This is a genomic window from Vibrio sp. Isolate24, assembly GCF_022398215.1.
Lineage (GTDB): Bacteria > Pseudomonadota > Gammaproteobacteria > Enterobacterales > Vibrionaceae > Vibrio > Vibrio coralliilyticus_A.
Window position 1 is genome coordinate 57672 of sequence record NZ_JAKEUU010000006.1, and the last position, 57671, is coordinate 115342.

Annotated in this window: 50 protein-coding genes and 5 tRNA genes (2 of these 55 cut by a window edge); 16 read left to right on the forward strand and 39 right to left on the reverse strand. The window is 45.9% G+C overall.

What is annotated here, in order from left to right; translation table 11 throughout:
- From L1D23_RS18300 to L1D23_RS18315, 4 genes are all read right to left on the reverse strand, one after another.
- Positions 1-1342, reverse strand: the beginning of a protein-coding gene (locus tag L1D23_RS18300; RefSeq protein WP_239869817.1) for a T6SS effector BTH_I2691 family protein. 2120 nt of this gene lie to the left of the window's left edge; the window shows 1342 of its 3462 coding nt (coding positions 1-1342); the start codon lies at positions 1340-1342; the stop codon falls past the left edge of the window.
- Between the two features lie 276 nt (positions 1343-1618).
- Positions 1619-2818, reverse strand: a complete 1200-nt coding sequence (locus L1D23_RS18305) for an MFS transporter (RefSeq protein WP_239869820.1) — start codon at positions 2816-2818, stop codon at positions 1619-1621.
- A gap of 6 nt (positions 2819-2824) precedes the next feature.
- Complete coding sequence (locus L1D23_RS18310) at positions 2825-3208, reverse strand: VOC family protein (protein WP_239869822.1); 384 nt, start codon at positions 3206-3208, stop codon at positions 2825-2827.
- A complete protein-coding gene (locus L1D23_RS18315) occupies positions 3178-3915 on the reverse strand; it encodes a hypothetical protein (protein ID WP_239869830.1) in 738 nt (245 codons plus the stop codon). Before L1D23_RS18315 ends, L1D23_RS18310 begins: the two co-directional genes overlap by 31 nt.
- A 409-nt stretch (positions 3916-4324) precedes the next feature.
- Here L1D23_RS18315 and L1D23_RS18320 point away from each other — a divergent pair, with 409 nt between their 5' ends.
- Positions 4325-5932, forward strand: coding sequence for a hypothetical protein (locus tag L1D23_RS18320; RefSeq protein WP_239869832.1), 1608 nt, complete (start codon positions 4325-4327; stop codon positions 5930-5932).
- A gap of 8 nt (positions 5933-5940) precedes the next feature.
- On the opposite strand, the gene L1D23_RS18325 is transcribed toward L1D23_RS18320, so the two are convergent.
- Positions 5941-6837 (reverse strand): response regulator, encoded by an 897-nt coding sequence (locus L1D23_RS18325; RefSeq protein WP_239838774.1) that lies wholly within the window; start codon positions 6835-6837, stop codon positions 5941-5943.
- A 105-nt stretch (positions 6838-6942) separates the two neighbouring features.
- Between L1D23_RS18325 and L1D23_RS18330 the strand changes: the two genes are divergently transcribed.
- Entirely contained in the window at positions 6943-7713 is a 771-nt protein-coding gene (locus L1D23_RS18330) for a chromosome partitioning protein ParA (RefSeq protein ID WP_239838720.1), read from the forward strand.
- Positions 7714-7727: 14 nt separating this feature from the next.
- On the opposite strand, the gene L1D23_RS18335 is transcribed toward L1D23_RS18330, so the two are convergent.
- The 10 genes from L1D23_RS18335 to L1D23_RS18380 all read right to left on the reverse strand — a co-directional run bounded on the left by L1D23_RS18335 (position 7728) and on the right by L1D23_RS18380 (position 15739).
- On the reverse strand, positions 7728-8636 hold the full coding sequence (locus L1D23_RS18335; protein WP_239869835.1) for an SPOR domain-containing protein: 909 nt from the start codon (positions 8634-8636) through the stop codon (positions 7728-7730).
- 170 nt (positions 8637-8806) lie between these two features.
- Entirely contained in the window at positions 8807-9745 is a 939-nt protein-coding gene (locus L1D23_RS18340; RefSeq protein WP_239838722.1) for an ABC transporter permease, read from the reverse strand.
- A gap of 2 nt (positions 9746-9747) precedes the next feature.
- Positions 9748-10725, reverse strand: coding sequence for an ABC transporter permease (locus tag L1D23_RS18345; protein ID WP_239838723.1), 978 nt, complete (start codon positions 10723-10725; stop codon positions 9748-9750).
- Positions 10726-10901: 176 nt separating this feature from the next.
- Complete coding sequence (locus tag L1D23_RS18350) at positions 10902-12452, reverse strand: ABC transporter substrate-binding protein (RefSeq protein WP_239869838.1); 1551 nt, start codon at positions 12450-12452, stop codon at positions 10902-10904.
- An 87-nt stretch (positions 12453-12539) separates the two neighbouring features.
- Entirely contained in the window at positions 12540-14255 is a 1716-nt protein-coding gene (locus L1D23_RS18355; protein ID WP_239869841.1) for an ABC transporter ATP-binding protein, read from the reverse strand.
- 814 nt (positions 14256-15069) lie between these two features.
- Positions 15070-15146, reverse strand: a tRNA-Pro gene (locus tag L1D23_RS18360).
- Between the two features lie 145 nt (positions 15147-15291).
- Positions 15292-15367 (reverse strand) — tRNA-His (locus L1D23_RS18365).
- Between the two features lie 48 nt (positions 15368-15415).
- Positions 15416-15492: transfer RNA gene (locus L1D23_RS18370), tRNA-Pro, on the reverse strand.
- 53 nt (positions 15493-15545) lie between these two features.
- A tRNA-His gene (locus L1D23_RS18375) sits at positions 15546-15621 on the reverse strand.
- A gap of 41 nt (positions 15622-15662) precedes the next feature.
- A tRNA-Arg gene (locus L1D23_RS18380) sits at positions 15663-15739 on the reverse strand.
- A gap of 287 nt (positions 15740-16026) precedes the next feature.
- Between L1D23_RS18380 and L1D23_RS18385 the strand changes: the two genes are divergently transcribed.
- Positions 16027-16440: a cytochrome c5 family protein gene (locus tag L1D23_RS18385; RefSeq protein WP_239838775.1), complete on the forward strand. Its 414-nt coding sequence runs from the start codon at positions 16027-16029 to the stop codon at positions 16438-16440.
- A gap of 83 nt (positions 16441-16523) precedes the next feature.
- Here L1D23_RS18385 and rep read toward each other — a convergent pair whose 3' ends face one another.
- Complete coding sequence (gene rep / locus L1D23_RS18390) at positions 16524-18542, reverse strand: DNA helicase Rep (protein ID WP_239869873.1); 2019 nt, start codon at positions 18540-18542, stop codon at positions 16524-16526.
- Between the two features lie 201 nt (positions 18543-18743).
- Between rep and L1D23_RS18395 the strand changes: the two genes are divergently transcribed.
- The 4 genes from L1D23_RS18395 to L1D23_RS18410 all read left to right on the forward strand — a co-directional run bounded on the left by L1D23_RS18395 (position 18744) and on the right by L1D23_RS18410 (position 23982).
- Positions 18744-19325 (forward strand): TetR/AcrR family transcriptional regulator, encoded by a 582-nt coding sequence (locus tag L1D23_RS18395; RefSeq protein WP_239838727.1) that lies wholly within the window; start codon positions 18744-18746, stop codon positions 19323-19325.
- An 18-nt stretch (positions 19326-19343) separates the two neighbouring features.
- On the forward strand, positions 19344-20450 hold the full coding sequence (locus tag L1D23_RS18400) for an efflux RND transporter periplasmic adaptor subunit (protein WP_239838728.1): 1107 nt from the start codon (positions 19344-19346) through the stop codon (positions 20448-20450).
- Positions 20451-20461: 11 nt separating this feature from the next.
- Positions 20462-23584 (forward strand): multidrug efflux RND transporter permease subunit, encoded by a 3123-nt coding sequence (locus tag L1D23_RS18405; RefSeq protein ID WP_239869876.1) that lies wholly within the window; start codon positions 20462-20464, stop codon positions 23582-23584.
- A gap of 146 nt (positions 23585-23730) precedes the next feature.
- Entirely contained in the window at positions 23731-23982 is a 252-nt protein-coding gene (locus tag L1D23_RS18410) for an accessory factor UbiK family protein (protein WP_004745538.1), read from the forward strand.
- Between the two features lie 215 nt (positions 23983-24197).
- Here the strand turns inward: L1D23_RS18410 and ilvC are convergent, their stop codons facing one another.
- The gene (gene ilvC / locus L1D23_RS18415; protein WP_239869891.1) at positions 24198-25682 is read right to left on the reverse strand and encodes a ketol-acid reductoisomerase; all 1485 of its coding nucleotides are present in this window, start codon (positions 25680-25682) and stop codon (positions 24198-24200) included.
- A 145-nt stretch (positions 25683-25827) separates the two neighbouring features.
- Here ilvC and ilvY point away from each other — a divergent pair, with 145 nt between their 5' ends.
- A complete protein-coding gene (gene ilvY, locus L1D23_RS18420) occupies positions 25828-26718 on the forward strand; it encodes an HTH-type transcriptional activator IlvY (protein WP_239838731.1) in 891 nt (296 codons plus the stop codon).
- A gap of 73 nt (positions 26719-26791) precedes the next feature.
- On the opposite strand, the gene hemN is transcribed toward ilvY, so the two are convergent.
- The 5 genes from hemN to L1D23_RS18445 form a co-directional block, all read right to left on the reverse strand.
- A complete protein-coding gene (gene hemN / locus L1D23_RS18425; RefSeq protein ID WP_239869911.1) occupies positions 26792-28180 on the reverse strand; it encodes an oxygen-independent coproporphyrinogen III oxidase in 1389 nt (462 codons plus the stop codon).
- A 185-nt stretch (positions 28181-28365) separates the two neighbouring features.
- On the reverse strand, positions 28366-28854 hold the full coding sequence (locus L1D23_RS18430) for a DUF2489 domain-containing protein (RefSeq protein WP_239838733.1): 489 nt from the start codon (positions 28852-28854) through the stop codon (positions 28366-28368).
- Positions 28855-28861: 7 nt separating this feature from the next.
- Positions 28862-29419 carry a Der GTPase-activating protein YihI gene (gene yihI / locus L1D23_RS18435; RefSeq protein WP_239869914.1) on the reverse strand — a complete coding sequence of 186 codons (558 nt, stop codon included), beginning with the start codon at positions 29417-29419 and terminating at the stop codon, positions 28862-28864.
- On the reverse strand, positions 29419-30057 hold the full coding sequence (locus tag L1D23_RS18440; protein WP_239869933.1) for a class I SAM-dependent methyltransferase: 639 nt from the start codon (positions 30055-30057) through the stop codon (positions 29419-29421). Before L1D23_RS18440 ends, yihI begins: the two co-directional genes overlap by 1 nt.
- Before the next feature lie 788 nt (positions 30058-30845).
- Positions 30846-31463: a c-type cytochrome gene (locus L1D23_RS18445; protein ID WP_239869951.1), complete on the reverse strand. Its 618-nt coding sequence runs from the start codon at positions 31461-31463 to the stop codon at positions 30846-30848.
- Positions 31464-31611: 148 nt separating this feature from the next.
- Between L1D23_RS18445 and yihA the strand changes: the two genes are divergently transcribed.
- On the forward strand, positions 31612-32274 hold the full coding sequence (gene yihA, locus L1D23_RS18450) for a ribosome biogenesis GTP-binding protein YihA/YsxC (RefSeq protein ID WP_239869956.1): 663 nt from the start codon (positions 31612-31614) through the stop codon (positions 32272-32274).
- A gap of 775 nt (positions 32275-33049) precedes the next feature.
- Here yihA and polA read toward each other — a convergent pair.
- The 3 genes from polA to hemB all read right to left on the reverse strand — a co-directional run bounded on the left by polA (position 33050) and on the right by hemB (position 37995).
- On the reverse strand, positions 33050-35833 hold the full coding sequence (gene polA, locus L1D23_RS18455) for a DNA polymerase I (protein ID WP_239869983.1): 2784 nt from the start codon (positions 35831-35833) through the stop codon (positions 33050-33052).
- A 619-nt stretch (positions 35834-36452) separates the two neighbouring features.
- A complete protein-coding gene (locus L1D23_RS18460; RefSeq protein WP_239869986.1) occupies positions 36453-36887 on the reverse strand; it encodes a GNAT family N-acetyltransferase in 435 nt (144 codons plus the stop codon).
- A 61-nt stretch (positions 36888-36948) separates the two neighbouring features.
- Positions 36949-37995, reverse strand: coding sequence for a porphobilinogen synthase (gene hemB / locus L1D23_RS18465; RefSeq protein WP_239838740.1), 1047 nt, complete (start codon positions 37993-37995; stop codon positions 36949-36951).
- Positions 37996-38143: 148 nt separating this feature from the next.
- Here hemB and L1D23_RS18470 point away from each other — a divergent pair, with 148 nt between their 5' ends.
- Positions 38144-38905: a TatD family hydrolase gene (locus L1D23_RS18470; RefSeq protein WP_239870213.1), complete on the forward strand. Its 762-nt coding sequence runs from the start codon at positions 38144-38146 to the stop codon at positions 38903-38905.
- 47 nt (positions 38906-38952) lie between these two features.
- Here L1D23_RS18470 and tatC read toward each other — a convergent pair whose 3' ends face one another.
- The 7 genes from tatC to rmuC all read right to left on the reverse strand — a co-directional run bounded on the left by tatC (position 38953) and on the right by rmuC (position 45133).
- Positions 38953-39708 (reverse strand): twin-arginine translocase subunit TatC, encoded by a 756-nt coding sequence (gene tatC / locus L1D23_RS18475; RefSeq protein ID WP_239870007.1) that lies wholly within the window; start codon positions 39706-39708, stop codon positions 38953-38955.
- 62 nt (positions 39709-39770) lie between these two features.
- Positions 39771-40202 carry a Sec-independent protein translocase protein TatB gene (gene tatB / locus L1D23_RS18480; RefSeq protein ID WP_239870029.1) on the reverse strand — a complete coding sequence of 144 codons (432 nt, stop codon included), beginning with the start codon at positions 40200-40202 and terminating at the stop codon, positions 39771-39773.
- A 3-nt stretch (positions 40203-40205) separates the two neighbouring features.
- On the reverse strand, positions 40206-40442 hold the full coding sequence (gene tatA / locus L1D23_RS18485) for a Sec-independent protein translocase subunit TatA (RefSeq protein WP_239870047.1): 237 nt from the start codon (positions 40440-40442) through the stop codon (positions 40206-40208).
- 49 nt (positions 40443-40491) lie between these two features.
- Positions 40492-42126 carry a ubiquinone biosynthesis regulatory protein kinase UbiB gene (ubiB, locus tag L1D23_RS18490; RefSeq protein WP_239870067.1) on the reverse strand — a complete coding sequence of 545 codons (1635 nt, stop codon included), beginning with the start codon at positions 42124-42126 and terminating at the stop codon, positions 40492-40494.
- Positions 42123-42728, reverse strand: coding sequence for an SCP2 domain-containing protein (locus tag L1D23_RS18495; protein ID WP_239870085.1), 606 nt, complete (start codon positions 42726-42728; stop codon positions 42123-42125). The genes ubiB and L1D23_RS18495 overlap by 4 nt, the downstream gene beginning before the upstream one ends.
- Positions 42729-42743: 15 nt before the next feature.
- Complete coding sequence (ubiE, locus tag L1D23_RS18500; protein WP_239870088.1) at positions 42744-43526, reverse strand: bifunctional demethylmenaquinone methyltransferase/2-methoxy-6-polyprenyl-1,4-benzoquinol methylase UbiE; 783 nt, start codon at positions 43524-43526, stop codon at positions 42744-42746.
- 56 nt (positions 43527-43582) lie between these two features.
- The gene (gene rmuC / locus L1D23_RS18505; RefSeq protein ID WP_239870091.1) at positions 43583-45133 is read right to left on the reverse strand and encodes a DNA recombination protein RmuC; all 1551 of its coding nucleotides are present in this window, start codon (positions 45131-45133) and stop codon (positions 43583-43585) included.
- Positions 45134-45297: 164 nt separating this feature from the next.
- Here rmuC and L1D23_RS18510 point away from each other — a divergent pair, with 164 nt between their 5' ends.
- On the forward strand, positions 45298-46203 hold the full coding sequence (locus L1D23_RS18510) for a DMT family transporter (RefSeq protein ID WP_239870094.1): 906 nt from the start codon (positions 45298-45300) through the stop codon (positions 46201-46203).
- A 5-nt stretch (positions 46204-46208) separates the two neighbouring features.
- Here the strand turns inward: L1D23_RS18510 and L1D23_RS18515 are convergent, their stop codons facing one another.
- On the reverse strand, positions 46209-47033 hold the full coding sequence (locus tag L1D23_RS18515) for an HDOD domain-containing protein (RefSeq protein WP_239838750.1): 825 nt from the start codon (positions 47031-47033) through the stop codon (positions 46209-46211).
- Between the two features lie 242 nt (positions 47034-47275).
- Between L1D23_RS18515 and L1D23_RS18520 the strand changes: the two genes are divergently transcribed.
- The 3 genes from L1D23_RS18520 (at position 47276) to L1D23_RS18530 (ending at position 50305) form a co-directional block, all read left to right on the forward strand.
- The gene (locus L1D23_RS18520; RefSeq protein WP_239870097.1) at positions 47276-48037 is read left to right on the forward strand and encodes a winged helix-turn-helix domain-containing protein; all 762 of its coding nucleotides are present in this window, start codon (positions 47276-47278) and stop codon (positions 48035-48037) included.
- Positions 48034-48495 carry a hypothetical protein gene (locus L1D23_RS18525; RefSeq protein WP_239838752.1) on the forward strand — a complete coding sequence of 154 codons (462 nt, stop codon included), beginning with the start codon at positions 48034-48036 and terminating at the stop codon, positions 48493-48495. The genes L1D23_RS18520 and L1D23_RS18525 overlap by 4 nt, the downstream gene beginning before the upstream one ends.
- Before the next feature lie 328 nt (positions 48496-48823).
- Complete coding sequence (locus tag L1D23_RS18530; protein WP_239870100.1) at positions 48824-50305, forward strand: aerolysin family beta-barrel pore-forming toxin; 1482 nt, start codon at positions 48824-48826, stop codon at positions 50303-50305.
- A gap of 67 nt (positions 50306-50372) precedes the next feature.
- Here L1D23_RS18530 and L1D23_RS18535 read toward each other — a convergent pair whose 3' ends face one another.
- From L1D23_RS18535 to ftnA, 3 genes are all read right to left on the reverse strand, one after another.
- Positions 50373-51566: an NAD(P)/FAD-dependent oxidoreductase gene (locus tag L1D23_RS18535; RefSeq protein WP_239870119.1), complete on the reverse strand. Its 1194-nt coding sequence runs from the start codon at positions 51564-51566 to the stop codon at positions 50373-50375.
- A 107-nt stretch (positions 51567-51673) separates the two neighbouring features.
- Entirely contained in the window at positions 51674-51997 is a 324-nt protein-coding gene (gene uspB, locus L1D23_RS18540; protein WP_239838755.1) for a universal stress protein UspB, read from the reverse strand.
- A 74-nt stretch (positions 51998-52071) separates the two neighbouring features.
- Positions 52072-52599, reverse strand: a complete 528-nt coding sequence (gene ftnA, locus L1D23_RS18545) for a non-heme ferritin (RefSeq protein WP_239838756.1) — start codon at positions 52597-52599, stop codon at positions 52072-52074.
- Positions 52600-52754: 155 nt separating this feature from the next.
- Here ftnA and uspA point away from each other — a divergent pair, with 155 nt between their 5' ends.
- The gene (uspA, locus tag L1D23_RS18550; protein ID WP_239838757.1) at positions 52755-53180 is read left to right on the forward strand and encodes a universal stress protein UspA; all 426 of its coding nucleotides are present in this window, start codon (positions 52755-52757) and stop codon (positions 53178-53180) included.
- Between the two features lie 56 nt (positions 53181-53236).
- Positions 53237-54118, forward strand: coding sequence for a carboxylate/amino acid/amine transporter (locus L1D23_RS18555; RefSeq protein WP_239870122.1), 882 nt, complete (start codon positions 53237-53239; stop codon positions 54116-54118).
- 36 nt (positions 54119-54154) lie between these two features.
- Here L1D23_RS18555 and L1D23_RS18560 read toward each other — a convergent pair whose 3' ends face one another.
- The 3 genes from L1D23_RS18560 to L1D23_RS18570 all read right to left on the reverse strand — a co-directional run.
- Positions 54155-54718, reverse strand: a complete 564-nt coding sequence (locus tag L1D23_RS18560) for a hypothetical protein (protein WP_239870125.1) — start codon at positions 54716-54718, stop codon at positions 54155-54157.
- Between the two features lie 101 nt (positions 54719-54819).
- Positions 54820-55599 (reverse strand): class I SAM-dependent methyltransferase, encoded by a 780-nt coding sequence (locus tag L1D23_RS18565; RefSeq protein WP_239870128.1) that lies wholly within the window; start codon positions 55597-55599, stop codon positions 54820-54822.
- Between the two features lie 53 nt (positions 55600-55652).
- Positions 55653-57671 carry the 3' portion of an EAL domain-containing protein gene (locus L1D23_RS18570; RefSeq protein WP_239870146.1) on the reverse strand. The gene runs 1128 nt beyond the window's last position, so 2019 of the gene's 3147 nt are visible here — the last part of the coding sequence; its start codon lies beyond the right edge, outside the window; it ends in the stop codon at positions 55653-55655.

The window sequence follows — 57671 nt, forward strand, 5'->3', positions numbered from 1 at the left end:
GCATTTGTTGCCAATTCAGCTGCCTACGCCAGCGATCCGTAGCTATCCACTGCTCGTAGCGACCAAATTGTGAGGCTGAAATACCAAATTCTTTTTGAATCGACTCCGCCACTAACGTGGTCTGGTGTTGGTAATAGTCAATATCCCCTTGTGAAAACGTCGAAGGCATTCCTTTTACGATAGGACCTTGCGATTGCTGGGTGAGCTCCAACATACCAAGATTGTCATAATACTCCCCCATCTTTTGATAAAACTCGAGTTGCTGACTCTTGCTTCTAACGCGGTAGGGAAAATCGATCTTGTCGCTGGCCCCAAACAAGCACAATTGCATCGCCGTCTGCATCAATTGCCATTGGCTGGCGTATTGCTCGGTAAACAGCCGATAAGGGCTAGCAATACTGGCAAAATGGAGCGCCATATCTCGGACATCTGCGGCATGATCTGTGACCGCGACAAAATAAGCCGCCTCATCTTCAGGTAACGCACCGGTGATGTCGCTTTCAACCGCAACTGGCTTGATAGTGCTAGAGGCATCATCGGCCATCGTTACCACGCAGGACTGTGCAAAGCGCCCATCTTCTATGGCAGACGCTTCAATGTCAGCCACCTCGGTGAGGTTCTCAATCGGGCTGATATGACGCTGGTGGTCATTAGGCATAAGCACTACAGTTTGCATCCGACCAATGTGGGAGCTTGCATTGTCCAGAACCTTTAAGTACATGGTCCATGTCCAACGGTGCTCTGAAAAGCACAGTGACAGCACACTGCCCTCAGAATAACTGAGGAAGGGAGAAGTTTTTTGAGGGCTACCCCGCTGCGATGATTGTGGGTCTTCACTTTCACTTAGTTTGTAATAGGTGAATTGAGCACCTTTCACCTCATACTCATCCAGCGTTTTTTGTTTGGCATCGTAGACATACAGCCAGCCATCTCTTAGCTGTCTTAGGGTGTAACTGAGTGTGTTCAACCGTGCTGGCCCTTGACCGCGCCAATGTTCCGGCAGGCCAAATGATTGTGTGTCTTCAGACTCTAACTGATCCAGGGCGTAGCGCACGGGAACAAAGTGAGCGGGCGCCGCTTCGCTTGATGTTTTTGGCTTGGTAAACTTGCGCGGCTCCGGCTCTTTTTGGACAGGCGGCTCAATTTTTTCCGTCCCCCCTTCCCAGAACATACTGTGCTTAGGCGGAGAGCCTGCAACATCATCAGACGGATTCTCGGATACCTTAGCGAACGACAACAAATTGCCATCCGCTTCATAAGCAGCCGTCGCCTCTTCACAAGAATAGGCATGGTCAACCCAAAACATTGACGTTTTAGGGGGGAGTGGCAGGCTTTTACTCATCTTTTTACTCTGTCATTGGAACAAGGCTAACCTCAAGGCTGGAGCGCAAACCAAGCAAAAAGTACGCCCACTTTAATATTCTAATATATTCAAAAGGTTAGAGTTTTTTACGTCTCATCAATTACGAAAAATTGGAAAATCTTCCAATTTCTTGTGTTCAGCCTTCAATTTTTGGTTGTCGTCTTATTCACTTTAAACGGTTCAATTCAAAGCTATCGCTTAAAACAAAGGCTCTAAGTACATCGCCTTAAAGCCTTTATTAAAACCGTTGAATTGCTATGCCGACTGAATGGGCTCTTGGTGCACCGCAGCACTGAAGCGATACAACACCGTAAGCCCCGGCAATGTCGCTATCGCCACATAAACCCCGACATAGGCAGAACTGAACGACATCGCTTCTGTCACAATCAGCGGCGTCAAACCACCAAAAATAGACAAGGCAATGTTGTAACCAATACCTAAGCTGGTGGTTTGGTTAGCGGATTGCTGCCATAGGAGTGCGGCGAGGTTACCCAAAATAATCGCGGCTAAAGCACTGATCCCCAACACTGCTAACGCTTGCCAGATGAATTCGCTGGAACCAAGCAGTGCAAACAAGGGGACCGCAGCAAACAGCATAAACAGCGCTCCGACTTTAAATGCTTGTTGTGGTGAGGAACTTTTGTCTACGATGAAAGAAAATACGAACAACAATACAACCAACACTGACGAGTTGATCAGCGCCAGGTTCTCAATGCCCATTGCTTTGCCCAAAATGCCACTTGCTAGGTTCTGCACATAAAACACCACCGCACCAAGAATGGAAATACAAAACACTTTGGCAATAATCTGACGGCTCGACTTACTCGCCACCGCTTCAGCTTTCGGCAATTCTGGTAGAGACAAGCGCAAATACAGGCTCACCATGATATTCGCAACACCCACTAGCAGCGGTACTCGCCAGCCCCAAGCGCTCATCTCTTCCGCCGTTAAATAGTGTTCTAAGCCTGCTACGATAAGGAGAGAAATGATGACACCGACAATGGAACTCGCAACAATCAAGCTGCTCACACGTGAGCGTTCGGAGTTCTTCGCATCGTAGAGAAGGTAGTTAATTAACGTTGGGTATTCGCCACCAAAGCTAAAGGCTTGAATCATTTGGAAGAACAAGAACACAACCACCACGTACTGTCCAACCATGTCGACTGGTACAAACGCCATCGAGACAGTTGCTAGACCAGTCAGCAAATTACAAAAAACCAGCGCACGCTTACGGCCATATTTGTCGGCGTAACGACCTATCACGACGCCACCAAAAGGTCGGATCAAAAAACGTAGGGCAAAGACGCCCCATACCACCAGCTCTGAGTGCTCAATGCCTTGGGTGGCAAATAACTGGGAAATGTACATAGATATCGATGCGAATACAGCGATATCATAAAACTCCATGGCATTACCAAGGACAGCACTGGTGCGCTGTTTCCAGGTGAGTGACATTCTGTTTTACTCCTCTATAAGTTCTAATTGATTTCCATCGGGGTCTGAACAGAAAAAGTAACGGAAACGACCTAGCCTAGCGTTGTAAATAGTAGTGATGTTGGTGACTTCCGATAATTTTCTATGAAAGGCTTCAAGATCATTGACACGTAAAGCGAAGTGAGTAATGCCCACTCTTTTTAACGTGATCAATGATTCAGAAACTGGGGCTGAAACATCCCCACAAAAATGAAAAAGCTCGATTCTCGAGCCTTGGTTTTCCAACATATGAATGGTGACCTGCTCATCCCGATAACTTCGTTCAAGCTGGTAACCAAACAATGCATAGAAATCTTGGCTGGCAACCAAGTCGCTGACCGTTAGCGATACGTGATGAAACTGTCCAGACATGCGACGGTCACTCCGTGTTCCACCAGTTTTCTAAAAAATACCGAATCGGGCTGATTCTCACAGCCAAGTTTGCACTTGATGGTATAGATTCGGTGCGCTTCTTCCGCTTCTTGACAGCCGCGAAGTACAGCCACTTCTTGAAAGGTTTTCATCTCGAGAAAGTAACGTACGCTGGTCAGTTCATCCCGTATCAGCGTCAGGTTACCAAACACATACGGCTTCTCTTCGTCATAATTCGACTGAGCGGTATTAGTGACTGACAAACTATCAATCGGGATCTGGATAGGTTTGTCACTCCAACACTCAAGAGCAAGATGATTGACCTTAGGACGGAACGCAATCGCTTGACTGACCACGTCACAGGGTAAAGGCGTGATAGGCAAAGAAATCGAAAGGATGTCGTACTGCGAACCTTGGTTGGTGACTATATCGACGCGATTATGGCTCGCTTGCGCTGATTCACGGAAGTTTTGGGCGCCTTGGCTATTCCACAAGTTAATACCCGGTTTTAAGCGTGAATGCAGGTTCTTATATAACTCGTCACCCCAATAGGCTAGATGCCATGAGTAGTTGGTCGAGACCGTCTTAACTTGCTCAAGTTGTGTATCCACCCGAGAAAAAGACACCGTCTGATCAACCCCCATATATTCGACATAGCGTTTGAATACATGGCACATCGCTTCCATATCAGCGTTACGTACATCCATGGTTTGTTAACGTTATCAGTAAAAAACAATATGCGCATAATACCTTATGCATTGGGTTTTACTACCAAAAAAACACTGACTTCGACTCACTAACACTAATTAAGATAAAAACAGATAAATCACATAACAACCCAATGGCGGCACTACCCAAAATTGATATTAATATCAATTAAAACAATACGGTAGACGTATGGAGGGATAATGCACATCAGCACTTTTTATTAATGACAACTATCTGTGTAATCGCGCCATAACCCCAAAAAATGGTTAATCACTATCCCCTAACGAAGAAAATCGGATGTTAAGGATGATTCAGCATGAGTCTGAGTGTTGAAATATATTCGTAACCTCACCTTAATATTCCAAAAATAGACTCGCGGCTTTTGATAACCAATACTGACGAGTCACGATGATAATCCGCAAGCATACTGCCCCTCTACTTTTACCACTCGCCCTACTATCAGGCTGTGAAGACGAAGAAGCGAAAATAGACCCAACACCCTCAGGTCGATGGGTAACCGGTGATATGCACATCCACTCCACTGCGTCTGACGGTCATAACTTAATTACATCTGTACTAGATATTGGCTACAACAAGTACGGAATGGACTATTTAATTTCGACCGATCACGGTGGCTTTAAGAGTTTTGAAATCTCATCAGACAATATGTGGCGTATGGCTCGCCGAGGCTCATTTATCGTAGACTGGAAAGATCAGCAAGAGCCTCACAACCACGACTACGCCAAAGACAACTTTGAACACGCCAAGCACGAACGTGAGTATGCGTTTAACTCCAATATCATGCTGGAGCATCTGAACAATTATCGTCAACAGGAACTCGCTAGCGATAAGCTGCTATTAAAAGGCATGGAATGGACCGCCCCATACGTGGATGAGCATACCACGCTGTTTATCGATGAGGGCTACCATACTTCTGCAGAACTCAACAGCTTTCATAACCACTACTTTAAGGGCAACCCCAATGACCAATCCGAGGGTGGAGCCGACAAGCAAAACATGCTGGACGGCGTAGCATACTTACAACAAAACCACCCAACAAACAGTTTCTTCACGTTAAACCACCCATCTCGAAAACATGAGTATCGTATTGAGATTATCCGTGAAATGTTAGCCACAGGCCCCGATGTCTTTGCTGGTATGGAAGGAGCACCGGGACACCAACGTAATCCTGAGGCGCGAGGCTCATATGAAATGGTCACGCCGATCATGATGACTAATACCCAAGGTGAACACTACAAAGCCTACCATGGTACAACCTATGGCGGTTTTGATTATATGACAGCGAAAGTGGGCGGAGCATGGGATGCTTTATTATCAGAAGGTCATCAGTTCTCGATTTTCGTCGGCAGTGACTTTCATAGCATGCTCAAAGATTTTTGGCCCGGCGAGTACAGCAAAACCCACTTGTACCTCACTGAAGAGTCTCCACAAGGTATTATTAACGCAATTAAAAGCGGTAAATCTTTTGCTACACATGGTGACCTGATCACCGACCTAGATTTCCATATGACTCAAAATGGCAAAAAAGTTGAGATGGGCCGAAGCCAAGCCATTGATCATAGTCTGCCAGCAACGGTAAATATTCAATTCACCATGCCAGACAAGAACCATAACGGCGATGATGTAAACGTAGAGTTCGTCGATGTCATTATGGGTACGATTACCAATCAGGTATTACTACCCGGTGATGAAATGTATGACCAGCCATACACAGATCTGGCCAAAGTCATCCAGAGCTTCGAAAGCGGAACCGAAAGCTGGTCAAGAGAAGGCAACACAGTATCACTGAGCTTTACAATCCCCGCACAAGATAATCCTTATTATTTGCGCCTGCGAGGTTCAAACACGCCAAAAGGTACGGAAAATTACGTAGATGAGCAAGGTAATCCAATCTCTGATCTCCATAAGGATCAATCAGATATTGCCGCGATGGCTTGGAAAGACTTGTGGTTCTACTCTAACCCGATTTACGTTAACCAACCTGCGAGAGACTGACCTAGGCGTTAAAAACCGATCAAGGTCACTTTGCCTTGTGCCATATCTTCAAGCTGACAAGAAAAGTCGACCCTCTTGTCAGCTTCTTTACTGTACAAGGCCTCAAGCTTTTCAAATGCGGAAGGTATAAAACTGACATTTTTCAATCTCAGGCTTTTACGTGAATTACTATCCAGAAACGCCAGTGCAGATTTCTCCAATACCTGTTGGCAAGTATCGAGAATATCTTTACTCACCAATTTACTATGAATGGCGCGTTGGAGATCTTGCTTGCTGATGGCTGAATTACTGCGAGAGAAAACACAAATCGCATAGATATCCAGAATCGCGACCGCTCTGGGCCTTTGAGTTTCACCATCTTCATAAACCGCCAGCAGGCAAGGGATTTTGCTTTCATCGAACGACTGCTGACGAATATTATTCAACACTAAGCGGTCACTCACCTCTCGCTTCATCAGCTTTTCCAACTGAGACAATTTAGGCAGCGCGAGCTCTTTTTGCACATCGTTAATGTTTTCCAATGCCCGCTCGCTTTCTTCTGCCCCCTGAACCAACGGCAAAAGTTTGCGATGCAGCTCTTTATCATCGAAAGGTTTAGACAGTACAAAACTGGCGCCAGCCGCCTTGGCTTGATTGATTTGCAACTGATCATCAACAGTGGTGATCATGCCCATCTTGATGTCCAACCCCAGCTTTTTGATTTCTTGAATTAAGGTCAACCCTGTCATGTCCGGCATATACCAATCGGTGAGCACAATCTCTGGTTGCCATTGCTTAGCTTGCTCTAAGGCATCCAGAGCACTGTCTGTTTTCTGGATCGACAAACGGCGATAACCAAAATTTTCCAGCGCTCGCCGAACAATTTCTAATGTGGCTTTACTGTCATCGACAATCAGGATCTTCACAAATCGCATTCTACTCTAGCTGGGGACTGTCTAAATTATAGGCACAATTTGTGATGACAACTAAACTTAGACTCTAACAGGATTCAAAAAACATGGAATGAGTTCATGGATTTAGCACCTCTTCTCACAGCAGAGAACCTCGTCGCCCTAGCGATCGATATGGGTCTTTTTATTCTGCTAGTCTGGTTTGTGATATTACTTTTGATACTGCGTGAGTTTCGCCATTTTGCGCGAGAGGTCGTTCATGGCCAAAATATGGACCGCAATACCTATGAACTGTGCCAACAGTCGGTTGACAGTGCCTTGAACTACACCGCAGAAAATAGTGACACACTGAATGACCTGATCATTATTCAGCAAGCATTAGAGGCACAAGTATCGCAAATCAAATCGGCTAATGAAGGAGGGCTAAGTGCTCAAGATCAGGAATCCATCGAAGACCTCAACCAAAAACTGAGTAAATCACATCAATTGATAAAAAAACTCAAAGGTGACCTCAACCGCAGCATTAAAGGGCTAAGAAAAGCCAAGAACAAACTCCTGAAGCAATCGGATACCGTAGAGAGCCTGCAACAAGAAAAAGAGCAACTAGAGAAACAGTTCGAGCAGCTTGAGCAAGAGTATGTCCAGATCAGTGAAGCTGGCGGCTTCAATAAGCTCGAACAAGACTATCAGCAAGAAAGACAACAATTGCTCGGCATCATAGAGACCTATAAGAAGAAAGCGGCTGAGAAAGGCGACATCGGTGAAGTGCGAACCCAACTTGAAGCTGTGCAGCAGCAACTGCACCACATCACCAAAGAGAAAGACTTTGTCGAGAAGAAATACCTCGACTTAATTAAAGAGAGTGAAGAAAAAAACCAGTCACCCACTTAGCTACTGGTTGATTGCTATTTCACGCACATCACATTCAGCAAAGATGTGCCCTTCAGGTGATTAACTTTACCACTGTAGAATAAACCAATTCGATCCGCGCCCCAGTAGGGCAAATGCATTGGCCATTTATCTCGTGACATAACGTCAGCATTGAGCAAGGCTTGCCACTCTTTTTCCGTCGCCAAACGCATTCCCATTCGATAGCAAGTCTTATAAGCCATTTCATAATCCATGCGATTCCAAGGCAGTTCATGTTCCATATAGAACTGATCGTTACCAAACATGCTATACGGCACCTTATACTCGACACCGTTTATGTTGGCGTGCTGACGAATCGCCACCCCTTGGTTTCGCGGTTGTTCCGGCTTCGCTTGGGCTAAAGTTTTAGGCTCAGGTTTACTTGGTGCAGGAAGAACCGTTGTTTTTTGCTGTGCCACTTTAGTAGGTGGCTTGGCCGCCGACTTAGTAACTGGGACAGCTTTGGCCGTTGGTGCACCTTTCACGATTTCACGAATAAAAGCTTCTTTGTAATCCGGTAATTTTTTGACTTTAGCCAGATCGGACTTTGCTTCAGAAAAAGCTTTATACGGGCCAATCAAACAACGATACGCCTTCCCCTCTGGCTTAGCCCATACATCTGCACTGATGTGTTGATATATTTTCTTCGCTTCAGGCAAAGCCAGAGGCTTGCCATACACACCACACTGAATCCAGAAATAAGACGCCTGACCTTTTGGTTTTTGTTTTCCCCACATCCCCTTACCAATCGGGCAAGCAGCATCTAGCAAAGGCAAGGTGTCGCTAGAGGCCTGAGTTGCATCACACAAAAATTCTTCCGCATAGGCCGGAGCAGACTGCATTGGTAAAGCGAATACCGCAATGCTCATAAGTGCGATTAAAGGTCGCCTAAATGTAACGGCCATTCTCGTTCCCATATTCTTCATTCAAACCTTAAATTCGATGTCCATACTCTAAACGATAGAGTGCATTATTGACGACTCACTACTGAAAAAATTCAGATGCAAAAAAAGAGCCGTAACATGTTACGGCTCTTAGTGTAGTGAGGTTTTTATAACCAAATCTTAGGCTTGGATCACCCTTTGTAGATTTTCGGGTTAAATACATCACGTAGCCAGTCACCCAATAGATTGATAACCAACACTAGTGTCACCAGAACGACACCTGGGAAAGCCGTAATCCACCAAGCTCCTGAGAAGATGTAGTTAAAGCCGATACTGATCAGAGCGCCAAGTGATGGTTGATCTACCGGAAGGCCTAAGCCAAGGAAAGAAAGTGCCGCTTCTGACATGATGGCGTTTGCCACCTGAACCGTCGAGATAACCAAGATAGGCGACAAACAGTTCGGCAGAATATGGCGGAACATGATACGAGGAGCTTTAAAGCCCATGACTCGTGCAGCTTCCACGTATTCTTTCTTCTTCTCCGCCAAAACCGAAGCACGAATAGTTCGCGCATACTGCGGCCATTCAGCTACACCTATGATCACCACCAGCATAATTACCGCATACTGGGCGTAAAAGTCACTACCGAAGCTGGCTTTGAAAATAGCTGACACTATGATCGCCACCATCATCGTAGAGAATGACAACTGGACATCAGCAAAGCGCATCAGGAAGCTATCGATACGGCCACCGAAGTAACCCGCCGACAGGCCAATCACGATACCTAGTATCAATTGTAAGCCGACCGCCAAAAAGCCAATCGTCAATGACAAGCGAGAACCGTAAAGTATGGTTGAAAGGATGTCACGACCTTGCTCATCGGTACCAAGCACAAATCGCTCGTCACCGTCTTCCATCCAAGAAGGTGGCAATTCTGAGTCCATGATATCGATAGACGCGAGATCATACGGGTCAGTTGGCGACAACACTGGCGCAGCAAGTGCCATTACGAGGAATAACATAAACACGGTAAAGCTGGCCATCGCCACCTTGTCGCGTTTGAAATAATAAAGAAAATCCGATTGTTTGAAACGCTCCCAACGAGAAGGAGCAGCTACTGTTTGACTCATGATTATGCTCCTTTGCTTGTCAGGTTAACAGTCGGGTTGATGATACCGTATAGCAAATCCACAATGGTGTTAGTGACAACGAAAATCAGACCAACGAAAATTACGTAGGCGGTGATCAGCGGCGTATCCACACGGTTGATGGCTTCTAGGAAAAGGAAACCAGTACCCGGCCACTGGAACACAGTTTCGGTCAGAATGGTGTAGGCCACCATAGTACCGATTTGTACACCACCAACCGTCAACACAGGCAACATGGTATTTTTCAGGGCATGCTGGTAATAGATTTTATTAAGAGCAAGGCCTTTAGCCTTACCAAATTTAATGTACTCAGAGCTCAGCACTTCCAGCATTTCAGAACGAACCAGACGGATGAAAAGTGGCAGCATAATAGACGCCAGCGCAATACATGGCAGGATTAAGTGTGCAAGGCCATCAAGAGTAAAGTAGCCAGATTCCCAGCCGAGCACATTGGCAGTTTCTCCCCGACCATAGGAAGGTAGCCAGCCAAGTTCAATTGAGAAGACATACATCAACATTATCGCGGTCAAAAAGACCGGAATAGAGATCCCGATACTACTGAACGCCATCACCACTTTGGTAAAGATACTTTTCGGGTGAATTGCCGAGTAAACGCCGAGAGGAATTGAACAAACAATGATGATCACTGTGGCACCAAACACCAATTCTAGTGTCGCCACCAATTTATCGAGAATTACTTCAACCGCTGGACGCTTGAAGAAATAAGAAGTCCCTAAGTCACCTTGTAGCGCAGCGCCAACAAAGCGAGTGTATTTCGTAATGAAGGGATCGTTAAGGCCGAGCTCATCACGGAGAGCTTGACGCTCCGCTTCAGAAACCGATTGACCAACAAGCTCACGCAACGGGTCACCCAGATTATCCTGAATGGCAAACGCCACCAAACTGATCACAAACATCACTATCAGTGCCTGAAACAGGCGCTTGACCAGAAACGAAAACATTCCTTGCCCCTTTAACTTTCCGTAGATTTCAGTCTGCTAAACCAGAAAAACTCATCTGATCGCACTTTCAGTCTGAAAAATGGCACCTAACCCGACTGAAACAAAGCTAAGCACCAAAAAATTAAGTATTGGCACCCGAAAAGGGTGCCAATATTCCAACTTAATTCTGTGAGGGGTTATTTCACCACCAAGTCACCGAAGTAAGGGAAGTTCATCGCGTTCACGATTGGCGCGATATCAACGTTAGATTTTGCCCCCCAAGCAAGGTTCTGCCAGTGTAGAGGAACAAACGCCGCTTCGTTGTACAGCGTTGCTTCTACTTTCTGAAGCATCTCTGCACGCTTAGCTGGATCCGTTTCTACGTTTGACGCGTTAACCAACTTATCCACTTCTGGGTTTGAGTAGTGACCACAGTTGTATTGGCCTTTACCTGTTGCTTCATCACGCGTCATGGTTAGGAACTCAGAGAAGTTCGCTGAATCTTCTGTATCTGAGTGCCAACCGATCATCAGCATGTCAGCCGCACACTTATCGAACTCTGGCCAGTATTGCGCTTTAGGCATAGTCTTCAGATCCACTTTGATACCGATCTTAGACAGCATGGCCGCAGCAGCCTGAGCAATTTTCGCATCGTTTACGTAGCGGTTATTTGGCGCCATCATTGTTAGCGTGAAGCCTTTCTCGTAACCCGCTTCCTTCATCAGCTCTTTGGCTTTCTTCAGGTCATAGCGTGGCACTAGGTCTGCTTGGTAACCAGCGTAACCTTCTGGGCCTTGCTGACCAGCAACCGTAGCAAAGCCTTTCATGATTTTCTTCACAATGCCTTCGTTGTTGATCGCGTGAACAATCGCCTGGCGAACGCGAACGTCTTTCAGTGCTTCATTACTGTTTTGGTTCATTTGGAACGTGATGATACGTGTACCTGGTAATGTCACTAGGTCTACGTTCTTCGCCCCTTTGACACGCTTGTGATCGTTTGGCGCAACCGGTGCAATCATGTCTACATCACCAGAAAGTAGTGCGGCAACACGTGTCGCGTCTTCTTTGATTGGTACAAGCGTTAGCTTATCTACGTTACCTGTGTCTTTGTCCCAGTAATCACCAAAACGCTCAAATGTGACTTTTACACCTTGCTCACGCTGAGTAACGATAAACGGACCAGTACCAGAAACGTTCGTTGAAGCGAACGAGTTACCGTGCTTCACCACTTCCGCTTTGTCTTTGCCATCTTCTGTCTTACCAGAGTAGAACTTGCTGTCCATCGGGAAGATGTAAGTTGCCGTTTGTAGAACTAGTGGGTAAGCCCCTTTCGAGATTAGCTCAACCGTATAGTCGTCTACTTTTACCATCTTCTCGTATGGTTCGAAGATAGCTTTGAAGTCAGGAGAGTCTTTCAGACGGTCAAACGTCCAAACTACGTCGTCAGCCGTCAGTTCGTTACCAGAGTGGAACTTCACGCCTTTACGCAATTGGAAGCGGAAAGTTGTGTCATCAACACGTTCCCATTTCTCAGCTAGGCGAGGTTCAAAATCAAACTTTTGTGTGTAACGAACTAGTGGATCAAACACCATGTGAGACATTTGCAGAGTACCGCCTGATAGCTGCTCATGCGGGTCCAGAGATACTGGGTCAGCATCGTAAGCCACTGTGATATCTGCTGCTGCTGCGCTAAAGCTCAAGCCAGCTGCCATTAAAGCCACTGCTAGTTTGCTTTTCATGGTTTTCATTGCATAACTCCTTATGCGGGATTCATCCCTAGTTGTTGTGTTTGCTTCTGTTTGGTCACCCAAGTACATCTGGGTAATGTCTACGACTTACGCCGTTTTTACTTCTTCTCTTAAGCCTGTAAATTCAGGCATTAAAGAAATCAGTTGTTGACTGTATTCATGTTGTGGTGAATTGAACAGCTGCTCAGTTGGCGCAACTTCCAATAGTGTTCCCATTTGCATCACACCCACTCGATCGCACATTTGGCGAATCACTGGGAGATCGTGACTGATAAACAACATGGTGAGATTTAACTCATCTTGTAAGTCTTTTAATAGGTTAAGAATTTGTGCCTGAACCGATACATCCAGTGCGGACGTTGGTTCATCACAAATCAGAAGACGTGGACGAGTCGCTAGAGCACGCGCAATCGAAATGCGCTGACGCTGACCACCTGAGAATTCATGTGGATACTTCACACCAGCCATCTTTCCCAAGCCAACGTGATCAAGCAGATCGTTGACGATCTGTCTGGTTTCCGTTTCATCGCGGGTTAGCTTATGGAAACGGATTGGCTCAGCAATGATGTCAAAGATCTTCATCCGTGGGTTCATAGATGTGTATGGGTTCTGAAACACCATCTGCATCTGACGACGAAGTGGACGACGCTCTTTTTCAGATTTTAGCGAAGTCAGATCAATACCTTCAAAAGTAACCTTGCCCGAGTTTGGCTGATACAGACCCGCAATCACACGTGCAATGGTTGACTTACCCGAGCCCGATTCACCCACCAAACCGAAGGTTTCCCCTTCGAAAACTTCAAAGCTGACATTGTTCGATGCCTGCACGTACTCACGACGGCTTTCAAACAATGAATCCTTGGTGGTAAAGCGAAGATTGACATTCTCTACGGTCAACAATGAACCTGTGTATTCACGATGATCCTGACTTTGGCCTAGCCAATGATTTTTCACATCCAAAGGCGCCATCTCATGAGCTTCTTCGATGTAACTCACCAGAGGGAAACGCTCAAGCTTCATATCTGAGCGAGGAACAGCAGAAATCAAGCTGCGAGTATATGAATGGTCAGGATCGCCTAATACTTTTGCTGTCGGGCCAAACTCAACTAAGTCGCCTCGATACATGACCGCAACACGATCCGTGACATTAGAAACCACGCCCATATCGTGGGTGACCAACATACAACCAACATTATTCTTGATACACAATTCGCGGATCAGGCTCAGAATTTGGTCTTGAATAGAAACGTCCAACGCCGTAGTCGGTTCGTCAGCGATGATCAAATCAGGCTCACCGGCAAGCGCAATAGCAATAACAACACGTTGGCGCATACCACCTGAGAATTGGTGAGGATACTGCTTAAGGCGATTTTCTGGCTGTGGAATACCGACTTGCTGCATTAAAGATAAGGCACGCTGATAAGCTTCTTCATCTGACACTTTCATGTTGGCGTGAATAGTCTCTTTCAGCTGGTGCTCAACCGTAAATAGCGGGTTAAGGGAAGTCATTGGATCTTGAAAAATAAACCCAATTTTTGAGCCTCGAACTTGTCGCATCTCTTCAGCCGATAAACCGGAGATCAACTCACCGTCCAAATAGACATCACCACTGGCGATACGGCCAGGAGGGCTAAGCAAATCGATCACAGCATTACCAACTGTTGACTTACCCGCACCAGATTCCCCAACCACACCCACGATTTCGCCTCGCTCAATATTGAGCGATAACGATTTAACCGCTGCATGCACACCATGACGCGACGGGTATTCAATACGAAGATTTTTAACTTCTAAGAGTGACATTAACCAGACCTCTACTGCTTTGGCAGCTTTCTGCCCTGTCTGAAAAGTGAATCCATTCAAGCCAGCTCGTCACCCAATCCAAAAAGCAAATTGGGTATATCGTTCTGGCAATTTACAAGGTCATCAATTTGGCAAAAAATTCACAGAAAAGCAACAAACATAGGATAAAAAGTCGAGTTAGAACAAAAACCAAGCAGCTTATGAAAATAAATATGCAATCAAGCTAGATCATCGGTTGGTCATACCTGTACGCAAACCTCAGCCTCAGAGCAAGGTTAATAAGCAGTTTAGTTATAACTTAAAACCTTTAGCCATAAAAAAGAATGAATATTAATTCACAAAAAAGACCAGCCAACCCTTTAACAAAATAAAAACATTAGGTCAGATAAAATTTACTTGTTAGACCTAAACTCCACAAAAATGAAAATCAACCAAATATATAACCAGATTAAAACCAAAAAGACAGACTAAATGACTATGGTTACTTTCACACCAAACAGCAAGTATCACCACACGATTATGCGTAACCATTAAATGCATAATCAGCACATATAACTGAGCACTCTTTATTCAAGCGTTACCAAGAAAGCTTTTGTATAACCATGTTTAACAATCTATGCGCCATTCATGTTCGGGCTCATTCAAACCTGTTGGGACCATGAAAGCGTGGCATTGTATGTACCTCTGGATTTAAACCATTGGAGAGCAAAAAAGAGGGATACTAAAGCAGAAAGAGGCTTGAGCCCGTTAGTAGACTTAATGATGAGTATTAAATGCAAAAAAGCCCCGACATTACTGTCGAGGCTTTCAATAGTGGTCGGTGAAGAGGGATTCGAACCCCCGACCCTCTGGTCCCAAACCAGATGCGCTACCAAGCTGCGCTATTCACCGACGATGAATTTTTTTACTTGGTTAACGTTGTAGACCCTTTGGTCCCGCTTATTCCAAGAGCCGAGATGCAATACAAATAATGCTATTCGCCGACTTATATTTATCTTGAAGAGAGTCAAGAAAGGAAGCAATGCCACCTGAGTAATGGGGTGGCTAACGGGACTTGAACCCGCGACAACTGGAATCACAATCCAGGGCTCTACCAACTGAGCTATAGCCACCATCAAAATTTTGATGTTTACCGCTCTTAAAAGCCATAAACGAAAGAGTGGTCGGTGAAGAGGGATTCGAACCCCCGACCCTCTGGTCCCAAACCAGATGCGCTACCAAGCTGCGCTATTCACCGACTTATGTTTTATCTCGAATGATTCAAGAATGGAGACAATGCCACCAAAATAATGGGGTGGCTAACGGGACTTGAACCCGCGACAACTGGAATCACAATCCAGGGCTCTACCAACTGAGCTATAGCCACCATTATACTGCCAATTTAACTTACCTTAGTAAGCGTCCGGATGGCGCGCCCGAAAGGATTCGAACCTTCGACCTTTGGCTCCGGAGGCCAACGCTCTATCCAGCTGAGCTACGGGCGCATGCCCTATCGGCGGAGTGGAATAATACGTATATCACACTAGGCCGTCTAGTACTTTTTAAACTTTTTTTATCGTTTGGCGCCTTTTTGGGCAATTAAAGTGTGATAAACCCCTATTTCCCATTAGATAACCCCATGGAAGCGGGTAACTTGTTGTTTATTGCAACAAGTTATCAGGATATAATCACCCAATATTTACATTGATTTAACAGCAAAACGCTGTGGATCAAACCACACTCTAATAATAGGTAAGCACGAACTTACCTTCAGGAATGTAAAGTGAGTTTAATGGATATGTCTCGAAAAATCTTAACCGCTTTGGTCGCTGCGATCACTTTTTCTAGCGCCTCTTTTGCAGCTAATGTTAGCCAAGAAGACTATGATGCGATTGCAGAGCGCATTAAACCTGTCGGTGATGTGTACCTTGCAGGTTCAGAACCAGTCAAAGCAGAGCCAACCGGTCCACGTGATGGCGCGACCGTGTATGGCACCTTCTGTATTGCTTGCCACGCATCAGGTGTTAGTGGCGCACCAAAAACCGGTGATGCTGGTGACTGGGGTCCGCGAATTGCACAGGGCAAAGACGTGCTGAAAGACCACGCTATCAACGGCTTTAATGCTATGCCAGCGAAAGGGTCCTGTATGGATTGTTCAGACGATGAAATCGTTGCGGCAATTGAGCACATGATTGCCGGCCTGTAATTCGTCTTTATATAAGAAGCGATTCGAAAAAGGGCTTGGTTTTCACCAAGCCCTTTTCATTACTGCCTTCTATAAACAGTACATCAATCTTTATTAAACATCGCTCGAATATTAGCGATATGTGCCTGCCCTTTTGCCATTCGTTCTTCTTGGGTCTGGGGCTTTTTATTCACTTCCCACTCTACATCATCAAACGGTAATTCATCTAGGAATCGACTTTGGGTCGGTTTAATTAATTCGCCAAATTGGCGACGCTCTTTACACATGGTAAAGGTCAACTCGCGCTGTGCACGGGTGATCCCTACGTACATCAGACGGCGCTCTTCTTCAACATTGTCTTCATCTATACTGGTTTGGTGAGGCAAAATACCTTCTTCCGCACCAATCAAATACACATAAGGGAATTCAAGACCTTTCGAAGCATGTAGCGTCATTAGTTGAACAGCATCACTGTCCTCATCTTCTTCCCCTCGCTCCATCATGTCACGCAGTGTCAGGCGCTGAACGACTTCTTTAAGACTCTTTTCTTCCTGATCGTAATTATCTCCCTCCAGATCTGCGACAATCCAGGAGTACAGATCAGAAACGTTTTTCATCCGCATCTCTGCCGCTTTGGGACTGGCAGAGGTTTCATACAGCCAATCTTCATAATTGATATCACGAACCAATGAACGTACCGCTTCCACCGTATCACCACGCTCGCCTTGGTCTGCTATTTTCACTAACCACTGAGTAAAACGGCGTAGGTTCTCTAGCCCTCGTCCAGTGAGATGCTGTTCCAGTCCTATCTCAAAACTGCACTCAAACAGGCTTTTACCGCGCATATTGGCGTAACTACCCAGCTTTTCCAAGGTTACCGGGCCAATTTCACGCCGTGGCGTATTCACAATACGTAAAAACGCATTGTCATCATCAGGATTCACCAACACACGTAGGTACGCCATGATGTCTTTGATTTCCGCGCGGGCAAAAAACGAGGTTCCGCCTGAGAGTTTATAGGGCACTCGGTTCTGCATCAGAGATTTTTCAATCAGACGAGATTGGTGGTTACCACGATATAAAATGGCATAGTCGCGATAATCGGTACGATTAAGAAACTTATGGGCGATCAGCTCACCGGTCACCCGCTCCGCTTCATGTTCTTCATCTTTCGCCAGTAACACCTTGAGCTTTTCACCATCGGGTATTTCAGAAAACAGTGACTTTTCATACACGTGTGGGTTGTTGGCGATGAGAATATTGGCAGCACGCAGAATGCGGCTGGTTGAGCGATAGTTTTGCTCCAGTTTGATCAGACGAAGATTCGGATAGTCTTCACCAAGTAAGACCAAGTTCTGAGGTTTGGCACCACGCCAAGAATAAATCGACTGGTCATCATCTCCCACAACCGTTAGGCGGCCACGCTCACCGACAATCAATTTCACCAGCTCATATTGGCTGGTGTTAGTATCTTGGTACTCGTCAACGAGCAAATAACGAATGCGGTTTTGCCAACGCTGACGGACTTCTTCATTGGTACGCAGCAGCAGAACTGGTAAAGCGATCAGATCATCAAAATCGAGGGCGTTATAGGCTTTCATCTGCTTTTGATACATTTCAAAGCAGAACGCAAACAGTTGCTGTTGCTCACCCTGCGCGCGCGCTTTGGCTTCATCAGGGGTCAGCATGTCATTTTTCCAGTTAGAAATCGTACTGAGCAATTGACGCAATAAATCTTTATCGCCATCCAACTGCTTCTCTGTCAGCTCTTTCAGTAGCGCTAACTGGTCTTGATCATCAAACAAAGAAAAGCCCGCCTTTAACCCTAGCGACTTATATTCTCGTTTGATAATGTTGAGACCCAAAGTATGGAAAGTCGAAACCATCAAGCCTTTCGATTCGTTTTTACCTAACGTCTGGCCGACACGCTCTTTCATTTCACGTGCTGCTTTATTAGTAAACGTCACCGCAGCAATATTGCGCGCCTTATAACCACACTGCTGAACCAAATACGCAATCTTATTAGTAATAACGCGAGTTTTGCCAGATCCCGCTCCCGCCAAAACCAGACAAGGTCCTGATACATATTTTACGGCTTGGTCTTGATTGGGGTTCAGCTTCATAAAGATCTCTGAGGTCAAATTCTTTGGCGCCTATAATAATGCTGCAACAGATCGATTGCTATGCTTAATCGACACCAACTAGTGCCAGCTAAAATGATCTCATTACCTATAAATTTACATAATTAACCAAATATTTTATTGCACTAGTGTACAGCTATTAGGCTATAATGAATGAACGTTCATTCATTGGGTAGTGAAACTATGTCTAGTAACACTGCAATAGATAAGCAAGAACAGATCCTCACTGCAGCCGAAAAGCTGATTGCAGAGTCCGGTTTTCAAGGCCTGTCGATGCATAAGCTGGCCAAAGAAGCGGGTGTGGCTGCAGGCACTATCTATCGTTATTTCTCAGATAAAGAGCATCTCCTAGATGAAGTACGTTTGAACGTCGCCGAGCGGATTGCATCTGCCGTCCAATCTGGTGTCAATGACGATATGCCCTTGAAAGTACGCTATCGCACTATGTGGTTAAACATATGGAATTTAGCCAGTTCAGATATGGAAACCCTGAGTAGTCGCGTTCAATATGAATCTCTTCCCTGTGCAAATAAGAGAAAGACTCGGGAACTTGAGCGACAAATGTTTGCCCAAGTGGATCGGTTGTTTAAGCAAGGAAAAGAGCAAGGGATCTTTAAACCTCTCGACAATGAGATTCTTTCAGGGCTGAGTTTTGAAGCCAGTGTCGCACTGGCGAGAAAACATGCTTTGGGATACTACCACCTGGATGAAGCAGCCTTAGAAGCCGCAATCGAAGCCAGTTGGGATGCAATAATTCAACACTAACTTGGAGTTCTGATCAGAATGAAAAAGTGGACTTTCTTTATGTTGCTTATCGCAATACTGCTGTTTGGCAGCGTGATAGGCTTCAATCTATTCAAACAACAAAAGATAGCCGAATATTTGGCTAATCGCCCAGAGCCTGAGTTTCCGGTTACTGTAACGGAAGTGAAGCCGGTTGATTGGGTACCTGTGATCGAAGCGATCGGTTTCATTGAGCCGAATCAAGGTGTCACTATCGCCAATGAAACAGCAGGTGTGATTGATAAAATCACGTTCGACTCAGGTACTACAGTTGAAGAAGGTCAGCCTCTTGTTCTGCTGGATTCTAAGGTGGAAAAAGCTGACTTGAAGAGCTCACAGGCAAAGCTGCCTGCAGCCCAAGCGAAATACAAACGTTACCAAGGCCTATACAAAAAAGGCTCTGTATCGAAAGAAGCATATGATGACGCCGAAGCAAACTATTTCTCGCTAAAAGCCGATATCGAAAGCCTTAAAGCAACGATTGACCGCCGTGACATCAAGGCGCCTTTTTCGGGCGTGGTAGGTATTCGTAACGTTTACCTAGGCCAATACCTACAAGCTGGTACTGATATTGTTCGTCTTGAAGATACCAGCGTCATGCGCCTACGCTTCACTGTGCCACAGACAGACATCTCACGTATCCAGCTTGGTCAACAAGTTGATATCTTCGTCGATGCTTACCCTGAAACACCATTCGAAGGCTCAATCACAGCAATAGAACCTGCGGTGAATATTCAAAGTGGTTTGATTCAGGTTCAAGCGGATATTCCAAACAGCGATGGCAAGTTACGTAGTGGTATGTTCGCTCGTGCCAATATCATTCTGCCAACCTTGGAAAATCAAGTGACTCTGCCACAAACGGCTATCACCTTTACTCTTTACGGTGACAATGTGTACATCATTTCCGAGAAAGATGGTGAAAAACGCGTTAAACAGCAAGTGGTTAAAGTGGGTGAACGCGTGAAAGACATTGCTCATATCCTAGATGGCGTGAAGCCTGGTGATGTGGTTGTGACATCTGGTCAGGTTCGTTTGAGCAATGACGCGAAAGTTCGTGTAGTAGAAAGCGATGCAACTACTCCACCAGCTGAAACACCAATGCTGTAATTGGAGGCCTCATGCGCTTTACTGATGTTTTTATTAAACGTCCAGTTTTAGCGGTATCGATCAGCTTTTTGATAGCCCTGCTTGGTTTACAAGCAGTATTCAAAATGCAGGTCCGTGAATACCCTGAAATGACAAACACTGTAGTTACGGTGACAACCAGTTACTACGGTGCCAGTGCCGATCTGATCCAAGGCTTTATTACTCAGCCTCTGGAACAGGCCGTAGCTCAAGCCGATAATATCGACTATATGACATCATCGTCGGTACTCGGTACATCGACCATTACCGTTAACATGAAGTTGAACACTGACCCGAATGCAGCCCTATCTGACATTCTGGCTAAGACCAACTCGGTTCGATCTCAGCTTCCCAAAGAAGCCGAAGATCCAACTGTGACCATGTCGACGGGCTCGACTACCGCAGTACTCTATATCGGCTTTACCAGTGATGAACTTTCATCTAGCCAGATCACTGACTATCTAGAGCGTGTAATCAACCCACAGCTGTTCACTGTAAATGGTGTCTCTAAGGTTGACCTCTACGGTGGCATGAAATACGCCCTGCGTATTTGGCTAGATCCGGCCAAAATGGCCGCGCTGGGCAAAACGGCTACCGATGTCATGAACGTACTAAGTGCCAACAACTATCAGTCAGCAGCTGGTCAGGCTGTAGGCGAGTTCGTTCTGTATAACGGTAGTGCAGATACTCAGGTATCAAACGTAGAAGAGCTGAAGAACCTTGTCGTAAGCTCTGATGAAGGTGATGTTACTCGTCTGAGTGATATCGCTAAGGTAACGCTTGAGAAGAGCCATGATGTTTACCGTGCAAGTGCCAACGGCAAAGAGGCGGTAGTAGTTGCGATCAATGCAGCACCAAGTGCCAACCCAATCAACATTGCGGCTGATGTGCTTGACCTGTTACCTCAACTAGAGCGTAACCTGCCGAGCAACATCAATATGAACGTGATGTATGACTCGACCATTGCTATCAATGAATCGATCAACGAGGTTATTAAGACCATCGCGGAAGCAGCACTGATTGTATTGATCGTCATTACCCTATTCCTCGGTTCTTTCCGTGCGGTAATGATCCCTATCGTCACCATCCCTCTCTCACTGATTGGTGTGGCGATGGTAATGCAAGCGATGGGCTTCTCATGGAACCTGATGACACTACTCGCCATGGTATTGGCCATCGGTCTGGTGGTGGATGATGCGATCGTTGTTCTAGAGAACGTCGACCGACACATCAAGCTCGGTGAGTCGCCTTTCCGTGCTGCGATTATTGGTACACGTGAAATTGCTGTTCCGGTTATCGCGATGACCCTAACACTGGGTGCGGTGTATGCGCCAATAGCCTTAATGGGGGGCATCACAGGCTCACTGTTTAAAGAGTTCGCTTTGACCCTCGCAGGCTCGGTATTCGTTTCCGGTATCGTCGCTCTGACTCTGTCACCCATGATGTGTTCGAAAATGCTCAAGGCCAATGAAACCCCAAGCAAATTCGAACAAAAAGTCCATAATGTGCTGGATGGCATGACCAACCGTTATGAACGCATGCTGGGTGCGGTCATGAAACATCGCCCTGTAGTACTTGGTTTCGCTGTGATTGTTTTTGCCAGCCTACCGATGCTGTTCAAATTCATTCCAAGCGAACTGGCGCCATCGGAAGATAAAGGGGTGGTGATGCTGATGGGTACGGCTCCATCAAACGCTAACCTCGACTTCATGCAAAACACCATGAACGACGTAAACCGAATTCTGTCTGATCAACCAGAAGTGGCTTACGCACAGGTGTTTACTGGTGTGCCTAACTCAAACCAAGCGTTTGGTATCGCCTCTATGGTGCCTTGGAGTGAGCGTGAAGCAAGCCAATCTGAAGTAGCTGATCGCGTGACAGGCCTTGTGAAAAACGTTCCAGGCATGGCGGTAACTGCATTCCAGATGCCAGAACTACCAGGTGCCGGTTCCGGTCTGCCAGTACAGTTCGTTATCACCACACCTAATGCGTTTGAGAGCTTATTCGCTATTGCCTCAGATGTGCTTGGCGAGGTGTCGTCTAACCCAATGTTTGTCTACTCTGAGCTGGACCTTAACTACGACTCAGCAACGATGAAGATCAACATTGATAAAGACAAAGCGGGCGCATACGGCGTAACAATGCAAGACATTGGTACTACGTTGAGTACCATGATGTCCGATGGCTATGTAAACCGTATCGACCTTAACGGCCGCTCCTACGAGGTCATTCCACAGGTAGAGCGTAAATGGCGTCTAAACCCTGAGTCGATGAATAACTACTACGTGCGTGCCGCAGATAACCGCGCGGTTCCACTTGGTAGCCTGATTACTATCGATGTTGTCGCTGAGCCACGTTCGCTACCACACTTCAACCAGCTAAACTCAGCGACCATCGGTGCCGTACCTGCACCAGGGACAGCAATGGGTGACGCGGTAAACTGGTTGGAAGAGTTAGCAAGCAACAAACTGCCAAATGGTTACAACCACGACTACATGGGTGAAGCTCGTCAATATGTTACGGAAGGTAGTGCACTGTACGCAACGTTTGGCTTAGCACTGGCTATCATCTTCTTGGTTCTGGCGATTCAGTTTGAATCTCTTAAAGACCCAATTGTTATCATGGTTTCCGTTCCATTGGCGGTATGTGGTGCCTTGATTGCTCTGGCTTGGGGAGCTGCTTCGATGAACATCTACTCTCAGGTTGGCCTGATCACCTTGGTAGGCCTGATCACTAAGCACGGCATCTTGATCTGTGAGGTGGCCAAAGAAGAGCAGCTACACAATAAATTGAGCAAGACAGAAGCGGTCATGGAAGCGGCGAAGGTTCGTCTACGCCCTATCCTAATGACAACTGCAGCGATGATTGCAGGTCTGATCCCACTGATGTACGCAACAGGTGCTGGTGCCGCTCAGCGCTTCAGTATCGGTATTGTTATCGTGGCTGGTCTAGCGATCGGTACTCTGTTTACCCTGTTCGTACTGCCAGTTATCTATAGCTACTTAGCTGAGAAGCACAAGCCACTTCCAGTCTTTGTTGAAGATAAAGACTTAGAGAAATTGGCTCGTGTTGATGAAGCAAAAGCCGCACAACGTGAGTTAGCCGACAACAGCTAAGCTCTGCGTTAACTAAAGGCCACTTCGGTGGCCTTTTTTATTGGTTTAGATTGACCGCTGACCACATCGAATTTTTGTTATCCAAATAGCGACTTTCCCGTACCAATTACATAGAATATACACAAAGATACAGGAGTTCTCGTCACATGTTTGACCCAAAGAAACTAGAGCAAATTGCTAAACAGATTCATGATTCCATGCCCGCGCCAGTAAAAGAACTTGGTGCAGATGTTGATCAGAAAGTTCGTCAAGTTATCCAAGGTCAGCTGAATAAGCTGGATGTCGTTAGTCGCGAAGAGTTTGATGTTCAGACTCAGGTACTCCTTCGCACTCGCCAGAAGCTGACTGAAATGGAAAAGAAGCTAGCCGATCTAGAAGAGAAACTAGCAGATAAGTAAAAGCTAATAGTGATGAAATATGGAGGGTTGGCGTACTGCGTCAGCCCTTTTTGTTTTCTCAAACTTTATTCTATCCCTCAGTGCATACCTAGCTTATGGAAAATAAAAAAGGCTTGGTCAACGGCGACCAAGCCTTTTCATTAAGTGTTGTGTTTATATTTTGTATTTATTACTCCAGTCTGTCTGGAGTTCTTTACTCATCTTAGCGAAGAAGATTAACCGCCTACCGCGATATTCTTCATATCCGTCATGTATCCACGTAACTCTTCACCGATGTACTCAACAGGATGGTTACGGATTGCATCGTTGACTGCGATTAGCGTTGCATTGTCTACTTGGTTAGAAGTCTCACCTAAACCTTTACCAATCACGTCAGTGCCAATAGAAGGCATGAACTTCTCGCGCAGTAGTGGTGTAGCGACATTAGCAAATAGGTAGTTACCGTATTCAGCCGTATCAGAGATAACAACGTTCATTTCGTACAGACGCTTACGCGCGACTGTATTTGCGATGAGTGGTAGCTCGTGTAGTGACTCATAGTACGCTGACTCATCAATGATACCTGATGCTGTCATTGCTTCGAATGCTAGCTCAACACCCGCACGCACCATTGCAACTAGAAGGATACCGTTGTCGAAGTACTCTTGCTCTGAGATCTCCACATCACCTGCTGGGTAGTTCTCAAACGCTGTTTCGCCTGTCTCTGCGCGCCAGCCTAGTAGGTTCGCATCATCATTTGCCCAGTCAGCCATCATAGTGCTAGAGAAGTGGCCTGTGATTACGTCATCCATGTGCTTGTTGTACAGTGGACGCATCAGCTCTTTCAGCTCTTCAGAAAGCTCAAATGCTTTGATTTTCGCCGGGTTTGATAGGCGATCCATCATGTGTGTGATGCCACCAAACTTCAGCGCTTCTGTAATGGTTTCCCAACCATACTGGATTAGCTTACCTGCGTAGCTTGGATCAATACCTTCCGCAACCATCTTCTCGTAAGAAACGATTGAACCTGCTTGTAGCATGCCACACAGAATAGTTTGCTCGCCCACTAGGTCAGATTTCACTTCAGCAACGAATGAAGACTCTAGACAACCTGCTCGGTGACCACCAGTACCTGCTGCCCAAGCTTTGGCGATATCCCAACCTTCACCTTTTGGATCGTTCTCTGGGTGAACTGCGATTAGCGTAGGAACGCCGAAGCCACGCTTGTACTCTTCACGTACTTCAGTACCCGGGCACTTAGGCGCAACCATCACGACGGTTATGTCTTTACGGATCTGCATGCCTTCTTCAACAATGTTAAAACCGTGTGAGTAACCTAGTGCTGCGCCTTCTTTCATCAGCGGCATTACCGTCTCAACCACATTCGTGTGCTGCTTGTCTGGCGTTAGGTTGATCACGAGATCAGCTTGAGGAATAAGCGTCTCGTAGCTACCTACTTCAAAACCATTTTCTTTCGCGTTTTTGAAAGACTGGCGTTGCTCATCAATCGCTGCCTGACGCAGTGCATAAGCAACATCAAGGCCTGAGTCACGCATGTTCAAACCTTGGTTCAAACCTTGTGCACCACAACCAACGATAACCACTTTCTTACCTTTCAGGTAATCCGCTTCTGTAGCGAATTCACTGCGGTCCATAAAGCGACAACGGCCAAGCTGATCTAGCTGCTCACGTAGGTTTAATGTATTGAAATAGTTAGCCATGTTAGGGCTCTCCTTTGAGAATTTATCCGTTTGGGTCGGCGTTTCATTACCGAATGCCTCGATACTAAATCAGACATCGGGTTGCTTAAAGTGATATATTCACAATTAGTTATTGCAAAAAATGCAACAAGGAAACACTTATTTCATGAACATTAAAAGTCTGCAACTGTTCATTCATCTGTGTGATAGTAAAAGCTTCGCCAAAACGGCTTCTGCTATGCACATCAGCCCTTCTGCGCTCAGTCGTCAGGTACAAAAGTTGGAAGCAGAAACTGGGCAAGAATTGTTCGTACGGGATAACCGCAGTGTTGAATTGACCCCAGCGGCAAAAAAACTTTTGCCTGTGGCTTTAAAGATTCTCGGAGAATGGCAAAACTTCAATGCGCAGATTCAAGGGCACGAAGAAGAATTAAAAGGTGAGATTCGCCTATTTTGCTCGGTGACCGCCAGCTACAGCCACCTGCCTGAGCTGTTGTCAGAGTTTCGCCTTCAGCATCCGTTTATTGAGTTTAAACTGTCTACAGGCGATCCGGCTCAAGCGATAAACAAAGTCCTTAATGATGAAGTGGACGTGGCAATCTCCGCCCAACCGGAAGTGCTGCCTGCCAAACTCAAATTTGAAACCATTAGTGAAATTCCTCTTTCGGTAATCGCCCCTGTCGGCGTGAGCAACTTTGCTGAAGCGCTGCAAAAGGACAAACCTGACTGGTCGTCCATCCCTTTCATCGTGCCGGAATCAGGTACCGCACGAGACCGCGCCAACACTTGGTTTAAAGCGATGAGAATCAAACCCAACATCTATGCGCAAGTCTCCGGTCATGAGGCGATAGTCAGTATGGTCGCACTAGGTTGTGGCGTGGGTATTGCGCCGGACGTGGTGATCAACAACAGCCCAGTTAAAGAGAAGATTCAAAGGCTCAAGGTCGCATCAATCAAGCCTTTCAAGTTAGGGGTCTGCTGCAAACGCTCGCAGCTAGATAATCCGCTGGTCAAAGCACTATGGGAGGTTGCTCAAGACGCCTATATCGCGCCCTAACAGCTCGAAGAAACAATAAAGCCACCGTTATCGGTGGCTGTATTGTTCGTGGTTATCGAGGCAACTGCGACGATTAAATCACTCGAGAGAATTGCTGCTGACGCGCCTTCGCTCGGAGGTATTTATCAAAACACATACAGATATTACGAATCAGTAGACGACCACGCAATGTCACGCGAATTTCCTTATCGTCTACTTCAACAAGTCCATCATCTATAAAGGTTTGCAGCAATTCCAAGTCTTCCTTGAAGTATTGACTAAACTGAATATCAAACTCTACTTCTACTGCCGCTTTATCGAGTTTGAAATTGCAGATAAGTTGTTTAATCACTTCACGTCGAAGTAAGTCATCACTATCAAGAGCAACACCTTTCCATAGAGCATGGCGGTGTTCATTAACCTGAGAATAATACTTTTTCAACTCTTTCTGGTTTTGCGCATAGGCATCGCCGATCATTGAAATAGCGGAAACCCCAAAACCAACCAAGTCACATTCACCTTGAGTGGTATAACCTTGGAAATTGCGATGCAAAACTCCTTCGCGCTGAGCGACCGCCAGTTCATCATCAGGCTTTGCGAAGTGGTCCATACCGATAAACTGGTAACCAGCATTGGTCAACGTCGCTATAGTATCCTGAAGAATGGCCATTTTTTCTTCCGCTTGTGGCAGGTCTTCATCTTTAATCTTACGCTGAGCAGCGAACAGCTGCGGCATATGAGCATAGTTAAAAATAGACAAACGCCCTGGCTGCATCTCCAAAACTCGATTCAATGTTTCAGCGAAGCGCGCTTTAGTCTGTTTTGGTAAGCCATAAATCAGATCAAGGTTGGTCGAACGGAAACCAAGCAGTTTCGCTCGCTCAACCATAGCAAAAATGAACTCTTCATCTTGCTCGCGGTTGACCAGCTTTTGCACTTCTTTATTAAAGTCTTGAACACCAATACTTAAACGGTTAAAACCTTCTTCACGCAGATGATCAAGCATATCCAGTTCGATCTCACGAGGGTCGACTTCAATACTGATTTCTGCGCTGGCTTCAAAGCTAAATTCCGCTCGTAGAATGTTCATCAAACGGCTGATTTGGGTCTTGGTCAGAAATGTGGGTGTACCACCACCAAAATGCAACTGAGTCACTTTACGTCCATGCAGTAAGGAGGCTCGTGTCAGGATTTCCTGCTCCAGTACATCGAGATACTCATCAGCTTTATGTGCATGACGCGTAATGACCTTATTACAACCGCAGTAGTAGCAAAGCTTGTGACAAAACGGAATATGGATGTAGAGCGACAGCGGACGCTCCGGGTATTCAGTACACGCCATGTCGTAGTCGGCAATAGTGAACGCTTCGTGAAACTCCAACGCGGTTGGGTAAGACGTATAACGCGGACCAGAATAGTTGTATTTATTAAGGATGGCTTGATCCCATACTATTTGTTGGCTTGCGACGACTTGCTGAGACATGGTGTACTTCCGTTAGTGCTGTAATGCGTATCCGGTGTGATTAACCGTTATATTTTGGGGGCTATTTTGCCACACGCAGAGGCGGGTCGCCGGGTGGCATAGCGCTTTTTGAGTAACAATAGTCAGAATTGATAACTCGATCACTCACCCATAAGTGTAAGTGATCGAGTGACTAAAGTATCAATCTAGATCATCTGAATGTTGATCTGGTTGTTTAAAGGCTGAACTTTTTTCTGCAGCAGCTTGAGCTCGTCGATTATCGCATCTTGCAAACGAGATTCCGCTTTATGACGCTCTAAGTTTTGCTTCATGCGATCTTTCTTCGCCATTTGTTGGCGATCTTCACCACGTGGCATGTCTTTGACAAGATGATAAAGCTCCGATGTCGCTGGGAACTCTGTATCAAAATCCACCCGATCTTCACCCTGAACATAGTCCATGATGTTGTATAAGCGAATACTGATTTCCGACAAATCACACTGGCCTTGAATACCGGCTAAACAAAGCACATGAACACTTTCAAAAATGTTGGCGTTGCGCTTATCAATAGCCAGCTTCGTATGCTGTTCCTGCAATTCCTTTTGCTTCTTTAGCTGGAGCAGAAGGTAACCCGCATAGGACGCTAAGCCGAGAATAATGACTCCACCAGCAATGGCTAACAAGGTTACATTCACAATTTTCCTACCCTTTAAACTGGTTCAAATCCAGATCTTCGAACTGCGACAGCAGTTCATCTTCTGATGAAGCTTTCTTACTCACCTTTTTCGACACAGGTGCGCTCGGCTCCTCAACGATTTCTGGCTCTTCTTCCTCTTCATAGAGGCCGAGTTGCTTCATCAGCACTTCAATACGCGCCAATTTCTCATCGACGTATTTCTGTAGGCCTGCGCCTAAGCTTTCACCATTATCAAGGCGATCAAGCAAGACATTCAGCTGGGCATCATTTTCCAGCATCTCTAGCTCTTGTTCTGCATTGACTCGACGTTCTGCTTTGGTTGGCTTCTTCACCGCTTCAACCACAAGAGGAATTTTCTTCTTGCTGCCTAAACGTGGGTCGCGCTTTTGTCCAGCTGTCTGCTGTTTATTCTGCTTCGCTTCAGAGTTACGACCGCCCGTTTTTAGGCCTTTGCGTTTTTTCTCTTTCTTACGTAGACGTCCTTCGACGTCAGCTTCCGTGCGATTACGGACAACAATTACGTCACCATTACCGCCCGATCTTACTTTCTTACTACGGCTCATTACTGGGTTTTCCTCAGTAAAATTACATCATTACCAATAAATTCAAGCTTGAGCTGATCCCGCTCTGCCAAGTACTTAAACGTATTGCGGCTAAAAAAGACCACATGCGTAGGGTCATTTTTATAGTGCCATTTGGCAAACGCTTCGACATCAATGACCATCTTGGTCATCAGACCAATCCAGCCACCTGGCTTAACTAAATTCAACCATTGCTGCCATACCTGATCCGGATGATACAAGTGCTCAATCACCTCAGTGGCAGTCATAAAGTCATATGTACGCTCTAGCACCTCGGTATTGGGGTGATAATAGAGGTCATACAATGACATGTTGTGCCCCTGCTCTTCCATCATCAAAGAGAGAGTCGGTCCAGGACCACAACCAAAATCTAACCCTGTTGAGCTAGGCTCAATACGTTCCAATATGGGGTTGGCTACCCGAGATAAAAAGGTACGATAGCCAGCGTCATTTGGATCGTTCTCATGCAGATCATAGTGGGCTTTTTCAGCCTTTGCATCCAGCCTTTGCTCTGGATTGACAAATACCAGTTCGCATTGCTGACATTGGAGATAGGCTCGACGCTTGTCTTCAAAGTAATGATGCGATTCAGGGTAATGACAAAGTGGGCAGTGGTGCATGCTGACATCCTCAAACAGGGATGCGAAACATACCAGAAAGTAGCTGTAGAGTGGAGTGCCATTGGGCAAATAATCACCAATTTAATGAAATTTTCCCTCTCTGACCAATAATCTTATCGATGTAATAAAGGAACCGAGTTGGCGAGAGACGGAAGTTGGTGGATTTGAGATATAAAAAAAGCGATAGATCACTCTATCGCTTTCTAAAAATGCCTTTCGGCGAAACTGTGTTGCACATATTATCGTGCATCAAATTTCCATTTGTTTTTGGCGCTTTCCCTGCAAAAGGTGTCGTTTTTCACCATCCTAGTGAATTTTGGCTTTCCGTTTACTTCCCGTAACTGGGCTAATCCTTAGCCTGATCCTTTTCGCTGTCTAAACCATTAGACGAGGTGACCATCCCTATCCAGTAAGCTTCCTGCTTACCTAACTCCTTTATAGACCTCCAAGCATCCTTCGCTTGCGTCCTTGGAGACCATCATGGCCTAAATTCCTTTATCAGCGCCCTGCCGATGAACACACTTTAACGATTGATGGATTTTGAACAATCCACTTGAAGAAAAAAATCGGCTTTTTTTTGTCCACTGCTTCTCTTCTATTATTTTTCAGATAGTTACAGAAGACAACGAGAAAAGAGCAATACGATAAATGGGCGATCTCTTACAAACCTTTGGGGAAGATCGAACCACCCTGAAGAAAAGTCGTTGTGATATGCATCATACGAAAAAGCCCAGACTCTCGTCTGGGCTCTTTCAATACAACATTGCTCGGGCAGTATTTAATAGGGCTTAGTGTAGGCCACCAACATATTTAGACAAAGTCTCTATATCTTCGTCTGTCAGTTTCTTCGCGATATCTTGCATCATGCCATTCATATCATTAGCACGAGAGCCATCGCGGAATTTCATTAGCTGAGCTTTGATATAATCAGCGTGCTGACCTGAAATTTTAGGGAAACCTGAAAGCTCAGTACCGTTACCGCGAGGACCATGACAGGCAATACATGCTGTCAGACCACGTGTCGCATCACCCGCCGTATATAGAGTTTTGCCTTGTTCCACCACGTTTTCAGGCGTCGTGTTGTGAGAAATTGGTAGAGATGCGTAGTAAGCTGCAAGATCTTTCATGTCTTGCTCAGACAGTGGCATTGCCATACCGCCCATCACCGGATCAACACGACCCTGCTTACCACCACTTGTCATACCTAGTTTCAGATCTTTCAGCTGCTTCTCAATATACTTAGCATGCTGACCTGCTAACTTAGGGTACATGGCCAATTGACTGTTGCCATCAGCACCATGACAAGCAACACAGGTTTGGGATTTTGCTTTACCAGCTTCAATACTGCCTTGGGCCCATACAGAGCAGCTGGCTAAAAGACTCAAGATTAGCGCTAATTTCTTCATGACATTCCATTATAATTATCAAGCTTCCAGTACCACTCCGAGTTGCCACTCATGGTACAATAGGCGACCTTATGCCGAGCACGGTTATTTTACACAATTTCACAAAAAAGTAATCAATCGACTACACAAAGTCGAGATGGAGTTAACAGTGAGCGTAAAAATTCATTATCAAAACACCCATTTCATCACCAGTGCACCTGATATTCGTCACATGCCTGAAGATGAAGGTATCGAAGTTGCGTTCGCAGGACGCTCCAACGCGGGCAAATCAAGTTCTCTTAACCGACTGACTAACCAGAAAAGTTTAGCCAAAACCAGTAAGACACCAGGTCGAACTCAGCTGATCAATTTATTTAAAGTGACCGATGGCTGCCACATCGTCGATCTCCCAGGCTATGGCTTCGCCCAAGTACCGCTGGAAATGAAAAAGAAGTGGCAAAAATCACTCGGTGAATATCTACAAAAGCGTCAGAGCCTTAAAGGTTTAGTCGTATTGATGGACATTCGCCACCCAATGAAGGATCTCGATCAACAGCTGATATTCTGGGCGGTCGACAGCGGCATCCCTGTACAAGTCCTACTGACCAAAGCAGATAAGCTGAAAAGTGGCGCGCGCAAAGCTCAAGTACTTAAGATCAAGAAGGATTCTGCTGGATTCGGTGGTGATGTAAGTGTTGCTGCGTTTTCTTCGTTGAAGGGCATCGGTGTTGATGTCCTGCGCAACAAACTTGATGAGTGGTTTGCCCCTGCCGTTGCAGAGCAATTGACTGATGAGATTATTGAAGACCAGCAAAGCGACGAACAAGAATAGGCGCACTGCCGGATGAAACCAGCCTCACTATTCAGTGGGGCTTTTTTGTCTCTGCTTTTTTACCTCGGCACTGCAGCGAAAGAAATATCCATCAGCAGAAATAAAAATCCCCACCATCCTGGCGGGGCAACGGGAGAGAAATAGGAGGTAGTTATTATTATGCCGATAGGATTGTTCAAAGTAGAGAACAATGCAACGGCTGGTTTCTTCTCAGTCTCCATCACTTTCCTTTCCTACAACTAACACCTAAATCATTAAAAAATATAAATAATTACTCTATAAAATGAGACGAACACTCTGAGCTCTTGATTTGATTTTCTATTTGAAAAAATAAAAGTGTGATTGAAGTTTTCTTACAAAATTGGTCTGAGTTACCAAATACAAGATTAAGGCGAGTTAAGAGTACGATATTGAGAATTGAGCAGCCAAATCATAACAAATAAGAAAGGGCATCAGTAAGGGTATGATATTTATTGTAATTTTCTTTGGCGCAATAAAAAACGCCCCAGTCAAATGCTGACTGGGGCGGCTGAATCAGCCTAATCCAATAACGTGAAACAAAAGGTCTGAAAGATAGAACATCTTACCTCTGTACCCTACGCCGTTTAATGTACAACAATTGGTCAGAAATGAAAACTCTTTTCGTAATTTTTTTTCATTAAAATTTTATTAAACTACAAGACGCACTAATAAGCACTGGCTTTTTTAGAATCAAAAAAAAGCCAGCGATTGGGCGCTGGCTCATGTTATTTAGCGAATTTTGGCTATTTTTTGCCTAGTGCGCCTGATCCCAGTTATCACCATGACCAGCTTCCGCAATCAAAGGCACATCAAGCTGAGCGGCTGATTCCATCAATTCTTGTACTTTACTTTCAATTTCGGCTAAAGCTGACTCCTGAACTTCGAAGACCAGTTCATCGTGCACCTGCATCAGCAATTTCACTCGACCCTGACCTTGACTCTCAATCCATTCATCTACCAATAACATGGCTTTCTTGATGATGTCCGCTGCTGTCCCCTGCATTGGAGCGTTGATCGCCGCACGTTCTGCCGCTTTACGACGCATGCCGTTGCGTGATTTTATTTCCGGCAAGTGTAGACGGCGGCCAAAGATGGTTTCGACATACCCTTGCTCTGCCGCGGCACTGCGTGTGTCTTCCATGTACTGCATCACACCTGGGTAGCGCTCAAAATAGGTATCCATATATTGCTGTGCTTCGCCACGCGGAATACCCAACTGTTTTGCCAAACCAAAAGCACTCATACCATAGATAAGGCCAAAGTTGACCGCTTTCGCACGACGACGTTGTTCAGCTGACACCTGCTCTATGTCCACACCAATGATTTCAGCTGCTGTGGCTGCGTGAATGTCTTTTCCTTGCTGGAAAGCATCCAGCAGCGCTTTATCTCCTGAAAGGTGTGCCATAATACGCAATTCAATCTGGGAATAGTCGACGGCCATGATCTTGTAACCATGCGGCGCGACAAATGCCTGACGAATACGACGCCCTTCGTCATTACGGATTGGGATATTCTGTAAGTTAGGGTCAGTCGAAGAAAGACGCCCCGTCGCGGTCACCGCCTGATGATAAGACGTATGAACACGCCCTGTTTCAGCGTTAATCATCTTGGGTAATTTATCGGTGTAGGTCGATTTGAGTTTCGCTAAACCACGATATTCAAGAATCAATTTTGGTAATGGATAGTCTAGCGCTAACTCTTGCAGTACTTCTTCGTTGGTGGAAGGCGTGCCTGAAGGCGTCTTTTTCACCACTGGCAACCCCATCTTCTCAAACAAGATAGCTTGCAGCTGCTTGGGTGAGTTCATGTTGAATTCTTGCTCAGCAATTTCAAACGCTTTCTGCTCTAACTCATCTAGACGAAGCGCAATCTCCTGAGATTGAGCCGCCAGCTTCATATCATCAATCAGCACCCCTGTGCGTTCAATACGTGATAATACTGGCACCAGCGGGACTTCGATCTCTTCGTAAATAGTCTTAAGCTTTTCATCCTGCTCAATATTGGCCGATAAGCGATGATGCAGACGCAGCGTCACATCTGCATCTTCCGCTGCATAGGGGGACGCCTCTTCCAGCTCAATCTGGTTAAAGGTGAGCTGTTTCTTACCTTTACCCGCAATCTGTTCAAAAGAAATGCAGCTATGTTGTAGGAAGCGCAGTGCCAAACTGTCCATATCATGTTTGCCGCCAACGCTGTTATACACGTAAGACGCGAGCATAGTGTCATGCTTTATACCCTTCATCTCAATATCATATCGAGCCAAGACAGACGCATCATACTTTAGATTCTGACCCACTTTTGCCTGAGCATCATCTTCAAGAATCGGCTTCAATTGCTCTAGTACCCAGTCGCGATCAAGCTGATCTGGCGCATCAAGGTAATCATGCGCCACAGGTACGTATGCCGCTACGCCTTCTTCTGTCGCAAACGAAACACCAACTAGGTTAGCGACCATGTAATCGAGACTGTCCGTTTCCGTATCAAATGCAAAAACATCACAAGCCTTGAGTTTGTCTAACCAAGCATTAAACGTGTCTTTGTCTAAAACCGTTTGATATTGGCTACGATCAATCGTAATGGCCGAAACACTGAGCTCAGGGGCCTTATCATGCTGTGACGCTCCCGACTTTTCATCAGCTTCAACCACACCATTCCCACCTTCAAGTAACTCGTTAAGCCAAGACTTAAACACCAGCTCTCCATAAAGCCTAACGAGTTCATCTTTATTCGGCACACTCTTCACTAGAGTGTCATAGTTCTCGTCCAATTCGACATCGAGCTTGATTGTTGCCAACTCATAAGACATGAAAGCATTGTCTTTGTTATCAATCAGCTTTTTCGCCATGGTTTTGGAACCACGGAAACCAAGGGATGCAATATCATCGAGGTTCTCATAAAGTTTTTCTAGGCTACCGATTCCCTGAAGTAATGCGGTCGCTGTTTTATCACCTACACCAGGAACGCCAGGGATGTTGTCGACCTTATCGCCCATCAATGCGAGGTAATCAATGATCAACTCAGGTGGAATACCAAATTTTTCAATCACACCTTCTCGATCCATGACCACGTTGGTCATGGTGTTAATCAGAGTCACATTGTCATCGACTAGCTGAGCCATATCTTTATCACCAGTACTGATTAAGACCGGCATACCCGCTTGCGATGCTTGATGAGCCAATGTCCCAATCACATCATCCGCTTCCACACCAGGAACGCAGATCAAAGGCAGTCCCATAGCACGAATGACATTGTGCAGTGGTTCAATCTGACAGCGAAGATCATCAGGCATAGGTGGACGATTAGCCTTGTATTCGGGATACATCTCATCGCGGAACGTTTTTCCTTTGGCATCAAAGACCACGGCAATGTGATCGGAAGCAAATTGACGCATCATGCTGCGCAACATATTCACAACGCCGTACACTGCATTGGTTGGAATTTCCCCATTACTCATAGTGCCCGGATAAGCATGAAATGCGCGGTAAAGATAAGAAGAGCCGTCAATCAAAATCAACGGGTTGTCTGGAATATGAGCCATAGTCTTTAAGCATCCAAGAAGTTAAGATCTGCTTAGGATGCCATGACTCTTTCAGTGGATCCATTTTAACTCTGTGTACACTACTCACACATTTGGTTAATAATCCCCTGATCGATACCTTCAACTGTGGATAACTCTGTTTATACTATTTATCCACTATCACAACATTTCGTCACAAAACTGCAATCAAACATCACAAGTGGTTGAAATATAATACAAATGTTTTAGATCGATCACCATAATATCGATCCAATAACGATCCTTGACTGTGGAAAAGACTATTGGTGTCCTTTTATCCAGCGATGAATTTTAAGCATAAAAAAAGCGACATCTTAACGATGTCGCCTAGCAAAAAGGGGTCAAAGCTTATTCAATTGAATAGTTAGCTTTGCCATAAAGCTATAAATTACACTGGAAGCAATGTGAGCAATGTCGTGTCAAAAAGAACTAGTGCAAGTTCAATTAAGTTCAGTGTCATCACCGTCTCCAAGTTGAATCTGGTAACTCGACGTCCTTGTGAACTTCTCTTATTCCCTAAGACGAGATAAATAATAATTATTCTCATTTATCTCGTCAACCCCTAAATGAGAAAAAATCTCATTTAATTTTTATGACAGTGCTACAACTGCTTCACGAAATGAATTCTTGATTCGATCAAAGGCTCTTTTACTTCAAACTTTTCAATTAGATAACCATTTCTCAGTAAGAGTCTTAACATAGAAGGAAATTGATTACGAGATTTCACCTTAAGTTGAGAATAAGCGTGTTTTTTGACCCAGATCTCCTGATAATCGAGTAGCTTCTGTGCCACCCCTTTATTTCTAGCCAGAGGTGATACACCACCAAACCAGCTATAAAATGTGTTTTCGTCAATCTCATATCCAATTTTAAACCCAAGTAGCTGGCCATTTTCTTCAGCTACCTGAATGAGGTATCGCTTGCCGTCTAATCGTTCGGACAAGCTTTCTACGCTTTCTTTATGTATGAACTCTTCGATAGTCGCGACAATCTCAACACATTCTTCTAGTGTTCCAAGTCGATATTCAACGCTCATCGGTTCTCCTTAAAACAACAAAGGCTGGCACAAGCCAGCCTTTGAATATGTGTAAGCTGAGTTATTCCGCGTCTTTTAGAAACTGAGCAGGCTGAGCATTTTCTTCTGCCAACCACTCAGCGACATCTTTAGCAAAGTAAGTCAGGATACCGTCGGCACCTGCGCGCTTAAAGCAAAGCAGTGATTCCATCACAGTCTCACGCTCTTTAAGCCAACCGTTTTGGAATGCCGCTTTATGCATCGCATACTCGCCAGACACTTGATAAGCGAACGTCGGGACTTGCAGTTCCGATTTAACACGACGCACCACATCAAGATATGGCATACCCGGCTTGACCATCACCATGTCCGCACCTTCGTTGACATCCATCGCGACCTCGTGCACCGCTTCATCAGTGTTGGCCGGATCCATTTGGTAGTTTTTCTTGTTACCACCCTTAAGGTTACCCGCTGAGCCGACTGCATCACGGAAAGGTCCATAGTAATAAGATGCGTATTTCGCAGAGTAAGCCATGATCTGAGTATTGATGTGGCCTGCTTCTTCCAGCGCTTCACGAATCGCGCCAATTCGACCATCCATCATGTCTGATGGCGCAACCACATCAGCGCCCGCTTCCGCATGAGACAAAGCCTGTTTGACCAAAACTTCTGTCGTTGCATCGTTCAGAACATAACCTTCTTCATCGATGATGCCGTCTTGACCGTGCGTCGTGAACGGGTCAAGAGCCACATCAGTGATCACGCCAATTTCTGGCACATGCTCTTTTAAAGAACGTACCGCGCGCTGAACTAGCCCTTCAGGGTTGTAGGCTTCAGCTGCGCACAAGCTTTTGGCATCTTGATTCACCACAGGGAACAACGCAATCGCTGGAACCCCAAGCCTTGCTAAGTACTGTGCTTCTTCCAACATCAGGTCGATAGACAGACGCTCAATTCCAGGCATAGACTCAACGGTTTCACGGCGGTCTTTACCCATCAAGATAAACATTGGGTAGATCAGATCGCTTGTGGTTAATTGATTCTCAGCCATAAGGCGACGACTAAAGTCATGCTTGCGTATACGACGCATACGACGGCCAGGGAACTGACCTTGAATGGAAACTGACACTCTGTTCTCCTTGTGTGGTGAAAGTGCTTGATTTGCATGATATCACTCTTGCGTAATGACGCTAGCCGCAAGCAGTAAAAATGCAAGAAATGACCAAATGCTCACACTGCCGTATACTCAGGCCAAGCAAGCTTTACAGAGACAAACCATGATCGATACACACGCCCATATTTATGCCAGCGAATTTGATAGTGACCGCGACCAAGTCGTCGAGAGAGCCTTGGCTCAGGGGATAGACAAAATCCTGTTGCCAAACATCGATCTGGAGTCGATTGAGCCGATGCTAAAGACTGAAGCAGCCTATCCGCAAGTTTGTCGCTCAATGATGGGCCTTCATCCATGTTATGTCGATGGCAATGTTGAACAGACACTGCAGGTGATTCACCATTGGTTTGAGAAACACAACTTTATTGCTGTAGGCGAAATTGGTATTGACCTCTACTGGGATAAAACCTACAAAGCCGAGCAGGAAATGGCCTTTGTCACCCAGCTCAACTGGGCCAAAGAGATGAAGCTACCTGTCGTCATCCACACCCGTGACTCCATTGAAGAAACACTTCAGCTGCTTGAACAGGAACAAGATGGCTCGTTGTCTGGCGTATTCCACTGTTTTGGTGGCAGTGTAGAAGAAGCCAAAGCAATCAATGGATTAGGCTTTCACCTCGGTTTGGGTGGTGTATCGACGTTTAAAAATGGTGGCATGGACAAAGTCATTCCGTCGCTGGATATGGACTATGTCATTCTTGAAACCGACTGCCCTTACCTAGCTCCAGTGCCACACCGTGGCAAACGCAATGAACCTGCATACACATCCTTGGTTGCCCAGCGAGTCGCTGATTTACGTGGCATCAGTGTCAAACAAGTCGATGCCATCACCACGTCCAACGCGACTAAGCTATTCCAGTTGTAGTACAAAAAAGGCTTGCCACTTGGCAAGCCTTTTTCTGATTTGAACGCCTATTCTCCAGCTTCTTCCTGCTCTTGTTCATCATTCTTACGCACATAGAAGCGCGCAAAGAACAAGCCAACCTCAAACAATAAGCACATTGGGATCGCCAGCAAGGTTTGCGAAATCATATCTGGTGGCGTTAGCATCATGCCGACAATAAATGCAGCAACGATGATATACGGTCGCTTCTCACTTAGGCTCTTCGGATCGGTTGCCCCTGTCCAGCACAACAGGATGATCGCCACCGGCACTTCAAAAGCAATGCCAAAGGCCAAAAACAACGCCAGAACGAAATCGAGGTAGCTGGAAATATCCGTGGCAAACTCTACGCCGCCCAGTGATATCGCCGTAAAGAAGCCAAATACCAGTGGGAATACCACAAAGTACGCGAAGGCTACGCCACAGTAGAACAGCAGTGAGCTAGAGAACATCAGCGGCATGATCAAGCGCCGTTCATGTTTGTATAGCCCAGGCGCAACAAATGCCCAGACCTGATAAAGGATAAAGGGGACCGCAATAAAGATTGACGCTATTAAAGTCAGTTTAAGTGGGGTAAAGAAAGGCGATGCAACATCCGTTGCAATCATCGTTGCACCTTCCGGCAGGCGTTCAACGAGTGGCGCGGAGACAAACTCATAGATGTCATTCGCAAAATAGATCAAGCCAACAAAAACCACCAGCACCGCAACAATCGCCCGAAGCAGGCGGTTACGCAATTCCAGCAAATGGCTGATCAAAGGTTGTGTCTGCTCAACAGAAGACATGAAAACCTCTACTCTAAAAGATCGAAAAGGAGCTGCACAGCAGCAGCTCCCCTAATGCGAGACTATTCGGCTTTTTTATCTGCCTGAGGCGCTGCCTGAGTATCAAGAGTCTCTACAGCAGCCACTGAGTCATTGGCGTCAGGAATGGATTGTACTTTATCCGCTTCCGTTTCAGCACCTTGAGGTGCTGAGTCGCTTTTACTCGCATATGGGCGTTGCACATCTTGAGCGGCCTGCTTAAGTTCTTCAACAGAAGACTTCAGCTCTGGTGATAGGTCTTCCATCCCCATTTTCTCAGCCTTGCGCAAATTTTCCTGCAGTTCCTGAACTTTCAGTTCATGTGAAAGCTCATCTTTCACACTGTTTGCCATGTTTTTCGCCGCGCCGACAAATCGGGACACACTACGAATAGCATGAGGCAAACGTTCAGGGCCAAGAACCACTAACCCGACGACAGATATTAATACCAGTTCCCAGAAACCGATATCAAACACGTGTTATGCCTGCTCTTTGTCTTTCTTAGTTTCAGCAGAAGTGTCTGTTTTCTGCTGTTCAATATTTTTTGGCTCGAAGTCCGCATCTTTTTTTGCTGGCTCTTCATCGCTCATGGCTTTTTTGAAGCCTTTCACTGCGCCGCCCAGATCACCACCGATACCACGTAGTTTCTTAGTACCAAACAGAAGAATAACGATGACAGCAATAATCAAAAGTTGCCAAATACTAATACCACCCATTTTCTATACCTCGGGTCTTATTAAACAAATTATTTCAAGAGTTTAACGTCTATTGACGATAAGCTCGCCAACTGAGCAGCCAAAATGTGACACCGCCAATAGCCGTGGCCATCGATAACTGCTCGTACGGGCTGTTGACCAATATTGCCGAGCATACGACTAATGTGGCCCCAACACCAAATAAAAATTTCCCCGTTGCCTGCTGACGCTTCGTAGTACGGTAACCCTGATAGAGCTGGTCCATACGCTGATTCATCATCTTGCCTTGGCGTAAGCTGTCATATAGAAGCTCTGGCAATTCAGGCAACTTCTCAGCCCAAAACGGCGCACGATCTTTGATCGCATTTATGACGGCTTGCGGGCCAACCTGATTCATCATCCACTCTTCAAGGAATGGCTTCGCGGTTTGCCAAAGATCAAGCTGAGGATAAAGCTGACGACCTAAACCTTCCACGTACAGCAATGTCTTTTGCAGTAGCACCAACTGGGGCTGAACTTCCATATTGAAACGGCGAGCAGTATTGAACAGATTCAGTAGTACATGACCGAATGAAATCTCACATAGCGGCTTAGCAAAAATGGGCTCACACACTACGCGGATAGCAAATTCAAACTCGTCGATGTTCGTTTCACGTGGAACCCAACCCGACTCAACATGCAACTCGGCAACACGGCGATAATCTCGATTGAAAAACGCCAAGAAGTTTTCCGCTAAATAACGCTTATCTTCGCTATTTAGTGTGCCAACAATGCCACAATCCAAACCAATCCATCTTGGATTATGTGGATGATCAGGGCTTACAAACACGTTGCCCGGATGCATGTCAGCATGGAAAAAGCTATCACGGAAGACTTGAGTGAAGAACACACTCACGCCACGCTCAGCCAGCAGCTTCATATTGGTGCCGTTGGCCTTCAAGCCTTCAATGTCCGAAACTTGGATGCCGTATATTCGCTCAGAAACCATTACAGTTTCATTACTAAAATCAGTAATTATTTCAGGAACGTACAGTTCTTCACTGCCTTCAAAGTTCCTTCTTAACTGAATCGCGTTTGCCGCCTCTCGTCGTAAGTCTAATTCATCGAGTAAGGTTTTTTCATACTCACGCACCACTTCGACGGGTTTTAAACGACGTGCTTCAGGTAAAGCTTTGGCGACTATACGCGCCATTCGATACATCAGTTTTAGATCTGCATCAATGACCGGACGAATATCTGGCCGGATAACCTTTAATACCACTTCTTGGTTAGTTGATTTGAGCTTGGCAGTATGGACCTGAGCGATGGATGCTGACGCCAGTGGTGTAATATCGAAATCACTAAACCAATTTTCCAGTGGTCCCCCCAACGCCTGTTCAATCTGCTCTTTAGCTAATTGTCCATCAAAAGGAGAAACCTGATCCTGAAGTAACGCCAGTGGGTCAGCAATGTGAGCAGGAAAGAGATCACGTCGGGTCGACATCATCTGACCAAACTTAATCCATACTGGCCCCAACTCTTGCAACGCAAGGCGTAGCCTTTCACCTAACTCTTTGTCCGCATGTTGTTTTTTAATCCAGAATAGGGCTTTACGAGCAAGCAAAGGCGCTTTGGTTAACTGATGATTAGGCAACAGCTCGTCCAGTCCATATTCGAGCTGAACTTTGATAATACGGTAGAGGCGTTTTAATTCTGCCGGAGTCATGCGCGCTCCAGTAATTGATTCAACTTAGCTTCAATACGAGCGGCTTGGCTTGTAACCTCATCCACCTGATCGCAGAAATGAGCTATTTCCAGTGGTGCAGGCGCCAGTTTCCACTCTTCGGTAATGACCTGTGCCAAATGGTTTTGGTGCTTGTTTGCTTTGGTTTTAACCAACTGGCCAAGGTTCGACACGCCTTGTACTAAGCTATGAGCTACGACATCCCCGGTCACACGAGAGAGCCACTCTTCGATGTCTGGCTTACAATCTGTCATTAACTGAGAAAACTTCTGAGCTAGCTGAATATCCCCTTCCAAGATCACTTTATCTTGTTTGATCAGCTTGGTGATATTCGACTGCTCACGCAGTTCAGGTAGCACAGAAAGGTTAAGTGACAGATAGCAATCCGGTTCCCCTTCATAATGAGCCAACACATCAATTTGTTGGCTAAACACAAAGGTCAATGTCTTATTAAGCTCTTTAAGGTGAACTTGAATCACTTGACCTTTAAGGCGGGAAAGACGACGCCCTAACTCTGGGTCGTCGTTAATCAATGTATTGAGAGTCGATTCAATCGCAGCAGTGACAAGAGGTTCAAATGGCATAGCAATCCTCTAACCTCAAAATTTGTAACCACGGTGCAGCGCAACAATACCGCCAGTCAGGTTGTAGTAGCTGGTCTTGTCGAAACCCGCTTCTTCCATCATGCCTTTGAGCGTTTTCTGATCTGGATGCATGCGGATAGACTCTGCCAGATAACGGTAACTCTCCGAATCATTCACCACCAGCTCGCCCATTTTGGGTAGCAGATGGAAAGAATAGGCATCGTAAATTTTCGATAACGGCTCGAGTACTGGCTTAGAAAATTCCAGCACCAATAGGCGGCCACCTGGTTTTAAAACGCGGAACATCGAGCGCAGGGCTTTGTCTTTGTCTGTCACATTACGCAGACAGAAACTGATAGTGATGGCATCAAAGTAATCATCTGGAAAAGGCAGTTCTTCGGCGTTAGCTTGAACGTAATGCACGTTACCCACAATGCCTTTGTCACGCAGTTTGTCGCGTCCCACATTGAGCATTGAGTTGTTAATATCAGCCAGAACCACATGACCTTTTTCACCGACAATGCGAGAGAACTTCGCCGTCAGATCACCCGTACCCCCACCTAAGTCAAGCACACGTTGGCCCGGGCGCACTCCACTGCAATCAATCGTGAAACGCTTCCAAAGACGGTGCACACCACCGGACATTAAGTCATTCATGATGTCGTATTTGGCGGCAACAGAATGGAATACTTCTGCGACCTTGGCGACTTTCTCTTCTTTGGCTACCGTGGTGAAACCAAAATGCGTGGTTTCATTTGATTCTAAAGCTGTATTCGACTGCACGCTTGTATCCGTCATGATGATTCCTCTTCGAGCAACGCTATGAATAAATACGGCTGAGCGCTGCGGGGCGATTAGTTTACTTTATCCTCAGCCGGATGTCTTTCCGCGATAGAATCATTTTCACTCAGCGCATTATTTTCTGTGAGCCCATCATACTGAGATAGCTCCGTCAGACTCGGCGATATTGGCTTTTTGACCTCCACTCCTAGTTGCTTAAAGCTTTCTGCTTGACGAATCACATTGCCTCGACCAGTAGCAAGCTTGTTCATCGCGCCTTGATAACTCTGATTGGCCTTGTCCAACGCAGCACCAAGACCTTCCATATCGTCCACAAACAGGCGCAGCTTGTCATACAGTTTACTGGCTCGCTCGGCAATGATTTGTGCATTTTGATTCTGTCGTTCATTGCGCCATAGATTATCAATCGTACGCAATGCCACTAGTAAAGTGGTTGGGCTAACTAAGATGATATTGTGTTCCATCGCATCCTTCACCAGATCGGGGTCAGCCTGAATAGCAACCTGAAACGCCGGCTCAACAGGGATAAACATCAGCACGTAATCGAGACTCTGGATCCCTTTCAGTTGATGATAATCTTTTTGTGATAATCCTTTAATGTGTGACCTTAATGATAGTAAGTGGTCACTTAATGCTTGTTCCTGCTCAGAGTTAGATTCCGCATTGAAATAACGTTCATACGCCACCAGCGTCATTTTAGAGTCAACTACTACCTGTTTATCTTGCGGCAAGTGGACAATCACATCCGGCTGATAGCGCTTACCTGCTTCATTTTGCAAGCTAACCTGAGTCTGGTATTCATGCCCTTCACGTAATCCAGACTCAGCCAATACTCGGGCAAGTACCACTTCACCCCAGTTACCCTGCTGTTTATTATCGCCTTTTAATGCTTGGGTGAGGTTAACCGCTTCACGCGTCATCTGTTCATTGAGGCGTTGTAGGTTTTTCAGCTCATGGACTAAGGTATGACGCTCCTTCGCTTCCACCGTAAAGCTATCGTTGACCTGCTTCTTAAAGCCTTCTAACTGCTCTTTGAGTGGGGTGAGCAAACCTTCAAGACTCTGGCGGTTTTGTTGATCAACTTTGGCAGTTTTCGCCTCAAATAACTGATTCGCAAGGTGTTCAAATTGTTGCTTTAGACGAGTTTCGGCCTGCTCTAACAATTGCAGTTTGTCGCGATTGGCTTTGTTTTCTTCCTCATGACGCGCTTCTTGCTCTCTAAGCTGAGCTTCGAGTTGCGCTTTCTGATCGCGGCTGTGGTTTAACTCCTTGGCGTATTGCTCACGTTCTTGCTTAACCGCCTCGAAGTAGCGTAACTTTTCCAGCACCGCCATCAGCTTGCCATGAGACTGTTTTAACTCATAGGCAGCTTTGTCTCGCTCACTATCCAGCTCATCCAACTCCTGATGGGCTTGCTCAAGCTCTTTTTTTAACTGGGTAATTTGCGTATTAGCGAGCTGTTGATTGGACTCAAGCTGCTGTTTGAGAAGTTGTTGATCAAAACGCATTTTCTGCCTGATCCACCAACCAACTCCGAGCCCGCTGATTGCAGCGCTGCCTATAACACTAATAAGTAGGGCTTGGTTGTCCAGAATCCATTGCATAATCAAGGTTTAACTCTTATTTCAAGTACTGTTTCAATGGTATTTTACCACTGGATAAATGTCCAGTTTGTCGACCAGATATCGAACAGCTAGACTAAGCGCTCTTTAATTCACCTCACCGCCAATCACCAACAACTCGAGTGTTGGTTTAATGAAGGAACATCATGAACGAGCGACGTGCTTTAGGTTTTGCTTTGTCTGCCGTCTTACTGTGGTCTACCGTTGCCACCGCTTTTAAATTAACTCTCGCAGAATTTACTCCAATACAAATGCTAACCGCTGCCAGCGTAGTTTCAGCTGTGGCTCTGACAGCCGTATGTCTTTTTCAGGGTAAGCTATCTTCGCTATCAAGCACCTTCATGGCCAACCCTTGGTATTACTTGTTACTCGGGTTGATCAATCCACTGGCTTACTACGTGATTCTGTTCAAAGCGTATGACTTACTTCCTGCCTCACAGGCACAAGCGATCAACTATAGCTGGGCAATTACACTGACCTTGATGGCAGCCATCTTTCTCGGTCAGAAGATCCGCAAACAAGATTGGCTGGCGTGTACATTGAGTTATTTTGGCGTCATCGTGATCGCTACTAAAGGTGACATACTGGGGCTGAGTTTTGAAAGCCCAGTGGGTGTCGGGTTAGCTCTATTGTCTACGTTGCTTTGGGCCAGTTATTGGATCCTGAATGCCAAAAACAAGGCAGACCCTATCGTCGGCGTCTTGCTTGGCTTTTTAGTGGCGATCCCGTTTGCAGTTGCTCTGAGTGTGTATGAAGGCGCTCATTGGCGTGGCATCTCATTACAAGGTTGGTTAGCCGTGACTTATGTGGGCTTGTTTGAAATGGGAGTGACTTTCGTCCTTTGGCTCAGCGCACTCAAACTGACACAAAACACCGCGCGGATAAGCAACCTGATTTTCGCTTCACCTTTCATTTCTCTGGCGCTGCTTGCCACAGTTATTGGTGAAGAAATTCACCCGACCACTCTGATAGGTTTGCTTCTGATCATTACAGGGTTGGTGATCCAGCAGATCAAGTTGGGCAAAAAAGATCTCACTCAATCAACCAGTTAACATTATTAGAACAATTGGTAAGCCATCTCACTTCCCTGACCTCGTACCTCATCAATTTTTCCAGTGAGGTCAGGAGAAACACGCAATGCCGCTGCGGCTTTGTGTCGACTCAAATACCCTTGCTTCTCATCTATACTGAGCATGGAATCCCATTTACGGTCAATATCGCGAGCTAAAAACATTAAGCAGGCGAGCCTTTTTGATTCCACCGCCTTGCTTGGATGATTCACATTGGCGATAGCATCAATCAATTCTGAGGGAAACTTCCAGCTTTCCGCTAAGGCCGCCCCCAATTGCTGTGCGTCCGTACCGAGCACTTCTCTTTGCACTTCAACTGGATTCTCTCCTTCTGCAACCCGACGGCTTATCTCCAACGCTTTTTCAGGCTCTAAGGAGTGGATCATCAACTCTCCAATATTATGTAGTATGCCGGCAATAAACGCTTCATTAGGGTCCACTTTGACGTCCTTAGCGATGGTACTGGCAACAGTTGCAACCTCAAAGGTACTGGCCCAGTAATCTTTAATATTGAGAGTTTCCAGTTTGGGAAAGGTGGAGGCGAGAATAGATGATGAAATCAAATTTCGAATCGCGCCGACACCAATGCGCACAATCGCATCGTTGATGTTCGACACTCCTTTTACACCACCAAATTGCGCTGAGTTTGCCATCCTTAACACACGCGCTAACAACACCTGATCCATGGCCATTTTCTTTGCCAGCTCACCAAAATCAATTTGCTCCCTGTTCACCATCTCCAGCAATTCCTGAAGCACACTTTCGATTCTGGGTAATTCATTAATTCTTGAGATCAGCGCTTGATAGCTCATATACCACTCCTTCAGCAAGTTCTGTCCTCATTTACTATAGGATAGAAATTCAGCAAAAGAGGGATAGCCACAATATCGCGCTTCCCGATCAAGAGGGCTTGACAGAGAAATAAGCGATAAATTCAATAAGAAAAACTCAATAATTGATCAAAAAATATTCATGCGTTCGCATTGTCGTAATAGTATATTGATCCTCTCAATAAGAATTGAGATGACAACAATAACTATAAAAAGCTGGCTGTATGATTCTATTCCACTCCGTTCAGAATAAGCTTTCGACTAAGCAACGCGTCATAAAAATTGGCTATCGTGAAGCGCAGGTACTTGACCTGCTACTCAAACACTCCCCTGAGGTCGTCAAAAAACACGACATCGTTCAACATGCTTGGGGCAGCGAGTATATTGGCGAGACTTCACTGGCGAAAAGCATCAGTACACTGAGGCAAGCCCTCGTTAAACTGGGCGCGAAAGAGTCCCCGATTGTGACGGTGCCTAAAGTCGGTTACCGACTGGTAGGCCATTGTATTGCGTATGCACCTGCCGCTCTTCCATCACAAACCATCAATCGTGAAGCAAACACTCCCCTAACTGCAACACCATCAAGTCACTCTCTTAAATTCAAGCTGTCTTTTGAGGAGTGTAAATCGCCACTGTGTTATGTTGTAGCGATTGCACTACTGTTTGCATCAGGCATTCTGGCTTTAAGCAAGCTGCACGGATGGCGTTGGGAAGACATTCCCAGTGATCAGTATCTGACTCAGCACACCATAGGACAGCTACAAGTCTTTACAGAGCCACAAACCCGACTTAGCCTGCCACTGCGTCAGCTTTTATCGAAGAACCAGTGTGATTGCGTGGTTTATATCGAGAAAAACGAGCACTTTTCTGAACTCTCATGGCTAGATAAACAGCGCCGACAGTCCATCAATATCTTCTACGCCCCCAGTCAGCTCAAACAAGTTTCAGCTCAGATTGAACGTTTTGTACAGGAGGGGCAACTATGATCCCATACCTAACACTAGTGATTGCCGCGATTGTCTTCTCGACTGTCTTAAGCCTACCTTGGTCAAATCGTATTGAAGATAATCGCTATCAACACAGTGAAATTCATATTCAGCCTGACAATCGAGTCTTCCGCTCTGATGGATTGACACGAATTGAAAACAACCAAGTGGTGCATTTAGCCTCGCTTCAAGATGAGAATATGGATCAGCCGATTGTGATTCGTTTTCAGGGCCAAGCGGAATCATTCCGTCAGTTTGGTTTTTCATTGTCTGGTATCATCAACCTGCTCTCGGTACAAACGTTAACCCCTGTGATGAACGATGCGACCATTTCGCCCTACCTCTTGCTCAATGACGACCCTTACACACTTGATATCGATATTCTTTATTCCACTGACCGTTTCGTGATTGTGCGTGATAGGCAAACAGGCCGAGTTCAACTGCTGGCTAAGCGATAAACATCGACAAAGCTCACCAGCCTAAGCGTTATCTTCCCATGGTTTAGCCAGTACAGGCCCTCCTGTTCTTCCTCCAACCTAAACACATCACAATTTTTCTAAATCCCATCGAAGCAAGATCACACCCATCAATCAGCGATGATTTTCATTACATAAAAATGACAAATAACACAATTCAACTAATTGAATTTAAATAGAAATAAAATTCAACTCTTTTCAGTATTGTAAATTACATGACTATGGAAAGGTAAACCTGTTGCTTTGATAAGCAGCCAACAATGACAACACAACTTCATAAAACTAAGAAAAATCACGAAAGGAAACGTCTATGTCTACGGTGAAAAAACATGTGTTATCAGCAGCGGTACTTTCCGTTCTCTCTGCAGGCGCACAAGCCAAGATTTACCCTGATCAGTTAGTACTTGATCAACTGGGTGAAGATGTCTGCCGTTCTGGCTACCGTCCTATCGATCGATTCGAAGCCTCTGAGCAAAAGGACTACATTGTTTCTCGCATGGGTCAGTGGCAAATCGCAGGACTAAAGGACAACTGGGTGATAATGGGCTCTGGTTACCATGGTCAAATCAAGCAGGATAACCCCAATAGCAGCACTTGGTGCTACCCTGACAACGCTTTGTCTGAAATTCCAAACTACCCTTCTAAATCCATCCCAGAAGGTGATGAACTGGACATTCAGTATGAGCTGGTAACTAATCACTCCAACTTTGTTCGTCCATTAAGCTACCTTGCTCATTATCTCGGATACGCTTGGGTTGGCGGTAACCATAGCCAATACGTCGGCGAAGATATGGATGTCAGACGTGAAGGCGACGGCTGGGTAATTCAAGGCAATAATGACGGCTCATGCAGTGGCTATCGCTGTGATGAGAAAACCAAAATCACCGTCGATAACTTTGCCTATACTCTTAACGACAGCGATTTCTGGCACGGCACTGTGACTGAGTCGGATCGTCAGTTGGTAAAAACCGTAACGGCAGTTGCTCGCAACAACAGTGATATTCCACAGCAGGTCGTGGTCGATCTGAAAGTGGATGAGTCTACCAACTGGTCTAAAACCAACAGCTATGGTTTTGCTCAGAAGGTATCGACAGAAAACACCTTCAAATGGCCTTTGGTCGGTGACACCAAACTGACCATCACTCTAGAAGCCAATCAAAGCTTCGCTAACACGAATGGTGGCTCCACCAGCGAGCAGGTGACGCTTCAAGCAAGACCAACCGTACCTGCAAATTCGGAAATCCCAATTCGTGTCGAGTTGTACCGTTCGAGCATCTCCTATCCGTATCGCTTTGGCGCGGATATCAGCTACGATGTCGAATTTAATGGCTTCCTACGCTGGGGTGGCAACGCGTGGCATTCTCATCCTGACAACCGCCCTTACAAAGCACACACCTTTACGATGGGACGCGGTAGCGAAAACTCCGCAGATATCCGTTATCAATGGGATCACCGCTATATTCCTGGTGAAGTCAAATGGTGGGATTGGAGCTGGGCCATCAACGAGAATGGTTTAGGTAACATGCAGTACGCAACAGGAGCCAGCCTACGTCCGTTTTACTCTTACGTCTCTGGGGATTTCTACGCCGAATCTCAATTTGCTGGCACGATCGAAATCGGTCAAGCCACACCGATTGGCACTGCAGCACAAGGCAGCCGCGTTAAACGCTCAGCGGAAGCTCTGGTGAGTGAACGAATCGGTGATATCGAAGTCACCACTAACTTCGATGCACAAGAACTTGAGGCTCTTGGCTTCGGTGATGCTCAGTTGACCATTACACCAGCTAAATAACTTGCCCATAGGCCAATATGCAAAAACGGAAGAGCTCCCCACTCTTCCGTTTTTTATTAGTGAGAATTTATACCCACTGGCCAGCAACAAAACCTGAGCTCCAGCACCACTGGAAGTTGTAACCTCCGAGCCAACCTGTCACGTCCATTACTTCACCAATGAAATACAGGCCTTTAACATCCTTGCATTCCATCGTTTTTGACGACAAGTGATCAGTATCAACGCCACCTAGCGTTACTTCTGCAGTGCGATAGCCTTCTGTTCCGTTGGGCGCGATGGTCCAGTTTTCTAGCTGCTGGGTAATCTGTTTCAGCTGATGAACGCCAAACTGCTTGAGTGGCATATCTGTTAGCACTTTACGTTCAATCAGCACTTCCACTAAGCGCTTCGGCAAAACTTTGGCTAAGGTATTTTTCAGGCTTTGGTTCGGGTGCTTTTCCAAAGAGCGGATCAGCAAAGTATCAATATCTGCATCCGGTACAAGATTCACAGTTACCGCTTCGCCTGGCTTCCAGTAGGACGAGACCTGTAGGACAGAAGGTCCAGATAATCCGCGATGAGTAAACAGCAAGGCTTCTTTGAAGGTTGTATTGCTTTGCGTGGTGATTTCGACAGGAATCGCGATACCGGACAGCTCAGCTAAATCCTCTTTATCTTCTTTGTGTAAGGTAAATGGCACCAAGCCCGCCGTCGTCGGCAACACAGGCAAGCCAAATTGCTCTGCCACTTTGTAGCCAAAGGGCGTCGCGCCCAGTTTTGGCATCGACAATCCGCCAGTCGCTACCACCAAGGAGTGACATTCAATCACCTCGGTATTGGCGTGCAACTCAAAGCCCGTGTTGGTTTTTTCAATATGGTGAATATCCTGACGATAGCGTTGCTCTACCGTCGGCAAGTCACACTCTGCAAGTAGCATTTTGACGATGTCTTTCGAGTCGCAATCACCGACACAGAACAGTTGACCATGATCGCGCTCTTCAAACTCGATTTCATGCTTGTAGATCATCGAGATAAAGTCCCAGTTGGTGTATTGGGCCAATGCTGACTTCACGAAGTGTGGATTACGACATAAGTAATTTTTGGCTGAGACATCGTAGTTAGTGAAATTACAGCGACCGCCGCCCGAGATAAGGATTTTCCGGCCCGGTTTTTTAGCGTGATCCAGCACAAGCACTTTTCGCCCACGCTTACCTGCTTCTGCAGCACACATCAAGCCAGCCGCACCTGCACCGATGACGACCACATCAAACTTTTCCGTCATGACCTTTTCTCAACCAAAATCCAATAAAAAAGGATGTGCGTTTAGCACATCCTTAGCCAGTTTCGGCGCTATTCTAACGGCAAATGCAGCGCTTGCCAAATCACCCGTTATAAGATGAACGCCGCAAATAGCGTCACTCCAAGCAGTGAAGTTGAGAGAATAAAGAGCTCTCTCACTCGCTCACATTTACCGGTAAACACTTCATCGTGATGATGGTGGTACTCTTTGCTCTTCAGGTAATGGAACAGTCTCACTTGTTTAGTGACATTACCATGAGTGGTAAAGAAGCCATTTCCGTCGACTTGCTGATAGAGCAGCGGATGCGCTTCACGCATGATGTAGATAAGAGAACGCAGCGCAGTTAGATACCTAGCCATATTGACTAGAGTCACTAGCATCAGCGTGAATAGAATAGTATCAGCATTGATCATCTTTTCCTCCCTACACCTTCTATACGAAGCCCAGAAGAAAAAGACGATCTGCTTAGAGAGTCTTTCGCTGAAGTTTATTCAGCAGGGGCATCCATGATAGAAGATGAACCTTCTTTCGCTAGAGCCGCTAGGTCTTTATCGATAAAGAACAGCGCTTTGCCGTCTTCACCAACCAACTCTAGCTTGTCTAAAATCCCTTTAAACAACTTCTCTTCCTCGTGCTGCTCAGCGACGTACCACTGCAAGAAGTTGAAAGTAGAGTAATCTTGAGATGTAAACGCTAAATGAGCCAGCTTATTGATTTTTTGAGTAATCATCTGCTCATGCTCATAGGTTTCACGGAAGACGTCGCCTAGGCTGCCGAACTCATGTTTTGGAGCATCAATCGCCCCTAGAATTGGCATCGCGCCTGTTTCGCTCACGTAAGTGAATAGTCTTTGCATGTGCTCCATTTCTTCTACAGCATGCGCACGTAAAAATTCAGCAGCACCTTCAAAACCGTTGTCTTCACACCAAGCACTCATTTGTAAGTATAGATTGGATGAGAAAAATTCGAGATTAATTTGCTCATTCAATTGATCAACCATTGCCTGTGAAAGCATTTATCACTCCTAATTAACTCGATGAACTTCAATGAACTATATCATTTCCACACCATAACACTTTGACGAATGAATGTGGATCTGAGATCACCACGGCAAAATTTTTCTCACCTTAGTGCTAACCTATAATCAGATACCTAAATGGAGGTAGCACTATGAGTTATCAACATATTTTAGTTGCTGTAGACCTATCTGAAGACAGTAAAATCTTAGTAGATAAAGCGGTAGCCCTTGCCAAACCTCTCGGCGCCGATGTCTCGTTTATTCATATTGATGTCAACTATGCTGAACTGTATACCGGCTTGATTGACATTAACCTCGCCGAAACCCAGCATCAGGCTATCGAAGCCTCTCAGCAGCAACTGCAGAGCTTTGCTGAGCACGCCAATCACCCTATCAAGCACACCTTAGTTGGTAGCGGTGATCTAGGTAATGAGCTGTGCGATACCATCAAAGAGTTCAACATCGATTTAGTGGTATGTGGTCATCATCAGGACTTTTGGAGCAAACTGCTGTCTTCCACTCGACAGCTGATCAATTGCTCTCCGGTCGACATGTTGGTCGTGCCACTTAAAGACTGATCGTGGCTGAGTTTTGGTATAGACTGCAGAACAGTTGTTGATAATGAGTATTAATCATGGGTTATCTATCTGCAGTCACCCTGTTGTGGGCGTTCTCGTTTAGCCTGATTGGCGTTTATCTTGCTGGTCAGGTTGATTCTTGGTTCTCTGTGCTAATGCGCGTTGCGCTCGCCAGTTTAGTGTTTATTCCATTCCTTAAGTTTAAAGGAGTTGATAAATCGCTAATCATTAAGCTGATGACCGTGGGCGGTTTCCAGCTTGGTTTAATGTATTGCTTCTACTACCAGTCTTTTCTTTTACTCTCTGTACCGGAAGTTCTACTGTTCACCGTATTCACACCGATCTACGTCACCTTGATTTACGATTTACTCAAAGGTCGATTCTCACCTTGGTACCTAGTAACTGCCGTCATCGCGGTGGCGGGCGCGGCCTTCATTAAGTTTGCAGGTATCAATGAAAACTTCTTGATCGGCTTCCTTGTTGTGCAAGGTGCTAACGTATGTTTTGCCATCGGTCAGGTGGGTTACAAATACCTGATGGAGAAGCAACCGGTTGATTTACCCCAGCATACGATCTTTGGTTATTTCTACTTAGGTGCTCTGTGTGTTGCCTTAGTGGCGTTTGCGTTGATGGGCAATATCGATAAGATGCCAACCACCAGCACGCAGTGGGGCATTCTGATTTATCTAGGTCTGATCGCTTCAGGTTTCGGCTACTTTGCCTGGAACAAAGGAGCGACTATGGTGAACGCTGGCGCGCTAGCGGTTATGAACAACGCGCTGGTTCCTGCGGGGCTAATCGTCAACATAGTGATTTGGAATCGAGACGTTGACCTAACCCGCCTAGCGATTGGCGGTGCGATCATCATGCTATCGTTGTGGATTAACGAAACCTGGGTCAAACGTAAAGTCGCCCAAGGTTATCAAGCCGCAAGCTAACAAAAAAACGCTCTCCAGTTGGAGAGCGTTTTTTTATCAATGCATATTGGGTGTCGATGCCGGTTCGAACATTTCTGGTGGCAGGTTCAAGGCAGGGTTTTGACTGAGACGTGCCTTAATTTTAGCCTCGTGCTTTTGCAGTTTGTGTTGCTTCTTAGCCAGCTTCAATAGCTTCTTCTGCTGCTTGTAGTGTTTCTTAAGTGCTTTCTTAGCCTTCTTAATCGCTTTCTTATCGGACAAGTCCAGCGTCAGCTCATCGGCAGTGGTTTTGGGTTCTGTAGACACCTTAGGCTGCGCTTTCTCTTTAACTCGCTCCACCACGCGACGCACCGCTTGGGACTTCTCTTCAGAGAGGTGAGGTACTTGAGTCTCTTGAGGTGGTAAAGCTTCCGCTAGTAAACCACAGGCGCGTTGCTGCTCTATAGGTTTGCTCTGGCACTGCTGAGGAGGAATGGCGGCAGGTTTGCACAAAGAGGTTTTCTCTGCTGAAGATCGAGCACAAGAACGACAGACAAACTTAGGTGCGACCACCAAACGATGGATTTCATTCAATCCATCAGCAATTTGCTTGCGATTCATCTTACAAAGTCGTTTAGCCATGCTACCACTCCAGCTAAGAATACGAATAATTCTTAGTATGATATACCTGCATGGTGACGATTAAGCAAGCACTAAATAACGCTGTAAAATACGATTGAGTGCTAAGTCATTGATGCATTCACATAAACGTCAAAACGATTTTTTTTCGTCTCAATAGTCATCGCGGGCTTTTGCCCATTCAGCCACTCTGCGTAGTCAGGTCTCTTAACCACCACCCTTTTACTCGCAAGGGCTAACGCAGGTTCTAACAGCTTATCAGCATCCAGATCGGCCCCGACCAGAGATTGAAAAACTCGCATTTCCTTTTTGACCAGTGCACTCTTCTTTTTGCCTTCTGGATGTGGGTACATAGGGTCTAAGTAAACCACATCAGGCTTAGTAAACTCTGAGTCGTTAGCCAGAGATTCTAAGGCGTTATGGCTAGAAGCATGAAGTAGAGACATTCGCTCACTGACCCAGTCTCCGATTTCTGGGTCCTGCTTTGCTCGTTCCAATCCATCATCTAACAAGGCTGCCACAACAGGGTGACGTTCCACCATTTGTACTTTACAACCTAGTGAAGCCAGTACAAACGCATCACGGCCCAACCCCGCCGTACCATCGAGCACTGTGGGTGTCACGCCTTTATTCAAACCGGCAGATTTTGCAATCGCCTGCCCTTTTCCACCACCAAACTTGCGCCTGTGAGCTACTGCACCACCCGCTAGTTCGACGAAGATAGCGCCCAACTTAGGCTCATCGACTTTACGCAGCTCTAAGCGTTCCGCAGTCAGAACCAGCGCAAAGGGGCTTTGTTGATCATGCGACAGACCCCAACGCTGAGCCAACTGATTCAGTTGCTCATTTCGGTTCGGATCTTCACTAATGAGTTGTAGCTGCACGATAGGCTCCATAGGAGTGGTCAAATTCTCGGGCGCCAGTGTAATGGATTTTGCTAGTTGACACTATGCTTGTCAGTCAGCAGCTCATCGACCAGCTCTTCAAGTGGTTTGGGTTTGCCAATCACGTATCCCTGAGCGTAGTCAACTTCCAACTCGACTAAGAGGTCGATGATACGGCTATTTTCAACAAACTCAGCAACGGTTTTCTTACCCATTTGCTTTGCCAGGTCATTGATTGAGCGAACCATCAAGTGATCGACTTCATTGACATCGATATCTCGGACAAATAATCCGTCAATTTTAACGATGTCGACTGGCAATTTTTTCAGATAGCCAAATGATGACAAGCCAGAGCCGAAATCGTCGAGCGCTATCTTACAACCAAGCTGTTTAAACTGAGTAAACAGATCTATTGCCTGATTCATATTACTCATTGCCGCCGTTTCGGTAATTTCAAGACAGATTTTTTCACACGGTACAGGGCTGTGCTGAAGCGTATCCAATAGGAAGGCGATGAACTCCTTATTGCCCATTGAGTGGCCAGAGAGGTTAATCGAACACATGCCAAGATTCGCCAACGCCACAGGATTGGCAGCCAGCCAATCTAAGGTTTGAGTCACCACCTGTTTATCGAGCAACTGGGCAATGTTGTACCGCTCAGAGGCAGGCATAAAGATGCCTGGAGAAATGTATTCACCTGCCGCGTTACGTATACGGATGAGGATCTCAAAATGCATCAGCAACTCTTGTTGGTTTAGAGCTAATATTTGCTGAGCAAACAGCTCAATGCGCTGATTCGCCAGTGCATTGTGAACCAAACTGACACATTCCATTTCCTGTTCACGGCGGCGCAAATCAGCGTCATCTTGGCAGTAAAGGTTGAAACGGTTGCGCCCTTCTTCCTTCGCCGCGTGACAAGCTGTATCAGCCTGCGCATGAACCATTTGCGGAGAATCAGCGGTATGATCAATCAAACGAATTCCTATCGAACACGTCAGGTTGAGACGAATCTCATCCCAAACAAAAGGTTGCTCACTAAGTGTCATGATAATCGTATTGGCAACGTTTTTAGCATCACGCTCAGTACAGTCTTTGAGTAGCACTGCAAACTCGTCGCCGCCCATGCGCGCGAGAATGGCGTTATACGGTAAGACCTCTTCCAGCATGCTAGCGCAGAACTGGATGGCGGTATCTCCAGCCTCATGGCCCGCCGTGTCATTGAGCACCTTAAGCTGATCGAGGTCCAAATACAGCATGGCATGAGTACGTGTATAGCTTTCCACTTCCACTAATGACTTCGCCAGCTCCATCTCAAAGTGATTCCGGTTAAACGTCCCTGTCAGCAAATCGTGACGAGCCTGATACTCTAATTGCTCTGCTAACTGCTTAGTTTCGGTAATATCTTCACCAACGATCAGCAAGTGCCCTGACTCGACAAGCGGACGAATATTTTCACGGATCCACACCGGTTTGCCATCGGCATGACGGTACTCAATTTCTCGCCGCCAAACGCCACGCATTGCTTGTTTCGGCTGTAACAATACCTGACGAGGGATAACCGCATCTTCATGTAGGTAGAACTCTCTTAGCCGGTGCCCGAGTACTTTGTCTGATGAATAACCAATCAGTTGCTCAGCAAATTGGTTTACCTGTTGAATACGGTTGTGCTCATCAAGCGTAATCATCATCACAGGCTGCTGGTCGTAATAATGACTAAGGTTGGCCTCTCTCTGATAGAGACGTGCCTCTGTGATTTTCCTAGAGGTGATGTCACGAGCTTCCAATAAATACTCCGCTCCCTGCCCCATTTCGGGTAGAGGCTTGAGTGACATTTCAAGCACCATGGTCCCCTGCTCGGTGTGCCAGATTTCAGCTTCAAACTGAGTATTCTGCTTCTGGTGTCGATCATTGAAGTAGCGTTTTAATTTATCTGCCGCATGGTCTTCCCAGTGTTGGTGTTGCCAAATCGGCCGATCAACACTGAAATTCTGATGATAGAGGAGTTCTTGCAGCTTACTGTTGCTGGATATTGACCGCCCCTGTGCATCCAACAGGCCGATAAAGTGGTAGCT

Excerpts from the sequence above, each read along its gene's own strand:
- L1D23_RS18305 (WP_239869820.1), bottom strand. The coding sequence starts at position 2,818 with ATGTCACTCACCTGGAAACAGCGCACCAGTGCTGTCCTTGGTAATGCC.
- L1D23_RS18310 (WP_239869822.1), bottom strand. The coding sequence starts at position 3,208 with ATGTCTGGACAGTTTCATCACGTATCGCTAACGGTCAGCGACTTGGTT.
- L1D23_RS18315 (WP_239869830.1), bottom strand. The coding sequence starts at position 3,915 with ATGGATGTACGTAACGCTGATATGGAAGCGATGTGCCATGTATTCAAA.
- L1D23_RS18320 (WP_239869832.1), top strand. The coding sequence starts at position 4,325 with ATGATAATCCGCAAGCATACTGCCCCTCTACTTTTACCACTCGCCCTA.
- L1D23_RS18330 (WP_239838720.1), top strand. The coding sequence starts at position 6,943 with ATGGATTTAGCACCTCTTCTCACAGCAGAGAACCTCGTCGCCCTAGCG.
- L1D23_RS18335 (WP_239869835.1), bottom strand. The coding sequence starts at position 8,636 with ATGGCCGTTACATTTAGGCGACCTTTAATCGCACTTATGAGCATTGCG.
- L1D23_RS18340 (WP_239838722.1), bottom strand. The coding sequence starts at position 9,745 with ATGAGTCAAACAGTAGCTGCTCCTTCTCGTTGGGAGCGTTTCAAACAA.
- L1D23_RS18345 (WP_239838723.1), bottom strand. The coding sequence starts at position 10,725 with ATGTTTTCGTTTCTGGTCAAGCGCCTGTTTCAGGCACTGATAGTGATG.
- L1D23_RS18350 (WP_239869838.1), bottom strand. The coding sequence starts at position 12,452 with ATGAAAACCATGAAAAGCAAACTAGCAGTGGCTTTAATGGCAGCTGGC.
- L1D23_RS18355 (WP_239869841.1), bottom strand. The coding sequence starts at position 14,255 with ATGTCACTCTTAGAAGTTAAAAATCTTCGTATTGAATACCCGTCGCGT.
- L1D23_RS18385 (WP_239838775.1), top strand. The coding sequence starts at position 16,027 with ATGGATATGTCTCGAAAAATCTTAACCGCTTTGGTCGCTGCGATCACT.
- rep (WP_239869873.1), bottom strand. The coding sequence starts at position 18,542 with ATGAAGCTGAACCCCAATCAAGACCAAGCCGTAAAATATGTATCAGGA.
- L1D23_RS18395 (WP_239838727.1), top strand. The coding sequence starts at position 18,744 with ATGTCTAGTAACACTGCAATAGATAAGCAAGAACAGATCCTCACTGCA.
- L1D23_RS18400 (WP_239838728.1), top strand. The coding sequence starts at position 19,344 with ATGAAAAAGTGGACTTTCTTTATGTTGCTTATCGCAATACTGCTGTTT.
- L1D23_RS18405 (WP_239869876.1), top strand. The coding sequence starts at position 20,462 with ATGCGCTTTACTGATGTTTTTATTAAACGTCCAGTTTTAGCGGTATCG.
- L1D23_RS18410 (WP_004745538.1), top strand. The coding sequence starts at position 23,731 with ATGTTTGACCCAAAGAAACTAGAGCAAATTGCTAAACAGATTCATGAT.
- ilvC (WP_239869891.1), bottom strand. The coding sequence starts at position 25,682 with ATGGCTAACTATTTCAATACATTAAACCTACGTGAGCAGCTAGATCAG.
- ilvY (WP_239838731.1), top strand. The coding sequence starts at position 25,828 with ATGAACATTAAAAGTCTGCAACTGTTCATTCATCTGTGTGATAGTAAA.
- hemN (WP_239869911.1), bottom strand. The coding sequence starts at position 28,180 with ATGTCTCAGCAAGTCGTCGCAAGCCAACAAATAGTATGGGATCAAGCC.
- yihI (WP_239869914.1), bottom strand. The coding sequence starts at position 29,419 with ATGAGCCGTAGTAAGAAAGTAAGATCGGGCGGTAATGGTGACGTAATT.
- L1D23_RS18440 (WP_239869933.1), bottom strand. The coding sequence starts at position 30,057 with ATGCACCACTGCCCACTTTGTCATTACCCTGAATCGCATCATTACTTT.
- L1D23_RS18445 (WP_239869951.1), bottom strand. The coding sequence starts at position 31,463 with ATGAAGAAATTAGCGCTAATCTTGAGTCTTTTAGCCAGCTGCTCTGTA.
- polA (WP_239869983.1), bottom strand. The coding sequence starts at position 35,833 with ATGGCTCATATTCCAGACAACCCGTTGATTTTGATTGACGGCTCTTCT.
- L1D23_RS18460 (WP_239869986.1), bottom strand. The coding sequence starts at position 36,887 with ATGAGCGTTGAATATCGACTTGGAACACTAGAAGAATGTGTTGAGATT.
- L1D23_RS18470 (WP_239870213.1), top strand. The coding sequence starts at position 38,144 with ATGATCGATACACACGCCCATATTTATGCCAGCGAATTTGATAGTGAC.
- tatC (WP_239870007.1), bottom strand. The coding sequence starts at position 39,708 with ATGTCTTCTGTTGAGCAGACACAACCTTTGATCAGCCATTTGCTGGAA.
- tatA (WP_239870047.1), bottom strand. The coding sequence starts at position 40,442 with ATGGGTGGTATTAGTATTTGGCAACTTTTGATTATTGCTGTCATCGTT.
- ubiB (WP_239870067.1), bottom strand. The coding sequence starts at position 42,126 with ATGACTCCGGCAGAATTAAAACGCCTCTACCGTATTATCAAAGTTCAG.
- L1D23_RS18495 (WP_239870085.1), bottom strand. The coding sequence starts at position 42,728 with ATGCCATTTGAACCTCTTGTCACTGCTGCGATTGAATCGACTCTCAAT.
- ubiE (WP_239870088.1), bottom strand. The coding sequence starts at position 43,526 with ATGACGGATACAAGCGTGCAGTCGAATACAGCTTTAGAATCAAATGAA.
- rmuC (WP_239870091.1), bottom strand. The coding sequence starts at position 45,133 with ATGCAATGGATTCTGGACAACCAAGCCCTACTTATTAGTGTTATAGGC.
- L1D23_RS18510 (WP_239870094.1), top strand. The coding sequence starts at position 45,298 with ATGAACGAGCGACGTGCTTTAGGTTTTGCTTTGTCTGCCGTCTTACTG.
- L1D23_RS18515 (WP_239838750.1), bottom strand. The coding sequence starts at position 47,033 with ATGAGCTATCAAGCGCTGATCTCAAGAATTAATGAATTACCCAGAATC.
- L1D23_RS18520 (WP_239870097.1), top strand. The coding sequence starts at position 47,276 with ATGATTCTATTCCACTCCGTTCAGAATAAGCTTTCGACTAAGCAACGC.
- L1D23_RS18525 (WP_239838752.1), top strand. The coding sequence starts at position 48,034 with ATGATCCCATACCTAACACTAGTGATTGCCGCGATTGTCTTCTCGACT.
- L1D23_RS18530 (WP_239870100.1), top strand. The coding sequence starts at position 48,824 with ATGTCTACGGTGAAAAAACATGTGTTATCAGCAGCGGTACTTTCCGTT.
- L1D23_RS18535 (WP_239870119.1), bottom strand. The coding sequence starts at position 51,566 with ATGACGGAAAAGTTTGATGTGGTCGTCATCGGTGCAGGTGCGGCTGGC.
- uspB (WP_239838755.1), bottom strand. The coding sequence starts at position 51,997 with ATGATCAATGCTGATACTATTCTATTCACGCTGATGCTAGTGACTCTA.
- ftnA (WP_239838756.1), bottom strand. The coding sequence starts at position 52,599 with ATGCTTTCACAGGCAATGGTTGATCAATTGAATGAGCAAATTAATCTC.
- uspA (WP_239838757.1), top strand. The coding sequence starts at position 52,755 with ATGAGTTATCAACATATTTTAGTTGCTGTAGACCTATCTGAAGACAGT.
- L1D23_RS18555 (WP_239870122.1), top strand. The coding sequence starts at position 53,237 with ATGGGTTATCTATCTGCAGTCACCCTGTTGTGGGCGTTCTCGTTTAGC.
- L1D23_RS18560 (WP_239870125.1), bottom strand. The coding sequence starts at position 54,718 with ATGGCTAAACGACTTTGTAAGATGAATCGCAAGCAAATTGCTGATGGA.